The organism is Microbacterium sp. K27, from assembly GCF_004794435.1.
GTDB lineage: Bacteria > Actinomycetota > Actinomycetes > Actinomycetales > Microbacteriaceae > Microbacterium > Microbacterium maritypicum_A.
The window spans coordinates 168,689-222,620 of sequence record NZ_SSDK01000046.1; the positions used below are offsets into that span (position 1 = coordinate 168,689).

Consider the following 53,932-nt stretch of genomic DNA (forward strand, 5'->3'; position numbering starts at 1 on the left):
ATCTCCCAGGTGGATCAGCCCGACACCACCAGCCGAGATCGCCCACTCGCTCCACGGCGCCGATTCATCGGTCTCAGCCTCGGCATCGGGTGTCGGAGGGTTCGCGGTGAATTCCTGCGTGAGCGCGGCCCGAGCTTCCTCCGCACGTTCGTGGAGCTTCTTCGTGATCACCTCAGCGTCGGGGATGGCCTCACCGTTGATCGACTGAGACACCTGCACGAGCACGTTGCCCACGGCCGCATACCCCAGGAATGTCGAGTTTCCGCCCTCGCTCTCCGGCAGCGTCACCGTACCGGCAACCGCTCGCACGTCGTCCGATTCCACAGGCCGGACCGATTCGAATGTCGCGGCGCCGGCGAAATCGAAGTTCGCGCACTGCGAGGATGCCTCGACGAGCTGGTCCATGCGCGCTTGGGCGTGGGCCTCGTCGGCGAACTGCAGAGCCATCATGGCGCCGAAGCGATAGTCCGAATCAGCTGTCGTCGTCCAGCGCACATTGCGCGACCCGATGCTCCACAGCGACTGCTCGACGAAGAGGACGCTGCAGATCTCCGGGATCGGCAGCGGACCCCCGCCGTCGGAAATCTGCGCAAGAACAGAGGAGGGTTCGCCGATCTCCGTCGAACCGGGGAGCAGAGCAGCGATCTCGTCGGACGTGAACAGAAGTGCGGTCAACTCATCGCCGGTGAAGATGGCTGGTCCGGCATACGGCTCCGGTGATGGCGTCTCCGGAGCAGCTGTCGGTGTCGGTTCCGGATCCATCCCCGGGGTGCATGCCGTGAGCGCGAGAAGTGCGGTCAGAACGACACCACTGAATTTGATGCGTGCGAACCTGGAGCGCGCCATGCGAACCTCCGTCAAGTTGTACTGACCACCGCCCTGGTGCCCCTGACAGCGATCGTAGAGTTTCCCCACTCGATGGCGTAATACGGAGGAGCGGGTCGAGATCAGAACGATATAAGTCGCATGCCCTATCGGACATATACCGACCAGACCACTCACCCTCCGACACTGCGCGCTATGCGGTACGCTCGGCGATTACTGACCGACCATTCGGTCATGAATAACCGGAGTGCTTCATCGCCCTCTCCCCCCGGAATCGCAGAACAACGGAGTTCGCATGACGTCAGCAGTGTCCGACCGCACCTCGTCCGCACGAATGCCCGCCGAAGAACGGAGGGTGCTCGCCGGCACCCTCGTCGGTACGTCGATCGAGTGGTACGACTTCTTCATCTACGCCCAGGCCGCAGGGCTGGTCCTCGCGCCCCTGTTCCTCGCCCCCATCGCCGAGGAGAGTCCCGGCTTCGCGCAGGTGCTCTCCTTCGCCACGATCGGCATCTCGTTCCTCTTCCGCCCCCTGGGGGCGATCGTCGCCGGCCACCTCGGCGACAAGCTCGGGCGCAAGAAGATGCTCGTGCTCACACTCATCATGATGGGACTGTCCACGTCTCTGATCGGTCTCCTGCCGACGTACGCGGCCATCGGCGTGGCCGCGCCCATCCTGCTCATCCTGCTCCGCATCGTGCAGGGGTTCTCCGCGGGTGGCGAGTGGGGCGGCGCGGCATTGATGGCAGTCGAGCATGCACCGAACAACCGACGAGGGCTCTTCGGGGCCTTTCCGCAGATCGGCGTGCCTGTCGGCATGATCCTCGCGACCTCGACACTGTGGGTGCTCACCAGCTCGATGTCGCCGGAGGCCTTCCTCGAGTGGGGGTGGCGCATCCCGTTCCTGCTCTCGATCGTGCTCATCGCTGTCGGTTACGTGATCCGTCGCGCGGTCGACGAGAGCCCGGTCTTCGAGGATCTGCGACGTCGCCGCAAGGAGGCCTCCGCCCCGCTGAGCCGCCTGTTCCGCCAGAACACCAAGCAGGTCGTCCTGACCGCGATCATCTTCATCGCGAACAACGCGGCGGGCTACCTGCTCATCGCCTTCTTCGCGACCTACGCCGTCACGACGCTGGGCATGGAACGTCCGCCGGTGCTGCTGGCGACGACGCTCGCCTCGTTCGGCTGGCTCATCTTCACCCTGTGGGGCGGACATCTCTCCGATCGACTCGGCCGCATCCGCACCTTCCAGATCGGCTACGTGGCGCTCGCGCTCTGGGCGGTGCCGATGTGGTTCCTGATCGATACCGCGAACATCCTCTGGTACTTCGTGGCGCTGTTCGTGATGACGTTCGCCCTCGGCTTGTCGTACGGCCCTCAGGCCGCCCTCTACGCGGAGATGTTCCCCGCGAACGTGCGCTACTCGGGCGTCTCGATCGGGTACGCCCTCGGCGCCATCCTCGGCGGAGCCTTCGCACCGATGATCGCCGAGGCTCTGATGAACCAGTTCCACGCGGCATGGACGATCGGCGTCTACATCGCCGTGGCCGCCGTGATCTCGCTCATCGGCGTCTCGCTCGTCAAAGAGACGAAGGGCGTGGATCTGCACACCTGACGAGCCGATCGACGACGCGGGATCGCGGTGGTCACCGCGCCTGTGCCATAATTACCGGACGATCGGTCAGTAATTCGGGCCGATCGTCCGGACAGACCGATCAGCCGGACGACGGTCGCCGTCGAGACAACGAAGTCAGGAGTTCCGCATGACCGAGGCATATCTCGTCGGAGGCGTACGCACCCCGGTCGGACGCTACGGCGGCGCCCTCGCCTCCGTGCGCCCCGACGACCTCGCATCGATCGTCGTGCGCGAAGCGGTGCGGCGCGCGGGGATCGACCCCCTGCAGGCGGAGATCGACGAGGTGATCCTCGGTGCGGCCAACCAGGCCGGGGAAGACAACCGCAACGTCGCCCGGATGGCCGTCCTGCTCGCGGGCCTCCCCGACACCGTGCCCGGCATCACGGTCAACCGGCTGTGCGCCTCCGGGATGTCGGCCGTCACGATGGCAGCGCAGGCGATCCGCTCCGGTGATGCCGACCTCATCGTCGCCGGCGGCGTCGAGTCGATGACACGCGCCCCCTGGGTGCAGGCCAAACCGGAGAAGGCCTGGGCGAAGCCGGGCGCTGCTTTCGACACCTCGATCGGCTGGAGATTCCCGAACCCCCGCCTGCTCGCACGAGAGAAGGCGACGTTCACGATGCCGGAGACCGCAGAGGAGGTCGCTCGCGTCGACGGCATCACCCGCGAAGAAGCGGATGCGTTCGCACTGCGATCGCAGCAGCGCGCCGCCGCGGCGATCGCCGACCGACGCTTCGAGGCGGAGATCGTCGGCGTCCCCCTCGACGCCGCCGTCAGCGCCGGTGCGGAGGTCCGCGTGGACGAGGGCCCCCGTCCGGAGACGACCCTCGAGGGGCTTGCGCGCCTGCGTCCCGTCGTGGCCGGCGGTCAGGTCGTCACCGCCGGCAACTCCAGCGCCCTCAACGACGGCGCCTCCGCCATCACGGTCGCGAGTGCGGAGGCCGTGGAACGCTACGGTCTGGTCCCGCGCGCCCGCATCGTCACCGGCACCAGTGCGGGCCTGGCTCCCGAGGTCATGGGCCTCGGCCCGGTTCCTGCGACGCAGAAGGCGCTGCGTCGATCCGGGCTCTCCATCGACGACATCGGCTCGATCGAGCTCAACGAGGCGTTCGCCACGCAATCCATCGCCTGCATCAGAAGACTCGGACTCGACGAGTCGCGCGTGAACGCCGACGGTGGGGCCATCGCCCTCGGCCATCCGCTCGGCTCCTCCGGATCCCGTCTGCTCGTCACCCTCCTCGGCCGCATGGAGCGCGAAGGCTCTCGATACGGACTCGCCACCATGTGCGTCGGCGTGGGGCAGGGCGCAGCCGTGATCGTGGAGAAGGTCTGATGGCCGCCGGCCCCCTCGCCAGCGGACCGCTCGTCGTCGAGCGTCACGACGACCGCGTGGTGGCGACGCTCCACCGACCGCACAAGCGCAACGCGATCGACCAGGCCACGATCGACGCGATCCACGTGCTGTGCGCCGAACTCGAAGCCGTGCCGCGCCCGCTGATCCTCACCGGGGCCGGAGGAGTGTTCGCCGCGGGCGCCGACATCGCCGAGCTGCGCGAGCGCCGTGCGGCCGATGCGCTTCGTGGGATCAACGCCCACGCGTTCATCCGGCTGGCCGAGCTGCCGATGCCGGTCATCGCCGCGATCGACGGGTACGCCCTCGGTGGAGGAGCCGAACTCGCCTATGCCGCGGACATCCGCATCGCCACGCCATCGCTCGCCATCGGCAACCCCGAGACCGGGCTGGGCATCCTCGCCGCAGCGGGCGCAGGGTGGCGCCTGAAGGAGATCATCGGAGACGCCAGGGCCATCGAGCTGCTGCTCACCGGTCGCACCGTGAAGGCCGATGAGGCGCTGCGCATCGGTCTCGTATCGGCGATCCATGAGACCGCGGAGCTTCTGCCCGCCGCCCATGCCCTCGTCGATCGCATCGCCCGCAACGACCGGGCAGCCACCATCGCGACCAAGCGTGTCTTCCGCGCGCCGCGCGACCACCACCCCGCCGTCGACCTGGAAGCGCAGGCCGAGCTCTTCGAGAGTCCGGAGAAGTTCCGGCGGATGACCGACTTCCTGGAGCGGAGAGACCGATGACCGAGAGCAGTTCCCCGGCCCCGCGACACGTGGGGGTGCTCGGCGGCGGACGCATGGGCGCCGGGATCGCCCACGCATTCCTGCTGGCAGGCTCCCGCGTCACCGTCGTCGAACGCGATGCCGATGCGGCCAGATCGGCATCGGCCCGCGTGCTCGAATCCGTCGACTCCTCGATCGCCAGAGGCACGGCGGGCGAATCCGTCGACCGGTACCGGGAGCGTCTCGCCACGGGCACGGGTACGGCGCTGTTCGCGTCGTGCGCGCTCGTCGTCGAGGCGGTGCCGGAAGACCTCGCCCTCAAGATCGATGCGCTCCGACGCGTCGAGGCGGCGATCACGCCCGACGCGGCGATCGCCTCGAACACCTCCTCCATCTCTATCGATGAGTTGGCCGCCGTGCTCGATCACCCCTCACGCTTCCTCGGCATGCACTTCTTCAACCCCGTGCCGGCCTCCGCGCTCGTCGAGATCGTGCGGGGTGCGACCACGGCTCCCCCGCTCGTCGATTCCGCCCGCAGCTGGGTGGAGGCGCTGGGCAAGACGCCGATCGTGGTGGCAGATGCCCCCGGGTTCGCGTCCTCCCGACTCGGCGTCGCCGTCGGCCTCGAGGCGATCCGCATGCTCGAGGAAGGCGTCGCCTCCGCCGAGGACATCGACGCCGCGATGACGCTCGGATACAAGCACCCGGTCGGCCCGCTCCGGCTCACCGACATCGTCGGCCTCGACGTGCGGCTCGGCATCGCCGAGTACCTCGCCGCGCATCTGGGCGAGCGCTTCGAACCTCCCGCCCTGCTGCGTCGACTGGTCGCCGAGGGACACCTCGGCCGCAAGAGCGGACGCGGCTTCTACGAATGGGACGCCTCATGAAGGGAACCCTGATGAAAGGAACCCACATGAAAGGAACAGAGATGATCGAGACCCTCCCCAGCTACGTCCAGGGAGAGTGGTGGACGCCGTCGTCCGACGCGAAGACCACCGAGGTCCGGGATGCGTCGACGGGTGAGGTCGTGGCCCGTGTCTCGACCGAGGGACTCGATCTGGGCGCCGCACTCGAGCACGCCCGCACCGTGGGCCAGGTCTCGCTGGGAGAGCTCACCTTCCATCAGCGTGCCGTGCGCCTCAAGCAACTGGCTCTCGCCCTGACGGAGCGCAAGGCCGAGCTGTACGAGCTCTCCAGCCGCACCGGTGCCACGGCGCAGGATTCCTGGGTGGACATCGACGGCGGGATCGGCGTGCTGTTCGCGTACTCGAGCAAAGGCCGACGCGAGCTGCCGAACGCGAAGGTGTATGTCGACGGAGGCGTGGAGAACCTGTCCAAGGACGGCTCCTTCCTCGGCCGCCACATCTACACGCGGCTCCGCGGCGTCGCCGTGCAGATCAACGCCTTCAACTTCCCGGTCTGGGGATCGCTCGAGAAGTTCGCGCCCGCGTTCCTCGCCGGCGTCCCGACCCTGGTGAAACCCGCCACCCCCACCGGGTACCTCGCCGAAGCCATGGTGCGCGTGATGGTGGAGTCGGGGCTCCTTCCCGACGGCTCGCTGCAGCTCGTCTCGGGCAGCGTGCCCGGTCTCTTCGACGAGCTGCGGCTGGGCGACCTCGTGGCCTTCACCGGTTCGGCATCGACGGCCGAGCAGCTGCGCGCTCACGATTCCGTGCAGACGGGAGGTGTGCGCTTCACGAGCGAGACCGATTCGATCAACGCCTCGATCCTCGGGACGGATGCCGTCTCCGGCACGCCCGAGTTCGACGCGTACGTCAAGCAGCTCGTCGCCGAGATGACCACCAAGGCCGGCCAGAAGTGCACGGCGATCCGCCGCGCGATCGTGCCGACGACTGCCGTCGACGACGTCATCGCCGCAGTCCGGGAACGCCTCTCGACACGTGTCGTCCTCGGCGACCCCCGCGCCGAGGGCGTGACGATGGGTCCGCTCGCCTCGATCGCGCAGCGCGAGGAGGTGCTGCGTCAGGTCGGCCGCCTGCAGGCCGGCGGAGGAGAGCTCGTGATCGGCACGACCGATGCACCGAACGTCCGGCACGGCGACGGCAGCGAAGGGCCGGCCCCCGACGGTGCGTTCGTGGCGCCGATGCTGCTGCGGTTCCCCGACCCGGAAAGCGCGGCGGTCAACGAGATCGAGGCGTTCGGCCCGGTGTCGAGCATCGTCGGCTACCGCACCCTCGATGAGGCGAGCGCCCTCGTGGCCCGGGGCGGAGGGTCGCTCGTGACGAGTGTGGCCACGCACGACCCCGAGGTCGCTGTCGCACTCGCGACCGGCATGGCCGCGTACAACGGGCGCGTGCTCTTCCTCGATCGCGATGATGCGCGCAGCTCGACCGGGCACGGTTCCCCGCTCCCGAACCTCGTGCACGGCGGCCCCGGGCGCGCGGGCGGAGGCGAGGAGCTCGGCGGCATCCGCGCCGTGCTGCACCACATGCAGCGCACCGCGGTGCAGGGCTCGCCCGAGATGATGACCGCCCTCACCGGCGTCTGGCATCAGGGAGCGACCTCACGCCCGTACGAGCAGAGCGACGGAGTGCATCCCTTCCGCAAGTCGCTGGCCGAGCTCCATGTGGGCGACCAGGTGGCGAGCGGTTCCCGCACCGTCACCCTCGAGGACATCGAGACGTTCGCCGCATTCACCGGCGACACGTTCTACGCCCACATGGATGAGACCTCGGCCGCAGCGAACCCGTTCTTCCCGGGACGCGTCGCCCACGGCTATCTGCTGGTGTCGTGGGCTGCGGGGCTCTTCGTCGACCCGGCGCCCGGCCCCGTGCTCGCCAACTCCGGGCTCGAGAACCTGCGGTTCGTGACGCCGGTCTCCCCCGGCGACGACATCCGCGTCGAGCTCACCGCCAAGCAGATCACTCCGCGGGAGACCGACGAGTACGGGGAGGTGCGCTGGGACGCCGTGCTGAAGAACCAGCACGACGACATCGTGGCCACCTACGATGTGCTCACGCTGGTCGCGAAGGAGAAGGCGCAGGTCTGACGGCGGCGTCGCAACGACCGCCGGATCCCGGTCAGACGGCAGGGACTCCGGCGTCGTCGTTCGTGCGCAGCCCGTCGAGGGCGATCGCGACCACGTCGTCGGCGAGACGGTCGGCGCCCTCGCGCCCCCCGGGTCGGTACCACTCGACGATCGAGTTGATCATCCCGAACACGAGACGCGCGACCACGCTCGCATCGATGTCGGCACGCAACGCGCCCTCGCTCTGCGCCTCCGACACCAGCGCGGTGATCCGACGGTCGAAGGCCCGACGGCGGATCAGCGCCTTGCGCTCCACGTCGGTGTTGCCCCGTACGCGCAGCAGCAGCGTCACGGCCGGCAGCTGCTCCACGAGCACACGGACGGCACCGCGCAGCACATGCTCGAGGCGGTCCACCGCGTTCGAGGCCTCCGGTCCATCCTCCGATTCCGGAAGCGGGTTCTCGACCACGGCTTCCAGGCCGCTGAGCGCCGCGTCGAGCGCGAGGTCGAGGATCTCGTCCTTCGATCCGAAGTGGTGATAGATCGCCGACTTCGACAGGCCGAGCCGCTCGGCGAGCATGCCGATCGACGTCGCGTCGTACCCGTGCTCGTTGAAGGCGGCGACGGCGACGCCGAGGATCCCCTGCTGGTCGTAGCCGGGGCGGCCGCGTCGTGTGCTCTGCATCTCGGACATCACCCCACAGTCTCGCACCCGATCAGCCGCACAGGCCGGATCGCCGGCCGCGAGGCGATCCGGGTGTCGCCCGTCGTCACCGCAGGTCGTACACCCGCTTGTACTTCCCCTCGCTTCGCGGCAGCGTCCCCGGCTCTTCCAGCTGGACGGCGACCGTCGACCCGACGAAGATCTTGATGCGCTGCGCGAGCACCTCCGCGGCGCTCTGGCAGGTCTCGACGGACAGGTCGGGGTGGCGTTCGATCCGCACCTTCAACGTGTCCATCCGGCCGTCCTTCGACAGCTCGAGGATGAAGTGCGGCGTCAGCTGTTCGATCCCCAGCACCAGCTCCTCGATCTGGGTGGGGAACAGGTTCACCCCGCGCAGGATGATCATGTCGTCGTTGCGGCCCGTGATCTTCTCCATGCGGCGCATCCCCGCACGCGCGGTCCCCGGCAGCAGACGGGTGAGGTCGCGGGTGCGATAGCGGATCACGGGGAAGGCCTCCTTCGTCAGCGAGGTGAACACGAGTTCGCCGAGCTCCCCGTCCGGCAGCACCGCCCCGCTCTCGCCGTCGATGATCTCCGGCAGGAAGTGGTCCTCCCACAGGTGCGGGCCGTCCTTCGTCTCGAGGCATTCGTTGCCCACCCCGGGCCCCATGACCTCGCTGAGTCCGTAGATGTCCAGAGCGTCGATTCCCAGACGCTGTTCGAGCTCGTGGCGCATCTCGTTCGACCACGGCTCGGCGCCCAGAACAGCGACCTTCAACGACGTGGAGCGCGGGTCGACCCCCTGCGCCGCCATCGCGTCGGCGATCGTGAGCAGATAGCTCGGAGTGCACAGGATCGCATCCGGCTCGAAATCGAGGATCAGCTGCACCTGACGGGCCGTCTGGCCACCGGACATCGGGATGACGGTCGCACCGAGCGCTTCGATGCCCGCGTGCGCGCCGAGTCCCCCCGTGAACAGTCCGTATCCGTAGGCGTTGTGCACCTTCATGCCGGCGCGGATGCCACTCGCCCGCAGCGAACGCGCCACCAGAGAAGCCCACCGGTCGAGATCGCCCCTCGTGTAGCCGACGACCGTCGGCCGGCCCGTGGTGCCGCTGGATGCGTGGATGCGGGCGACGTCGGACATCGGCACCGCGAACATCCCGAACGGATAGGTCTCGCGCAGATCCGCCTTGGTCGTGAACGGCAGCCGCTGCACGTCATCCAGGGTGCGGATGTCATCCGGATGCACACCCGCATCATCGAACTTGCGCGTGTAGAGAGGGACGTTCGCGTACGCATGGCGAACGGTCTGCTGAAGCCGTTCGAGCTGGAGAGCCGCGATCTCCTCGCGACTCATACGCTCTTCGGCGTCGAGCTCGTCGGCTGCGGGAGGGCGGACACGGGAGGGCGTTGCGGTCGTCGTCGACACGAGGGGCTCCGGAGGTGGGGATCAGAAGGTCTGGTTGGTGGTGCGGGAGCGTCCGCGGAACTCGGCGACGGGCGCACCATGCTCGTCGACGACGCTCACGTCATAGATGCCGGAGCGGCCCGTGCGCGTCCGTCGGACCGCCGTCGCGGTGAGCGTCTGGCCGGACACGGTCGACTTGAGAAAGGAGATGTCCGCACCCGCCGCGACCGTCACCCGGTCGTCCTCGTTGCACGCGATCGCGAAGGCAGTGTCGGCGAGGGCGAACACGAAGCCGCCGTGCGTGATGTGGAAGCCGTTCGTCATGTCATCCCGCACGCGCATCGACACGATCGCATGGCCCGGATCGTCGCGTTCGACGACGAGCCCCAGTGCAGCCGATGCGCGGTCACGTTCCATCATGGCTCGATTCGGGCGCACGGCATCCGGCGTCTGCGTCGTCGCTTCCGTCATCGTCGACCTCCTCGTCGAGCGGGTCGGATGCGCACCTGCAGCACCCGATCCGCTCATACTAACCGACCGATCGTTCAGTTAGTCAAACGGAAGCCCCGCCGAGCCTTCCGAGCGCCCCGCCCCCGCGGGTGAAGCTCAGCCGAAGTCGGGGAGCCGGCGCAGCGTCGCGTCCTCCGTCAGGATTCCGGTGATCACGGCATCCGGGTCCGCGGCGTCGCGATCGACGCGGAACCGGATCGCCTCTCCCTCGCGAGTCGTCCACTGGTACAGGTACTCCCCCGACGACACGATCCTGATCGATGTCCCGCCCGGGAACGCGCTCATGGCTTCGGCCACGGTGTCCCCGATCCTCACATCGCCTGCCGCCGGCAGCGCAGCCGGGTCCTCACGCGGCTCATCCGCGACGTTGGCGAAGCCGACCGAGGCGGCGACCACCACGGTGGCGCCGTCGTCCGTCCAGAGAAGCAACGACGCAGCCCCGTCGGGACTGACGATCCGGGTCTGCCCGCCCGCCCACTCCGACCGGATGACCTCCGCTCCCGGCACCGCCGCGATGGCGTCGTCGAGCTCGGTTCCGAGGACGATCGGTCCGATACCCTCGACGGTCACGTCCCACGTGCTCCACGCGGCTCCGGGGTCGACCGCGGGCGGGGAGGCAGGGGCCTCCGGCGGATTTGCGGTCAGCTCCTCGACCAGCCGCTTCTGGGCGGCGGAAGCCTGGTCCCGAAGGAAGGACGCGGCCTGCGCACTGTCGAAGGCGGCTTCACCGGAGAACGGCTGCCAGAAGTTCACGAGCACATTGCCGACCGAGGCATACCCCTGGTAGAGACGGTGTCCGCCGCCGAAGCCGTCATCGATCACCAGCGACCCCGCGACGGCTCGAACTCCGTCCTCGGACTCCGCCGTGGTCGAATCGAACGTCGACGCGCCGCCCCCGTACGCGAACTGCGCGCACTGCTGAGCGGCGTCGACGTACGTGTCCATGAGCCCCTGCGCCGCCGCCTCGTCGGCGAACTGGAGCACATGCAGCCACCCGTCCCTCTGCTCCGGCACAGCGCTGGACCAGGTGACGGAGCGTGCGCCGATCGACGTCAGGGAAGGTTCGTACACCAACGAGTTGCAGATCGCCGGCGAGAGGTCGGGACCACCGCCGTCGGCGACCTGGATCAATGACGGTGTCGGCGTGCCGACCTCACCGACGTCGGGCAGGATCCTCGCGATATCCTCCGCGCTCGGCAGGAACCAGTCGAGCTCGTCGCCGACGAAGACCGCGGGGCCGGCATAGGGCTCCGGTGCCGATTCGACCGGCGACGGGGTCGGTTTCGGTGTCGTCTGAGGAGCCGGGGTGCATCCGGACAGGGCCACGACGGCCCCCACGGCCAGCAGCCCGAGAGTTGATCGCGAAAAGGACCGCAGCGCGGACATGAGCCCTCCGATTGCTCGTGGGTGGCCACTCGGCCCCCTCTCCCCTGAGCTTAAGGGCCGGCCCGCCACAGCGTCACGGAGCACGCATGTCGATATCAGAATGAAACGGAGAGTATGCCGCTGCCCGCATATGGTGCGGGCTGACCCGGTTCGCTCACCCGTCGACGAGTGCGGCGGCCGCAGCCGCACGTGCCGCATCGGCCGAAGGAGCGTCGACCGCGGCGGCTGCGGCCCGTGCGCACTCCACCGAGGACAGCTCGCTCAGCTTCGCTGCCACCCGACCCAGCGACCGTGGAGCCATCGATAGCGAGGTCACGCCCAGTCCGACCAGCACGGGAGCAAGTGCCGGGTCACCGCCGGCTTCGCCGCACACCCCCACCGGCTTGCCGACCGCACGGCCCGCCTCGCCGACGACGGCGATGAGACGAAGCACCGCGGGCTGCCACGGATCGTTCAGATCCCCCAACTCGCTGAGCAGTCGGTCGGCCGCCATCGTGTACTGCGCGAGGTCGTTGGTACCCAGGCTCACGAAGTCGACGACCTCGAAGAGTTCGGCCGCGAGCAGAGCCGCCGACGGGGTCTCGATCATGATGCCGACCCGCTCCAGCCCCGCCGCCCGGCACCGGTCGGCGAACTCCGCGGCCTCATCGACCGTCGCGACCATCGGCGCCATCACCTCGACCACGGCCTCCTCCTCGGCGGCGGCCCGTGCGAGAGCCCGCAGTTGGTCGTCGAGAAGCTGCGGCCGACGTCTGGCGATCCGCAGACCGCGGACCCCGAGCGCCGGGTTGTCCTCGCAGTCCGTGTTGGCGAAGGGCAGCGGCTTGTCGCTGCCGGCGTCGAGGGTGCGCACCACGACCTTGCGTCCGGGGAAGGCCGCCAGCACTCCTCGATAGGCGGCGATCTGCTCGTCGACGCTCGGGGCGTCCGTGCGATCGAGAAAGCAGAACTCCGTGCGGAAGAGGCCGATGCCCTCCGCCTGGGCCGAAGCCGCGTTCGTCGCGTCCGCCGCTCCCCCGACGTTCGCGAGGAGCAGGACGCGCTGCCCGTCGGAGAGCGCGCCTGCCCCGTCGAATTCGACGACCGTGGCCGACGCTCGCGCCTCGGCGACGCGGGACGGCGCAGGCTCGACCTCGACCGTTCCCCGGTCACCGTCGACGAGCACCGTGGCTCCGGTCGGGATCGCTTCCGCGTCCGCGAGGCCGACCACGGCCGGAAGACCGAGGGAGCGCGCGATGATGGCGGTGTGCGAGGTCGGCCCGCCCTGCGCGGTGACGAGGGCGATGCATCCTCCGCCGGCGAGCAGCGCGGTATCGGCGGGGGCGAGATCCGTCGCCACCAGCACGAAGGGCTCATCGCGCTCGGGCACGCCCGGCATGTCGACCTGGAGGATCTCGGCGATGATCCGGTCGCGCACGTCACGGATGTCGGCGATGCGCTCGGCCATCCGCCCTCCCAGCGCGGCGAGCGCCTTCTCATGGACGACAGCCGTCTCCCAGACCGCACGGGCCGCACTGCGTCCCTTCGATCGCACGAGCGCCGTGGCCTCGGACACCAGCTCCGGATCGGACGCCAGAAGCCGGGAAGCGTCGAGGATCGCCCTGGTCTCCCCCGTCGCCTGCGCGGTGCGCGAGCGGAGCTGATCGGCCACGGCGACGGCCGCCCACTCGATCGCTGAGGCCTCGGAGTCCCGGTCGGCCTCGGGGACGACCGTGGTCGGGTCGGGCTCGGGAAGCGGGGGCGCGAGGTGGACCACGGGCGCGGCGACGCGGCCGGAGCTCACTCCTCGTCCGCGAAGCACCGTGCCGGGCGGGACCGCACGCGCGGGCTCCCGCTCCCGCGACGACGGCGCATCGACCGCGGATGCCTCTGCGGCTCCGGACACCCCGGAAGGCGGTGCGACCGCCGCCTCGGGTGGCGCCTGCTCCGTCCCCTCGCCGAACCCGTCGTCGAACAGAGCGACCAGCCGATCCAGTGCCTCCGTCGCGTCATCGCCGCGAGCGGTCAGCTCCAGTTCATCGCCCTGGCGCGCGCCGAGCACGAGCAGGCGCGTCAGGCTCGCGGCGGCCGCATCCGGGCCGTCGGGAAGCCGTCGCAGGCGTACGTCGGTCCCGGCGGCGGCCCGGGCGATCAGGGCAGCGGGACGCGCATGGACGCCGAGCGGATTGCGGACGCGCACCCGACGCACCTGCACGTCACCATCCGCCTGCGGCACAGCCGGTGCGTCGGCGATCTGGTCTTCCCCGGCGCCGAGCGCGCCGGTCTTCACCCCGAGCGCCGCCGTGGCTTCGGCAGCCACCTGATCCAGCGTCCCGCCCGCAGCAGCGGACACGACGGCGGCGAGCAGTCCCTCCACGAACGGTGCCGGGGCGAGCCGCACCGGCACCGCACTCGATCGCAGCTCGAGGGCGAGCTCGGCGCTGAGCACGGCGGATCCCAGATCCATGAGCACGAGCACGCCCTCGCACTCCGCCGCGAGCTCATCGATGGCGGCTGCCACCGCGACGGCATCGGTGCCGAGGATCGGTGCCCCCTCGGCGTCGACTCCCGCTCCGGCCGCGACCTGCACGCGCACTCCGCCGTCGTGCACCATCTGCAGGGCAAGCTCCAGTGCCGCCTCCCCGAGCCGTGCGCTGTGGGAGACGGCGACGATGCCGATCATCAGGCCGTGTCCGCGACCGCTGCGGCGAGCGTGTCGAAGAGGATCGCCGTGGAGGCCGCTCCCGGGTCGAGGTGCCCCGCGCTGCGCTCCCCGAGGTAACTCGCCCTGCCCTTGCGGGCCACCAGCGGCAGCGTGGCATCGCGTCCGGCTGCCGCGGCATCCGCGGCGGCCCTGGTCGCCTCGGCGACAGAGGATCCCGCGGCGAGTGCCGCGTCCATCGCGTCCACCGCCGGCGCCATCGCGTCGAACATGGTCTTGTCCCCCGCTTCCGCCTTACCGCGTGCGACGATGCCGTCGAGTCCTGCCCGCAACGCAGCCGCAAGAGCGGGGCCGTCGAGTTCGGACACCGGCCCGGCCGCCATTCCCGTCCGCAGGAAGAAGGTGCCGTAGAGGGGTCCGCTGGCCCCGCCGACGGAACTCACCAGGGTCATGCCGACGGTCTTGAGCAGTTCGTCGACCTTTCCGGGTGCGCCCGCGGAGAGCTTCTCGCCGACGGCACTCATACCGCGAGCCATGTTGGCTCCGTGGTCGGCGTCGCCGATGGCCGAGTCGAGTTCGGTGAGCCAGTCGCGCTTCTCGGTGACGGCGGCACCGAACCGGGAGACCCAGTCGGCGAGCACGACGGTGTCGACCGCGCCCATCAGACGCCCCACCGCAGACCGGGGGTGTTCACCGGGGCATCCCACAACCGCAGCAGCTCATCGTCCGCCTTGAGCAGGGTGACCGAGCACCCGGCCATGTCGAGCGACGTGATGTAGTTGCCGACGAGGTTCCTGGCGATCTGCACGCCCGCCTTCTCGAGGATCGCCGCGACCTCACCGTACATGAGGTAGAGCTCGATGAGCGGCGTAGCCCCCATGCCGTTGAGCATCACGATCGCGGGTCCTGCGGCGTCGAGATCGGCGAGGATCGGCTCGACCAGCTGCCGGGCGATCTCGGATGCCGGAGCGAGGGGTTCGCGGTGACGCCCGGGCTCGCCGTGGATGCCGATGCCGATCTCCATCTGATCGTCCGGAAGGTCGAACGTGGGCTTGCCTGCGGCGGGCACGGTGCAACTGGTGAGAGCCATGCCCATCGAGCGCCCCTGTCCGTTGACCTTCTTGGCCAGCTCGACGACGGCGGCGAGATCCCGCCCCTCTTCCGCGCCCGCTCCGACGATCTTCTCGAGCAGCACGGTGAGGCCCACCCCGCGGCGACCGGCGGTGTACAGCGAGTCCTGCACGGCGACGTCGTCATCCACGGTGATGCTCCCGACCTCGATCCCGTCCATCGCGGCGAGCTCGGCGGCCATCTCGAAGTTCAACACGTCGCCGGTGTAGTTCTTCACGATGTGCAGCACACCTGCGCCGCGATCCACGGCCTGGGTGGCCACCTGCACGCGATCGGGGGTCGGGGAGGTGAAGACCTCGCCGGCGACCGCCGCATCCAGCATCCCGGTGCCGACGAACCCGCCGTGCAGCGGCTCGTGGCCGGAGCCGCCACCGGAGACGATCGCTACCTTGCCCTGGGCCTTGGGCGTGGCTCGGGTGATGACATGGTTCTCGAGGTCGACGGAGAGCTCCGGATGAGCGAGGGCGACACCCTTCAACGATTCGACGAGAACGTCTTCCGGGGCGTTGATGAGCTTCTTCATCATTCGATCTCCTTTGATCCTTCGAGGTCTCTTTCGCAAAAAATCCGAAAGCAATTCGTTAATGTCGAATATGCTCGGACCCTGCCGGGTTGTCAAGATCAATCGTGAAGCCCGGCTCCATCGGCTCCGGCTCGACGACGCACCGGAAGGAGGCCTCCCCGTGATCCAGGCGATCGACCGCGCGGCGAAGATCCTCGAACTGCTCCAGGGAGCACGCCACCTCGGCATCACCGACCTCGCGGCGGCACTCAGCCTGCCGCCGTCGACCGTGCACGGGATCGTGAAGTCGCTGCGGTCGCACGGACTCGTCGCGAAGGAGCGGGGCGGCCAGCGCTACATGCTCGGTCCGACTCTCCTGCGCCTGAGCAACGTCTACCTCGACACCCTCGACGTACGCGCCAGGGCGATGAGATGGACGCAGGAACTCGCGCGCCGCACCAACCTCTCGGTACGGCTGGGCGCACCGCACTTCACCGACGTGCTCGTCATCCATCACAACCTGCGACCCGACGACAGCCAGCAGATGCTCGAGACCGGGGTGGCCATCCCCGCCCATGCCTCGGCGATGGGCAAGGTCCTCCTCGCCTACGACCTGGGTTTCCAGCAGAGCGTGTTCGAACAGCCGCTGCGCAGCCTCACCGGCGACACGATCACCGACGTCGCTCGGCTGACCCTCGAGCTGCCGGCCATCGCCGAACGCGGCACGGCCGGAGAGTTCGACGAGGCGGTGCTCGGCGAGTCCTCGATCGCCGCCCCCGTCGCCGACGCGTCGAACGACATCGTCGCCGCGGTCGCCGTGGTGCTGCCCACATCGCAGACACCCGCCTCGGACGCGATCCTCAATGCCCTGCGCGAGACGGCACGGAACGTCTCCCGCGAACTCGGCGCGACCACCTGGCCACCGCGCGTGGCGCCCGCCGACGACTGACATCCGCGCGTCCGATCCGGTGCGGCGGATCAGCACTCGCCCGACGGACCGGCGCTCACCGACGCCTCCTCCACCCAGCCGCGAATCCACTCAGCCGCGAATCCACTCAGCCGCGAAGCGCGAGGGCGAACGGCAGGACCGCGGTCGCCCCGGCCTGACGGAGCGCTCGGGCCGCGACCGTCATCGTCCATCGACTGTCGACAAGATCGTCCACGAGCAGCACCGGCCCCGACGGCACGTCGAGGTGCTGCGCGCTGAAACGGTCCCACAGCCCGGCGAGACGGAAGACGCTGTTCCCGCCCGGCCCACCGGAGGGCCCGCCACCGACGGGTTCGAGCGCGCCGAGGGAGGGCAGACGGCCGACGTCGGCGAGCCCGCGGGCGAGCGAGTCGACCAGGAGCGGGTGCGAACGCGAGGGCATGGCGACGACAGCCACCGGGCGCTCCTCCCAGCCCCATCCGGCGAGCACGCGGACGCAGGCCTGGAGCAGCTGCGGTGTCACCGCGGCGTCGGGCGCGCCCGCGGCGAAGATCTCGCGCAGCGCCCCTCCCCAGCCCAGGTCGGTGAGGCGCGCCAGTGCTCGCCCCTCGGCAGCCTGCTCGTCGGCGGGGATGCGCCCCTTGACCGGCACCTCGAGCCGATCGGCTCCGGTCGGCCAGGCACGACGAGGCTCGATCGGCACACCGACACGGTCGAGCGACTCCGCGGCCTGCGAGCTCGCGGATTCTCCGATCTCACGAGGGAACCATCCGCCCGCGCAGTTGTCGCACCTTCCGCAGGGCGCGGCCGTGTCGTCGTCGAGGGCGCGCTGCAGGAACTCCATACGACAGCCGTCGGTCTGCTCGTATTCGATCATGTGCTGCTGCTCGGCGAGACGCTCGGCGGCGATGCGCTCGTAGCGCTCGGCGTCGTAGGTCCACGGCTCGCCGGTCGCGACCCAGCCGCCCTGCACGCGCCGCACCGCGCCGTCGACGTCGAGCACCTTCAGCAGCAGCTCGAGCGGCGTGCGGCGGATGTCGACCATCGCCTCGAGCGCCGGCGTCGAGATCGGAGCATCGCCGAGCGCACCGATCACCCGCTCCGCCCGCTCCTTGTCGGGCATCGACGCCGTCGCGAAGTAATGCCAGATATCGCGATCCTCGACGCCGGGCAGCAGCAGCACGTCGGCGCTCTCGCTGGCACGGCCCGCACGCCCCACCTGCTGGTAGTAGGCCACCGGCGACGAGGGCGCCCCGAGGTGGAGCACGAAACCCAGATCGGGCTTGTCGAAGCCCATACCGAGTGCACTGGTGGCGACGAGCGCCTTCACCTCGTTGCGCTTGAGCATCCCTTCGGACTCGGCGCGTTCATCGGTGTCGGTCTGTCCGGTATAGGCCCGCACATCGTGTCCGTGGTCACGCAGCAGCCGGGCGGTGTCGACGGCGGCCGCGACGGTCAGCGTGTAGATGATGCCGGATCCGGGAAGATCGTCGATGTGGCTGAGCAGCCACGCGAGACGACTCGCCGAATCGCGCAGGCGGAGCACCCCCAGACGCAATGAGGTGCGGGCGAGCGGGCCGCGGATGGTGAGCACCGGCTCGGCACCCCCTTCGCTGTCGGCCTGAAGGGCCCCGAGCTGCTCGGCGACGTCTGCCACGACCCGGCTGTTCGCCGTCGCGGTGGTCGCGAGCACCGGAACATCGGCCGGCATCTGCGCGATGAGATCGCGCAGCCGCCGGTAGTCGGGGCGGAAGTCGTGTCCCCAATCGCTGATGCAGTGCGCCTCGTCGACGACGAGCATGCCGATGCGACGCACCAGCGCCGGCAGCTGCTGCTCACGGAAGGCGGGGTTGTTGAGCCTCTCCGGCGAGACCAGCAGCACATCGACCTCATCGCGGTCGAGCTGCCCGAGCACCTCGGACCATTCGTGCGCGTTGGTGGAGTTGATCGCGACCGCCCTCACCCCCGCACGTTCGGCCGCGGCGATCTGGTCGCGCATGAGCGCGAGCAGCGGCGACACCAGCACCGTCGGCCCCGCCCCCTGTCGACGCAGCAGCAGGGTGGCGACGAAGTACACCGCGGACTTTCCCCAGCCGGTGCGCTGCACCACGAGCGCGCGCCGACGCCCCTCGACCAGCGCCTCGATCGCCTCGTACTGCCCGTCATGGAAGTCGGCGTCGGCGCGGCCGACGAGTTCGCGCAGCGCCGCGCGCGCGGCCTCGCGGGTGTCGGCGGGAGCTGCGGATGTCATGCCCCCACTCTGCCCCACACCGCAGACACGACGACGCCGTCATCCACAGGTTCGCCGAGCCGTCGGCGAGTCCGGTCGTCTAGCGTGAGGAGATGATCACACGCGAGCTCGCCGTCGCCCTGCGAGACTCCGGACTCGTCTGGCATCCCGCCGAGGGCGACCGCTTCCAGCTCGACCTGCCGGACGAGGTGGAGTTCGAAGCGGAGGCCGAGGTCTTCACGGTCAGCGAGATGACGATCGAAGCCCGCCAGACGCCGAGCGGCACCGATCTGGCGTTCAACGGCACCACGGAATGGGCGCTCGATGCGGTGACCCTCGCGGATGCGGTGTGGCTGCCGCGGGAGGATCAGCTGCGCGACCTGCTCCGGGGCACCTTCCGCGCGCTGGTGCGCCTCGAAGACGCCTTTCGCGTCGACGTCGAGATCGGTGGCCATGTGATCGCCTTCGAGCACCCCGATCCCTCGGAGGCCTACGGCCGGGCGCTCCTCGAGCTGATCTCGCGCTCGCACTGAGCGGGTGCCTTGAAACCGGCCGTGCTCTGTGTCAGAATTACCTAACGATCGGTCAGTAAAGTTGGCCGGAGGCCGAGGAGTCGACGATGACCAGTCCCGCAGACCTGTCCCTGGTGGGCGAGCTCTCCGATGAGGAGCGTCTCTTCGACGAGCTCATCGCGAACGAGCAGCGCATCGAGCCCCGCGACTGGATGCCCGATGCCTACCGCAAGACGCTGGTGCGGCAGATCTCCCAGCACGCGCACTCCGAGATCATCGGCATGCAGCCCGAGGGCAACTGGATCACACGCGCGCCGAGCCTCAAGCGCAAGGCGATCCTCATGGCGAAGGTGCAGGACGAGGCCGGCCACGGTCTCTACCTCTACTCCGCGGCGCAGACCCTGGGCACCACGCGCGACGAGATGATGGATCAGCTCATCAGCGGCAAGGCGAAGTACTCTTCGATCTTCAACTACCCCACCCCGACCTGGGCCGACATGGGCGCGATCGGCTGGCTCGTCGATGGCGCCGCGATCTGCAATCAGGTGCCGCTGTGCCGGGCCTCCTACGGTCCGTACGGCCGCGCCATGGTGCGCGTGTGCAAGGAGGAGTCGTTCCACCAGCGGCAGGGCTTCGAGATCCTGCTCACGCTGATGCAGGGCAGCGCGGAGCAGCGCGAGATGGCACAGGATGCCGTGAACCGCTGGTACTGGCCGAGCCTGGCGATGTTCGGGCCGCCCGACGACCAGTCCCCGAACTCGGCGCAGTCGATGAAGTGGAAGATCAAGCGGTTCTCGAACGACGAGCTGCGCCAGCGGTTCGTCGGCATGCTCGTGCCCCAGGCCGAGATCCTCGGGGTGACGTTGCCCGACCCCGATCTGCGCTTCGACGAGCATACCGGCCAGTATGTGATCGGCGAGATCGACTGGGACGAGTTCTTCGAGGTGGTGCGCGGCAACGGGCCGTGCAACGCCGAGCGACTCGAGCGCCGACGCACGGCCCACGAGGAGGGCGCCTGGGTGCGCGAGGCCGCCGCGGAGTATGCCCGCAAGCAGTCCCTCGAGACGAAGGCGGTGGCGTGATGGCGACACCGGGCGCGGATGAGCGCGAACCCTGGCCGCTGTGGGAGGTGTTCGTGCGCGCCAATCGCGGGCTCAGCCACGTGCACGTCGGCTCGCTGCACGCGCCCGACGCCGAGATGGCGATCCGCAACGCGCGCGACCTCTACACCCGCCGCGGCGAGGGCGTGTCGATCTGGGTGGCGCCCGCCGACGCGATCACCACGAGCGATCCCGACGCCAAGGGCGCATACTTCGAGAGCCCCGCGGGCAAGAACTACCGCCACGCCGTGTACTACACGGCCTCCGAGGGAGTGCCGCACCTGTGAGCACACCGCACCCGACCACCGCGCCCGAGGACGTCGAGGTTCACGGCGACATCCACGGCGACGTCTCGGTCGACGAACTCCGCCTCTCGCAGGAGCTCTCCGGCACCGGCGCGGTGGCCACGTCCGCCGACATCGCCGAGTACGCACTGCGCCTCGGAGACGACGCCCTCATCCTCTCCCAGCAGCTGGGCGCCTGGATCTCGCGGGCCCCGGAGCTGGAGGAGGACGTGGCCCTGGGCAACATCGCCCTCGACCTGCTCGGCCACGCGCGCTCGTTCCTGCACTACGCGGGGTCGTACGACGGCCGCAGCGAAGACGACCTCGCCTTCTTCCGCGACGAGCCCGAGTTCCGTTGCGCGTGGATCGTGCAGCAGCCCAACGGCGACTTCGCCCAGACGATCGCCCGACAGTTCGTGGTGGCGACCTACATGTTCGAGCTCTACACCGCGTTGCGCGGCAGCAGCGACGAGACCTTCGCCGCGATCGCCGAGAAATCGCTCAAGGAGGTCGACTACCACCGCGATCACGCCGTGCAGTGGATGCTGCGCCTCGCGGGCGGCACCGAGGAGTCCCGCACCCGCATCATCCGGGCGATCGGTGATGTCTGGCCGTACGTCGACGAGCTGTTCCGCGACGATGAGCTGATCGAGCGACTCGGCGATGCGGCCGTGTCCCCGTCGCGCCTGCGTCCCGGGTTCGACGGGGTGGTCGCGACCGTGTTCACCGAGGCGGAGCTGACGGTTCCTGACGTCATGTCGTCGTCGGCGGGCGGGCGTCGCGGCGCGCACGCGACCCCCCTCGGGCACATCCTCGCCGAGATGCAGGTGCTCGCGCGACGGCATCCGGGGGCGACATGGTGACTCTCACTCCGACGCAGGCCGCCTGGCGGATCGCCGCTTCCGTTCCCGACCCCGAGGTCCCCGTCCTCACGATCGAGGACCTCGGCGTGCTCCGTGCGGTCGAGGTCGACGGCACCCGGGTGCACGTCGACATCACGCCGACGTACAGCGGCTGCCCCGCGATGGACACGATCCGAGACGATGTGATCCTCGCCCTCACCGCCGCCGGCTTCGACCGGGTCGATGTGCGGCTGGTCCTCTCGCCCGCCTGGACGACGGACTGGATGACGGAAGCCGGCAAGACGAAGCTCGCGGAGTACGGCATCGCGCCGCCCTCCGGCCGCGCCGCCGTCTCGACCGGGCCGATCCGCCTGGCGCTGAGCGTGCGCTGCCCGCGATGCGGGTCGCTCGACACCCGCGAGGTCTCCCATTTCGGCTCGACCTCGTGCAAGGCGCTCTTCGAGTGCCGCGCCTGCCTCGAGCCCTTCGACCACTTCAAGGTGCACTGACATGTCGCTCTTCACCTCGGCGCCCGCGCCCACGCCGCGGACGACCGCCGCACGCGCGACCTCCCCCCGGAAGCGCGCCCGCTTCCACACCCTCGTCGTCGAAGACGTGCGTCCGCTCACCGAGGATGCCGTGGAAGTGACGTTCACGGTCCCGGCCGCGCTCGCCGACGAATACGACCACCTTCCCGGTCAGTACGTCGCCCTGCGCACCACCCTCGACGGCGTCGAGGTGCGGCGCTCCTACTCGCTGTGCCGCGCACCGGAGCATCGCGACGACGGACAGGACACCCGGCTGAGCGTCGCCGTGAAGCGCGATGAGGGCGGACTCTTCTCCACGTGGGCGCAGACAGGCCTGCACGCCGGCTTCGAGATCGACGTCATGAGCCCGCAGGGCACCTTCACCTCGGCGCTCGACGACCTCGACGACCGCCATGTGGTGGGGATCGCCGCCGGCTCCGGCATCACGCCGCTGATGGCACTCGCGCACACGGTGCTGAACCGGTCGGACACGTCGCGGTTCACCCTGCTCTACACGAACCGCGCGACGCTCGACGTGATGTTCCTCGAAGACCTGGCCGACCTCAAGGACCGCTACCCGACGAGGCTCGTGCTCCACCACGTGCTGTCCCGAGAGCAGCGGGCGGCACCTGTGCTGTCCGGACGCATCGACGAGGAGAAGCTCCGCACGATCCTCGGCACCCTCATCCCGCCCGCGACCGTCGACGAATGGTTCCTGTGCGGACCTCTCGCGCTGGTCGACCTCTGTCGCGAGGTGCTGGCCGATGTCGGGGTCGATCGCTCGCACATCCGCTTCGAGCTGTTCACGACCGGTGATGAACCGGCACGTGCGGCCCGGCCGGTGCAGGTGCGCGCCGGCGAGAAGACCGTGCGCATCGAGGTCACGCTCGACGGTGTCTCCTCGACCGTGGAGAGCCCGGTGGATGCACACGAGTCGGTGCTCAACGCGGCGCTGCGCGTGCGGCCCGACGCTCCGTTCGCCTGCGCGGGCGGCGTCTGCGGCACGTGCCGCGCGCGCGTGATCGAGGGCAGCGTGACCATGACCGAGAACTACGCGCTCGAGCCCGACGAGCTCGAACGCGGATTCGTGCTCACCTGCCAGTCCCACCCGACCAGCGACCGCGTGGTCGTCGACTACGACGTCTGACACGGAGGGCCCATGATCGACCTCACCATCGCCGACGACGTCGCCACGATCGTGCTGAACGCGCCGTCGAAGCGGAACGCCCTCGACGAACAGGCGCTGGCGGAACTCGACACCGCATATGTCGAGGCGGAGACGGCGGGCGTGCGGGCCCTCGTGCTCCGCGGCGAGGGGCGCGGGTTCTGCGCGGGCCGCGATATCTCCGGCGTCGATCCTCGGGATGACGATGTGCTCGGTTATCTCGGCGGACGTGTGACGCCGCTGCTGCAACGCATGTCACGCTTCCCCGCGCCGACGTTCGCCGCCGCGCACGGAGCATGCCTCGGTGTGGGTCTCGGGCTGCTGATCGCGACCGATGTCGTGTACGTAGCCGAGTCTGCGAAGATCGGCTCCCCGTTCGCGGCGCTCGGCGCGACGCTCGACTCCGGCGGCCACGCCCTGTTCCTCGATCGGCTCGGGGCGCACAAGACACTCGACCTCATCTACACGGGCCGCCTCATGAGCGGCGCGGAGGCCGTGGCATCGGGCCTGTTCTCGCGCGTGTTCCCGGATGACGAGGTCGTGCAGGCGACGACGGATGCCGCAGCGACGGCGGCGCGCGGCGCCACGGCGGCGTTCCTGGCGAGCAAGGAGATCATCGCCCGCATCCGCGACGAGCGGCTCGCGCTGTGGGACGCTGTCGGCATCGAGAACGCCGCGCAGGCCGCGCTGTGCGACACCGACGACTACCGCGAGGGCTTCGCGGCCTTCCAGGAGAAGCGGAAGCCCGAGTTCCGCGGGCGCTGAGCGGCTCGTCAGCGCACCAGGTGGGAGCCCCCTGCCACCCGAGTGTCGTACCCCGGTGCGAGAATGCCCACATGCTGCTCGCAGAGCTCGTCTCCACCACCGACCGTGTCGGAGCCACGTCGTCCCGGCTCGCCAAGATCGAGGCCCTCGCCGACCTGCTCACGCAGGCAGAACCGAGCGAGATCGCCGCTGTCATGGGTCTTCTCCTCGCGGCTCCCCGCCAGGGCAAGCTCGGGGTCGGGTGGCGAGGCATCGCCGCCCTCGACATCACGCACACCGAGAGTCCGACGTTGTCCGTGCTCGACGTCGACCGGGCCCTGGACTCGCTGGCGGCGACGTCCGGTTCCGGCTCCACCTCCGCCCGGAGCAGCGTCCTCGGCGAACTCGCCTCCCGCGCCACGGCCCCCGAATGGGACTTCCTCGTCCGGGCGATGCTCGGCGAGCTGCGCACCGGAGCGCTCTCGGGCGTGCTCCTCGATGCCGTCGCACGGGCGTCCGACCGCCCCGCCGCCCTCGTCCGGCGCGCGGCCATGCTCTCCGGCGATCTCGGCGAGACCGCCCGCATCGCACTCACCGGAGACGAAGGCGACCTCGAAGCCGTGGGTCTGCAGGTCGGACGCCCCGTCCTGCCGATGCTGGCGGCCACCGCGCCGACTCCCTCCGCCGCGCTCGAGATCACCGGCGAGGCGTCGGTCGAGTACAAGCTCGATGGCGCCCGCATCCAGGTGCACCGTCATGGCGACGAGGTCGGCGTCTACACGCGGAGCCTCGCCGACGTCACCCACCGGGTGCCGGAGCTCGTCGAGATCGTGCGCGCGCTCCCCGTCACGGATGTCATCCTCGACGGGGAGACGCTCTCGCTCGACGAGGACGGAGGGCCGCGCCCGTTCCAGGAGACGATGTCGCGGTTCGGCGCCGATGTGTCCCGCGAACTCGTCCTGCGGCCGTGGTTCTTCGATGTGCTGCACGTGGATGGACGCGACCTGATCGACGAGCCGCTGTCCGTGCGGCTGGCCGAACTGGAACGCGTGGCCGGCGACTGGCGGATGCCCGGCATAGTGACAGACGATGCCGAAGCCGCCGAACGTCTCTCGCGCGAGGCCCTCGCCGCGGGCCACGAAGGTGTCGTGGTCAAGGCGATCGACGCGCCCTACGCGGCCGGTCGCCGAGGCAAGTCGTGGGTCAAGGTCAAGCCCGTGCTGACCTTCGATCTGGTGGTCCTCGGCGCGGAGTGGGGTTCCGGCCGCCGTCGCGGCTGGCTCTCGAACCTGCACCTGGGGGCCCGCGACCCGGAGGGCGAGTTCGGTGATCCCGGCGGGTTCGTCATGGTCGGCAAGACGTTCAAGGGGCTCACCGATGAACTGCTGAGGTGGCAGACCGCGGAGTTCCCCGAGCACGAGTCGCACCGCACCGCGTCGACCGTGTTCCTGCGCCCCGAGCTCGTCGTGGAGATCGCGATCGACGGCGTGCAGCGCTCACCGCGATACCCGGGAGGCATCGCGCTGCGATTCGCTCGCGTGAAGGGATACCGCACCGACAAAACCGCAGTCGAGGCCGACACGATCCAGACGCTGCGTTCGCTGCTGCACGCGTGACCCCCGCGCAGCAGGCTCAGGCGGAGGGCGCGAGCCCCTGATCCTCTTCGCGGACGGTTCCACGGAACGACCACGGGAAGTCGATCCAGAGGTCGGTGTCCTTCCAGGCGAAGTCGGGCTCGATGATCGTCGACGGCTTGGTGTAGATCGTGACCGACCGCACGTCGGCCCCCTTGTCCTTCAGCAGCTGCACGGCCAGGGCGAGCGTGCGACCCGAATCCGCGACATCGTCGACGAGCAGCACGCGGCGTCCGTCCAGGTACGCCATGTCGAGCTCGGGAGGCAGCACCTCCGGTGCGTCGAGCACGGTGCCGATGCCGGTGTAGAACTCGACGTTGATCGCTCCGCAGTTCTTGGCGCCGAGACCGTAGGCGATCGCGCCTGCCGGGAGGAGTCCGCCGCGCGCGATGGCCACGACGACCTCGGGCATGAAGCCGCTGTTGAGGATGTTCCGTGCCAGATCGCGCGTCGCCGCTCCGAAGCCGTCCCAGGTGAGTGTCTCGCGCTCGATCTCTGCATCAGTCATTCCTGCATTCTCCCGCATTCCGCAAAGGTCTCCCGCCGGTAGACTGAGCGGGTCCGGCCCGGCCGGTGCCTGAAAAAGAGGCACGAAGCACTCCGCGAAGACGCAGAGGCGAGACACATACGGATTCCGCACTACCTCCGTCCCTGTCTCGAAAGGCTTTCGCATGCCCACCGTGTCCGCGCACGTCGCCCTCACTCTCGCCCAGCACATCGACGCCGTGTTCGGGGTGATGGGCAATGGCAACGCCTACTTCCTCGACGCGATCGAGACGCAGACGGATGCCGTGTTCACCGCTGTCCGCCATGAACAGGGTGCCGTGGTCGCGGCCGACGCCCATTTCCGGGCGTCGGGTCGGATCGCCGCCGGCACGTCGACGTACGGCGCCGGTTTCACGAACACCCTGACCGCGCTCGCAGAAGCCGTGCAGGCGCACGTGCCGCTCGTCCTCGTCGTCGGAGACGAGCCCACGTCCGGTCCCCGTCCCTGGGACGTCGACCAGATCGCTCTCGCCTCCGCCGTGGGTGCCCGCACCTATACCGTGGGGCGTGCGGACGCCGCCGCCACCACCGTCATCGCGATCGAGCACGCCCTCACCTACCGGGTGCCCGTCGTCCTCGCGATCCCGTACGACGTCGCGGCGCTCGAGGCGGGCGAGGTCCCGGAGGCGCCGTCTCCGCGCATCCCCGCTCCGCTCCCCCCGCGCGGGGAGTTCGCCGACGCGATGCTCGACGAGATCGCCGCCGCGCTGGCAGGTGCCGAGCGGCCGTTCCTGCTCGCCGGTCGCGGCGCGTGGCTGTCCGGAGCGAGCGCCGCGCTGGGAGAACTTGCGGCCGTGACGGGCGCCCTCACCGCATCGTCGGCTCTCGGCCGCGGGGTGTTCCCCGACACGCGCTACGACCTCGGTGTGACCGGCGGCTTCGGTGCCGATGGCGCGATGGAGCTCGTGCGCTCCGCCGACGTCGTCGTCGTGTTCGGTGCCGCGCTGAACCAGTTCACGATGCGGTTCGGCGAACTGTTCGCTCCGGGCACGCGCGTCTTCCAGATCGACATCGCACCGGCTGCGACACACGCGCACGTCGGAGGCTTCGTGCGTGCCGACGCCCGGCTGGCCGCGGAGGACCTCGTCGCCAGGATCGGGTCGGCCGGATCGGCGAGCCCGTGGCGCGAGACGGTCGATGTCGCGTCCGCGCGCAGGTACGATTCCGGCGACGAGCTCGCTCCGGACGGACGCCTCGACCCGCGCTCCGCCGCCCGCCGCATCGCCGAGCTGCTCCCGGAAGACCGCGTCGTGGTGTCCGACGGCGGGCACTTCATCGGGTGGGCGAACATGTACTGGCCGGTCGCCGCTCCCGACCGCATGATGATGGTCGGCACCGCGTTCCAGTCGATCGGGCAGGGCTGGCCGAGCGTGGTCGGTGCGGCGTTGGCACGACGGGAATCGACCGTGGTGCTGACATCGGGCGACGGCGGTGGGCTCATGGCGATCGCGGATCTGGAATCCGCGGTGCGTGCTGCCGGCGGCCGCGGCATGGCCGTGGTCTGGAACGACGCCGCCTACGGTGCCGAGGTGAACCTCTACGGTCTCAAGGGGCTGGCGGAGGGCCCGATGCGCATTCCCGAGGTCGACTTCGCGGCATTCGGCGCTGCGGTCGGCGCCGAGGGCGTGGTGGTGCGCGCGCTTTCCGACCTCGAACGCCTCGCGAGCTGGGCGGAAGAGGACCCGGCGACGCGCCCCTTCCTGCTCCTCGATCTGCGCATCTCGGGCGACGTGATCGCGCCCTACCAGCAGGAGATCATCCGCGTGAACTCTTGACCTCGGCGCATTTGCTCCGGGATCGGGATCGGGATCGGTATCGGGCGATGCCGGCACGCCGTTGGGGCCGGGTCGGCACCGCCCGTCGGATCAACCGTGACGCCGACGCCGTCGCCACACGACGAGGCCCAGCCCCACGCCGAGCAGCAGCGCTCCGCCGAGGAGCAACGGCGTGCTGTCGGCGCCGGTGGTGGCGAGACTGTCACTCTTCACCGTCCCGCCCCCGGATCCGGGGGCTGCGGCTCCCCCGGTGCCGGGTGCGCCGCCCGGGGTACCCCCTGGCGATTCGCCACCGATAGAAGCGGTCACGGTGAGCGCGACGGTCGTCTCCGCACCATCGGGGTCGATGACGACGATGCTGTGAGCCCCGGGGGATGCGTCCGCGGGAACGGTGACGGTCGCACGGAACGCGCCCGACGCATCCGTCGTCGCCGTCCCGAGCGGCATCGGAGTCGAACGCAGCTCGATCCGCAGCGCGGTCGTGGCGGGGAAATCGGTACCCGAGATCGTGACGTCGCTTCCGGCGGCGACCGAGGCCGCGCCGAGCTGCACGTTCGGCTGCTCGGGCTCGGGCTCGGGCTTCGCGCACCCCTCGTCGCAGACCGTGAAGTTCGCCAGGACAGCCTTGTGATCGGAGGGCCAGACGGCATCCGGAGTGAAGATCTCATCTGCGCTGTCGTCGACGACGCGGGCGTTGCGCACGATGGTCGACTGTGGACCGACCACGGCCGCTCCGTCGATCGAGAGCCGCCGGTCCGGCGTCGCGAAGATGTAGTCGATACGGTCGCGCTCATCCGCTTCCGGCGCCCAGGTGAGCGATGACGTGGGGAACAGGGGGTTGTCCGAAGGCCAGGTGAAGCCCGGGTTCGCCACCGGGTCGGGGTGCACCGTGCGGAAGGCGTCGACCAGTCCCCCGTCGAGCAGCCTCTGGGTCGTCTGCCAGGGGACGACGACGCCGTTGTGATCGAAGAGACCGGCGGTGGCAGCCGTCCAGTCCTGCGAGGGTGGTTCGTTGAAGTCTCCGCCCACGATGGCGAGTCGTCCCGCCGCTCGCTCGGCGTCGATGTCGGCGACGAGATCCGCAGCAGCAGCGGGGCGGCCGGACTGCTCGTTCGCCTTCAGGATCGCCTCGACATCGGTCACGGGAGCGCCGAGCTTGCTCCAGGTGTTCCAGCCGGCCGGCCAGTCACCGAGGACCTCGCCGCCGTACCCCCGCGGAAGGTAGGTCGTGTACCAGCGGTACTCCAGGTGACCGCCGTAGACGACCACCTCGGAGCCGTTCACATCGAGCACCGCTTTCGACCACCAGCGCCCGACCGTGTCGGTCGAGAGGATCGGATACCGCGAGACGATGCCGGTGTCGGTCGCAGTGAGGTGCTGATACCCGAGCAGTGCCGCGACCTGGGCGGGAGCCTGACCCACCTCGGGCAGGAACGTCACATCGGCATCGGTCTGCGTGATGATGTCGGCGATCTGCCGTGCCCCGTCGGCGACCTGCGTGCCGCCGTGCCACACGTTGAACGTCAGCACGTTGAGGCCGCTCTTCCCCTCGATCTCCGGCTTCGGCTCAGCAGGCGTGACGGGCGGCTCGGCGTCATCGTCCGTGACGGTGAGGTCGATGGGTCCGGCGAGCACGTTGTAGCCGTCGTCCTCGAGGAGATAGACGTCGTACTCCCCCGCTCCCATCGTCGACGAGTTGCGGGTCCACCCCTCACGCGTCGAAGGGTTCCAGGTGACCTCACCCGCCGCGGTGGGAACGTATCGCCAGTCCAGAGACGCCGGACCACCGGGCACCACGCCGTCGCGATAGATCCCGATCCAGTTGCGGTCGTGAACAGCCGTGCCGGCATCGAACGTGAAGGTCACGGTTTCGTCGATCGCGATGCTCGGGGAGTCGACCGCGAGCGATCCGTCCGCCGCATGTGCGGGCGGGCCCACGAGGATTCCGGCGAGAGCGATGGCGGCGCCGAGGAGAGCGAGTCGTCCTCGCTTCGGCCGGGAGGGGGAGGTCATTGCGAGGAGGTCCTTTCGAAGCGCGGTCCGTCGCGACGGTACGGGCGTCGGATGACCGGCTCGTGACCTCGAGGTGAATGCCGGTGGCGGGTGCCACGGAGAACGGCTGCCGGAGCGTCGTCGCGGGAGGTTCGAACCACCATGGGCATCGTCCGCTCCGCCGGCTCTCCCCTGGCAGACTCGGACCATGCCGGGTTTCCATCACGTCGAACTGTGGATCGCCGATCTCGACGCGGTACGCGCGGAATGGCGCTGGATCCTGCAGCGCCTCGGTTTCACGCTCGACAGCGAATGGCCCGGCGGTGAATCGTGGGTCGCCGACAGCGCCTACCTCACTCTCACGACGTCTCCGAATCTGTCGGGCCCGACGCACGACCGCCGACGTCCCGGACTCAACCATCTCGCGTTCCACGGCGGTGCGCGCGCTGCGGTCGATGCGCTCATGGCGCAAGCACCCGCCCACGGCTGGGATCCGCTCTACGCCGACCGCTATCCGCACGCCGGCGGCGACCGGCACTACGCCGGGTGGCTCGAGAACGCCTCCGGCTTCAAGATCGAGATCGTCGCCGGGCCCTACGCTCCGTAGTCGGGGAGCTGCTGCAGCGTCCAGGAGTTGCCGTCCGGGTCGTCGAACGACACGAAACGCCCCCAGTCCAGCTCCTGCACCCCGCGGGCGGAGACGCCCAGACCCTGCAGGTGGGCGAGCGCCTCATCGGCATCCGGGACCACGACCTGGATCGTGTTCTGGCTGCCCGGCTCGAGGTCGATGCCCAGGCCGGTGCCGAACGCGATCGAGCATGCCGACCCCGGTGGCGTCATCTGCACGAAGCGCAGTCCCTCGGTGGGCGTCTGGTCCCAATCGGCGTTGAAGCCGATCTTCTCGTAGAAGGCCTTCGAGCGGTCCACGTCGGTGACCGGCACGAAGATGAGTTCGATCTTCCAGTCCATCAGGTGCTCCTCCTGTCGGGCGCCGTCGCCCGTCGCCGCCAACGGTACGCGTGAGCACCGACATCCGACCAGCGACATTCGACCAGCGACATTCGACCAGCGACATTCGACAGTGAGCGAACCGCCCGTCAGATCCACCCCTTGTCGAGCGCGATCCGCACCGCCTGCGCACGGTTCGCCGCCCCGGTCTTCCCGATCGCCGCGGAGAGGTGGTTGCGCACGGTTCCCGCTGACAGGAACACCTCGGCGGCGATCATCGCGGCGGAACGGCCGTCCACGGCGAGTCGCAGCACCTGTCGTTCCCGATCGCTCAGGGGGTTCGCACCGTCGAACAGGCTGTCTGCGGCGAGCGCCGGATCGAGGACACGCAGTCCGGACTGCACGCGTCGCACCGCCTCGGCCAGTTCCTCGGCGGGGGTGTCCTTCACGATGAAGCCGCTGGCACCGGCGTCCAGAGCGGAGCGCAGGTAGCCGGGACGCGCGAACGTCGTCACGACGAGGATGCGCGTCCCCGTGCTCACCTCACGGATGCGCCGCGTCGCATCGATTCCGTCCACCCCGGGCATCTGGATGTCCATGAGACACACGTCCGGTCGCAGCTCCTCCGCGAGCCGCACGGCTTCCGCCCCATCCGCGGCCATGCCGACCACGGTGAGGTCGGGCTCCAACTCGAGCAACGCCCCGAGCGCGCCCCGCACGAGAGCCTGATCGTCGGCGATCAGCAAGCGGATGCCGATGTCGCGGCTCGATGCGTTCACCAGGTCACCTCCACGCGTGTGCCCGCGTCGCCGACGGGCCCCAGGACGAACGACGCACCGGCCGCCGCCGCGCGTTCACGCATACCGCGGATGCCGTTGCCTTCCACCAGGCCGACACCCACTCCGTCGTCCTCCACCACCAGGCGTCCGGGGAGCAACCTCACCCGAACCGTTCGAGCACGAGAATGCCGGAGCGTGTTCGTGGTCGCCTCGCGGAGGATCCAGCTCGCGGTGATCGCCTGCACCGGCGACAGCGCGCTCGGCTCCCCCTCGACCTGCAGAGCGATGTCCGCCGCACGGAACGAGTCGCGAGAAGAGGCGAGCTGCTCCACGAGCGTGGTCCCTCGCGCGCCGGCCACCGTCGAGCGGACGCCCGCGATCGCCTCCGCCGTGAGCCGTTCGATGTCGGCCAGCTCGGCCTTGGCCCGCTCGGGATCGGAGTCCATCAGCCGCCGCACCAGCTGCGCCTTGAGCCCGACGACGGTCAGCGAGTGCCCGATCAGGTCGTGCACGTCGCGGGCCACCGCTTCACGCCCCTCGCTCGTCGCCAGCTCGAGGCCGAGCCTCTCCGCCTCCGCCGAACGCAGGATGAGCCACGTCGACACCGTGTTGACCACGCCGAGCAGCGCCACGATCGCGAGCACGGACAGATAGCTGATCCCCCCAGGAAGCAGGAAGACGCACAACGCCGTCACCGTGACCGCGGCGATCGTCGTGATCCAGTGCCACAGGCGCGTCAGCCCGTAGGAGGCGAACGACATGAGGAACGGCAGGAAGCTGAGCGCCGATCCTCCCTCCGCCGGGATCGAGATCACGACGCACCCGATCAGTGCGACGAACGTGATCCACTGCCTCCGCGAGGGTGCGCGACCCAGTCCGCCGCCGCCCCGCATCCCGTGCATGAAACCGGTGACGTACAGCACGACGAACGCGACCAGTGCAGCCCACCCCACCACGGCCCACGGGACCGGCGCTTCCGAGCGCAGCAGCGCGATCACCGGATAGACGAGGAACACGAGCCAGATCACGGCCATCAGCCAGCCGAACCGCGCCCACGGGTCCTTCCCCGTAGCGCTGCGCGCTCCGGGAGCCGCCCATGCCGCCGGGGCCGCGCCCGCCGCCGCGAACGACGCGGCCTCGCGGGCGGACCCTGGCGTCTCTGGACTCTCCGGGTTCGTGTGTCGCGTCATCCGTCCAACCTACTGTCGCCCTGTGCCGCCGTCGGGGCCGCTACTGCCGCGCCCGCGAGCGCTTCATCCCCATCATGACGAGGAGGGCGAACAGCAGGAGCCAGACGGCGACGTTGAGGAACAGCATCCACAGCGGATCGGTCTGTCCCGTCGTGAGCGTCCCGTCGGTGAGGGGCCACCGGCTCAGGGCGACGAAGCCGTACAGGGGGGTGAAGCGCGCGATGTCGAGCATCACACCGTCGAGCGGCATGAACACGTTGCCGAAGAACGCGAAGAACGTCATCGAGATCGAGGCGAGTGCCGCTGCCGAGTCGGAGCTGAAGAACAGTCCGACGCCGAGACCGAAGAGTCCGTACATGAGGCCGATCCCGAGGATGATGCCCGCCGTCGCGACCCAGCGCCAGGCGTCTTCCGCCTCGGCACCGGTCATCATCCCGGCGGTGAACACCGCCACCAGCGCCAGCGCCGCGAAGGCGACCGCGGTGAGCAGCTTCGTCACCGCGTATCCGGCCGTCGTGAGCGGGGTCATCGCGAGCTGGCGTCCCCACCCCTGCTTGGCCTCCGTCGCGGCGAGCGACGTGAGCGAGCTCATGGCGACCGCCGTGCCATAGGCCGCCATCGAGGTCATCACGTAGAAGGAGACGTTCCCGTGACCGGCAGAGAGCGAGCCGTAGCCCATTCCGGCACCGAACAGCAGGTACATCGCGACCGGCATCGCCAGAGTGAACGCGAGCGTATAGGGGTTGCGCAGCTGGCGGAGGCCTTCGATGCGCAGCATGGTGGGTGAGACGAGCATGTCAGTTCTCCGTCAGTGCCGTGAAGGCGGTCTCGAGGGTGGGCGCGGCGATCTCCAGGTCATGGGCACCGTTGTCGAGCAGGATGCGGGCGGCGGCGTCGGAGTCAGCGGTACGCAGGCTGAGACGATCGCCGTCGAGCCGCACGCCGGCGACACCATCAGCCGCGCTCAGAACGGCGACGAGCGCGGCCGCGTCTTCGTCGACCGTCGCCGAGACGGTCCGCTCTCCGAGACTGGCGCGCAACAGCGCGGTGGGGGCGTCGGCGACGACCGTCCCGCGATGCATCACCACGGTGCGGCGTGCGAACTGCTCGGCCTCCTCGAGATAGTGGGTGGCGAAGACGATCGTGCGCCCGGCATCCGCATCCGCCCGCATGACACCCCAGAAGTGCCGCCGGGCCGTGACGTCCATTCCCGCCGTGGGCTCGTCGAGCACCAGGATGTCGGGGTCGGACACCATCGCGAGCGCGAACTTCACGCGCTGCTGCTCACCGCCGGAGCACTTCGAGACCCTTCGGCGGGCGAGATGCTCCAGGTCGGCGCGGGCCATGACCTCGTCCACCCGGTCGAGGGCGTGGGCTCCGTGGAGAGAAGCGATCAGCCGCACCGTCTCTCCGACGGTCAGGTCGCCGAGCAGGCCCCCGGTCTGCAGCACCGCCCCGATCGAACCGCTGGAAGTGGCGCGCTGCGGTGTCGCCCCGAGCACCCGCACGGTGCCGCTGCTGGGCTCGGTGAGCCCGAGAAGCATGTCGAGCGTGGTCGTCTTGCCCGCACCGTTCGGTCCCAGCAGCGCGACGACCTCGCCACGTCGGATCGACAGGTCGACCCCGTCGACAGCCTGCACCCGGCGGTCGCCCGTGCCGAAGTGTCGTTTCACGGCGCTCAGCTCGAGCACCACGGGTTCATCGGTCGGGGCGGCGGTCACCGGTCGAGCGGAGGCCCGCGTCGCCGTCCCGTCCACGGAGGAGTTGTTCATGCCTCCAGCCTCGTCCGATGCGGGCGGTGGCGCCGGAGGGCGGTGTCATCTCCTGGACGTGACACGTGTCATGTCCAGGCGCCCCGCAGCCCCGGGAGGAGAACTCACCCTCGGGCGGAACGACCGGGGCCGACGCTCCGCCCGTCGAGGGGATCTCCGCCGGACGCGGAGCGGAGCCCGGGACCTCAACGCGCCGGAAGCAGCGCCCCCTCGAGGAAATCGGCCAGCTCGGTCGTGTCATGCAGCGGCAGGATCGCTGCCACGTACTGGTCTGGCCGCACCACGACCACCACGCCGTCGCGCGACAGCTCGCGCGCGGCGAAGATGTCGGTCTCGGTCCACTTGCTGGGGCCCGCCGCGTACACTTTCTCCCAGTCGGTCAGTCCGAGCGGCCCGGTCTTCGGCTGGAACAGCGCGGGAGCCGACGTGACCTCGACCTCTTCGAACGGCTGCTGATAGACCGCCTTGACATCGAAGACGGCATCGACGTCGGCGTCCTCCGGCGTGAAGCGCGCGAACAGCGGCTCGGCCGCCTCCGCCCATGTGGCGAGCCCTTCACCGGTGCGGTCGCCGAACGCGTACACGCGCCAGCGGCCGTCGGCCTTCGCGTGGTGCCCGAGGTGCACCACGTTGCCGTCGCCCACGCGCACGACCTCGGCGGACTTGAAGCGCTTCCCGAGCGGGAAACCCACGGCCAGATCCTGGTGCCGGTCGGTTCCGGTGATCATCGACGAGGTGTACTGCGTCATGAACCCCGACGGGAACTCTGCCGTGGCGAGGTAGTAGGTCGCCAGCTCGTTGGGGTCGGAGATCTCCTCGGGCTTCCGCGCCATCAGGCTCGACCACTCGCGGTCGAAGTCGATCAGCTGCTGCGCCACGGGCCGCCGCTCGGCACCGTACGTGGCCAGCAGGGCTTCCGGGGCACGGCCCGAGAGCACCGAGCCGAGCTTCCACCCGAGGTTGAAGCCGTCCTGCATCGACACGTTCATGCCCTGGCCCGCCTTGGCGCTGTGCGTGTGGCACGCGTCGCCGGTGAGGAACACCCGGGGCGTGCGTCCCGAACCGTCGATCACGTCGTCGAAGCCGTCGGTGACCCGGTGTCCGACTTCGTACACGCTGTGCCAGGCCACTTCGCGCACGTCGAGCGTGTACGGGTGCAGGATCTCGTTCGCGCGGCGGATGATCTCCTCGATCGGCGTCTGCCGTACGCGATGGTCATCGTCGTCCGCGACCTCGCCCAGGTCGATGTACATGCGCGAGAGGTAGCCGCCCTCCCGAGGGATGTGCAGGATGTTGCCCGCCTCGGAGTTGATCGCGCACTTGGTGCGCCAGTCCGGGAAGTCGGTGTTGACGAGCACGTCCATGACGCCCCAGGCGTGCGCGGCCGAGGCGCCCACGTGCGTGCGGCCGATCGCCTGACGCACACCGCTGCGGGCGCCGTCGCAGCCGACGACGAACTTGGCACGGATGGTCCGCTCCTCACCCGAGCGCTCCCCCGCGACGTAGCGGATGCCGACCTCGACGGGGTACTCCCCCTCGACGTGCACCGTGAGGCCGGTGAACTCGACCCCGTAGTCGGGCACGATCCGGCCGGGCCCGTTCGCCGCGGCCTCGGCGAAGTAGTCGAGCACGCGGGCCTGGTTGACGATGAGGTGCGGGAACTCGCAGATGTCGTAGGCGTAGTCGGAGGTGCGCGAGGTGCGGACGATCTCGTCGCGCTTGTCCGGGTTCGGACCCCAGAAGTTCATCCAGCCGATGTTGTACGCCTCGGCGATGATCCGCTCGGCGAAACCGAACGCCTGGAACGTCTCGACACTGCGCGGCTGGATGCCGTCGGCCTGGCCGAGCGGAAGGCGCCCGTCGCGCTTCTCGATGATGCGGGTGGAGATGTCGGGATACTGCGCCATCTGGGCGGCGAGCAGCATCCCCGCAGGCCCCGAGCCAACGATGAGCACATCGATCTCGTCGGGGAGGTCGGCGGGCCGCGCGACCCCGATGCCGGCGGCGCCCTGCACGCGCGGGTCAGCGGAGACGTAGCCGTGGTGGTGGAACTGCATCGTCGTCGATTCCTTCCGGACGTCATCGTCGGGTGTGTCTGTCGGAGGTGGTTCATCGGGTCTTGCACCCGACGCCATCGTGTTCTATATTCGAACACACCGTTCTACTATTGAACACAGCCTAAACCGCGCCGTCCGCGATCGCAAGGGAGCACCCGCATGCCCGACAGCACGATCCCCTCGCCCGCCTCCCAGACTCTCAGTCGCGGCATCCGCATCCTCGAGGTACTCGCCGATGCCCGCGGCCCCCTGACGATCGACGAGATCGCGTCCCGTCTCGGTGTGCACCGCTCCATCGCGTATCGCCTGCTGCGCACGCTCGAAGACCACGGGCTGGTCACGCGCGACGCCTCCGGAGCGGTGAGTCTCGGGGCGCGCATGGCAGCACTCGCGGCCGGGGTCGCGCACGACCTGCAAGCCGAGGCGCTTCCCGAGCTCACGGCGATCGCCAACGAACTCGGCATGACATGCTTCCTCGCCGTCCTCGACGGCACCGAGTGCATCACGCTGGCCAGCGTCGAGCCTCGGCACGCGGTCGCGAGTGTCGCCCAACGCCCCGGCGCCCGACACCCGGTGTCGGTCGGCGCCCCCGGGAAAGCGATCCTCGCGCAGGTGCCGGTCGCGGAATGGCCGGAGGAGGTTCCCGCATCGCTTCCTGCCGACGTCGATGCGGCGCGTGCCCGCGGCTATGCGACGAGCCACGACGAGGTCATCCCCACCGTCCAGTCCGTCGCGGTCCCGCTCACCCTGCGCGGACAGCGCCCGGCCGCGATCGCCGTCGTGCACGTGGCAACAGACCTCGACGATGCCGAGATCGCCGCGCGACTCCGACAGGCGGCGTCCGACATCCGCGACGCTCTCGACGGCTGACGCGCGCGCAGCCCTCGAGACGAAGCTCCCGCCGCGCTTCCTGTCGTCGCCGTATGGCAGACGACAGGAAGCGCGACGGGAGCACGTCATGCCATCCGCGCGAGGTCAGGCCTTGGCGAGTCCGTAGATCGGGCTGACGGACTGCTCTTCCTCATGATCCGGTCCGAGCGGGATGCCCGAGCGGTCGCGGAGCAGCAGGGTCGCGACGAGACCCAGTACGGTCATTCCGGCCAGATACCAGGTGACGGCCCCCGTCGAGCCGGTCGCCTTCACGATGGCCGTCGCGATCGTCGGGGCGAACGCACCGCCGGCGATGGCGCCGATCGCGTACGAGATCGAGACACCGGAGAACCGGATGCTCGCGGGGAACAGCTCGGCGTACAGCGCCGCCTGCGGACCGTAGGTGAATCCGAGGCCGATCGTGAGGATCGCCAACCCGGCGAACAGCAGGCCGATCTCGCCGGTGTTGACCAGCGGGAACAGCGTGAACACACCGACCAGCTGCAGCGCCCAGCCGACGATGTACGTCGTGCGGCGGCCGATGCGGTCGGACAACCACCCCGCGAGGAGCGTGGTGAGCAGCCAGGTGACCGCGGATCCGGCGACCGCCCAGAGCACGGGGCCGCGCTCGAGGCCGATGGGGCCGGCGGGGTCCGTGGCGTACCCCTGGATGTATCCGCCCGTGGTCATGTAGCCCACGGCGTTGTTGCCGGCGAACACGAACGCGGCGATGATCACGAGCAGCAGGTGCTTGCGGAACAGCTGCGCGATCGGCATCCGCGCCTTCTCCTTGCGCGCGGCGAGCTCGGTGAAGACCGGGCTCTCCTCGACCTTGCGGCGCACGTAGTACCCGACGAGGATCAGCACCACGCTGAGCAGGAACGGCACACGCCAGCCCCACGCGAGGAACTGGTCGCCGGGGGCGATCACCGTCATGAGCGCCATCACACCGGAGGCGAGCAGGAGGCCCAGAGGCACGCCGATCTGCGGGGACGCGCCGAAGATGCCGCGCTTCTTGCGGGGCGCATGCTCGACGGCCATCAGCACGGCACCGCCCCACTCACCGCCTGCCGAGATGCCCTGCACGATGCGCAGCAGCACCAGCAGGATCGGCGCCATCAGTCCGATGGTCTCGTAGGTGGGCAGGATGCCGATGAGGGCGGTGGCCGCACCCATCAGGATCAGCGTCCACATCAGCACGGCCTTGCGCCCGAGCTTGTCGCCGTAGTGGCCGGCGAGGAAGGCGCCGAGGGGACGGAACAGGAAGCTGACACCGACCGTGGCGAAGCCGATCAGGGCGCTGTTCTCGCCGAGCGGGGCGAAGAAGAGCTGACCGAACACGAGCCCGACGGCCGTGGCATAGATGAAGAAGTCGTACCACTCGACCGTGGTGCCGACGACGGTGGCGAACACGACACGGCGCCGATCGGCCGCTGTCGCGATGGTTCCGGTGGGCGTGAACCCAGCCTGTGACTGCCCACTCATGGGGTGTCTCCTTTGGTTGTGACCGCATTGTCACGGCGTGCAGCGGAGCGGATCCGAAGTGCTTGCCGAGGGGTGAACCGATGATATATGATTTCGAATACGACGCACAAGGCGTCACGCACGACATCGCAGACGAGCGCAAGGAGGCGCCCCGTGACGGCCCCCATCACCCGCCCCGGCAAGATCATCGCGATCCACCTGAGCTATGCCTCGCGCGCCGACCAGCGCGGCAGGCGCCCTGCCTCCCCTTCCTACTTCTTCAAGCCGGCCAGCTCGGTCGGCGTCTCCGGTGGCACCGTCGAGCGCCCTGCCGGCACCGAGCTGCTCGCCTTCGAGGGCGAGATCGCTCTCGTGATCGGCACTCCCGCCCGCCGGGTCTCGCTCGACGACGCCTGGGACCACGTCGGCTGGGTCACCGCCTCGAACGATCTCGGCCTGTACGACCTGCGCGCGAACGACAAGGGCTCGAACGTCCGCTCCAAGGGCGGCGACGGATACACGCCGCTCGGCCCCGACCTCATCGACGCCCGCACGGTCGACCCCGCCGCCCTCCGGGTGCGCGCCTGGGTGAACGGAGAGCTCCGTCAGGAGGACACCACCGCCGGCCTCATCTTCCCGCTCGCGCAGCTCGTGGCCGACCTGTCCCAGCACTTCACGCTCGAGCCCGGCGATGTGATCCTCACCGGCACTCCCGCCGGTTCTTCGGTCATCGTCCCTGGCGACGTCGTCGAGGTCGAGGTGGATGCCCCGGAGGCCCCCGGCGCTCCGACCTCGGGCCGTCTCATCACCACCGTCACGCAGGGCGAGATGCCCTTCGACGGCGACCTCGGATCGCTCCCCGCCGTCGACGACCTGCAGCGTACAGAAGCGTGGGGCTCTCGCGAGGAGGCAGGCCTGCCGCCCCTCGAGAAGACGCACGGGCTCTCCCCCGAGCTGCGCGCCCAGCTCCTCGAGGCGCCGACGGCCGGTCTGTCGGCGCAGCTCCGCAAGCGTGGACACCACTCCTGCTTCATCGACGGCGTGTCCGTGAACATCCCCGGCAGCAAGATCGTCGGCACCGCGAAGACGCTGCGCTTCGTGCCGTTCCGCGAAGACCTCTTCGCCTCCCACGGCGGCGGCTACAACGCCCAGAAGCGCGCGTTCGACGCCGTGGAAGAGGGCGAGATCATCGTGATCGAAGCCCGAGAGGATGCCACGACCGGCACCCTCGGCGACATCCTCGCCCTGCGCGCGAAGGTCCGCGGAGCGGCCGGGGTCGTCACCGACGGGGGCGTCCGCGACTTCGACGCCGTGGCCGAGATCGGTCTCCCCGTGTTCTCGCAGGGCGCGCATCCGTCCGTGCTCGGCCGCAAGCACGTGCCATGGGACGTGGACGTCACGATCTCCTGCGGCGGCGCGACCGTGCAGCCGGGCGACATCATCGTCGGCGACAGCGACGGCGTGATCGTCATCCCCCCGGCGCTGGCTGCCGAGGTCGCGGCGAGCGCCGTCGCGCAGGAGATCGAAGACGCCTGGATCGCCGAGCAGGTGGCCGCCGGCCACCCCGTCGACGGGCTGTTCCCTCTGAACGCCGAGTGGCGAGCCCGCTACGAGGAGGCCATCTCGGACCGGAGCGCCGGCGATCGGAGCGCACGATGACCACGACGGCGGCCAGCAAGTCCGAGGTGGCTTACGAGTGGCTCCGCTCCCGCATCACGGGTCATATGTTTAGCCCTGGATATCGTCTGGTGCTGGGATCCATCGCGGACGACCTCCAGATGAGCGTCGTCCCGGTGCGCGAAGCCATCCGCCGCCTCGAAGCCGAAGGACTCGTGACGTTCGAGCGCAACGTCGGCGCACGCGTGACCCTCGTCGACGAGAGCGAATACGCCCACACCATGCAGACGCTCGGCCTCGTCGAAGGCTGCGCCACCGCGCTCTCCGCTCCCCATCTCGACGACGCCGCCCTCGATGAGGCCACCCGCATCAACGAGCGGATGGCGCAGATGCTCGACCAACTCGACGCCCACGCCTTCACCGAGCTCAACCGCCAGTTCCATTCGGTGCTGTTCGAGCCGTGCCCCAACCCGCATCTGCTCGATCTCGTGCACCGCGGCTGGTCGCGGCTCTCCGGCATCCGCGACACGACGTTCGCATCGATCCCCGGACGCGCCCAGCACTCGGTCGAGGAGCACACCGAGATCCTCGATCTCATCCGCGCGGGTGCCGACCCTCTCGAGATCGAACTCGCCGCCCGCAACCACCGCTGGCGCACCATGGACGCGTTCCTCGACGCGCTGCACGCCCGTTCCACCCAGACGACTTCCGACCAGACGACTTCTGCCCAGACGACCGGAGAATTCTCATGACCGATTCGCGCATCCCCGCCGACCTCCCCGACCACATCCAGCACTACATCGACGGCGCATTCGTCGACTCCGTCGATGGAGACACGTTCGACGTGCTCGACCCGGTCACCAACCAGGCGTACACGACGGCCGCAGCGGGCAAGAAGGCCGACATCGAGCTCGCCGTCGCCGCCGCGAAGCGCGCGTTCGATGAGGGCCCCTGGCCGCGCATGCTCCCCCGCGAGCGGTCGCGGGTGCTGCACAAGATCGCCGACATCGTCGAGTCGCGCGATGCGCGTCTGGCCGCGCTCGAGTCGTACGACTCGGGCCTCCCGATCACGCAGGCACTGGGTCAGGCCCGTCGCGCCGCCGAGAACTTCCGCTTCTTCGCCGACCTGATCGTCGCGCAGTCCGACGACGCCTTCAAGGTGCCAGGGCGCCAGATGAACTACGTCAACCGCAAGCCGATCGGCGTCGCCGGGCTCATCACACCGTGGAACACGCCCTTCATGCTCGAGTCGTGGAAGCTCGGTCCCGCGCTCGCGACCGGCAACACGGTCGTGCTGAAGCCTGCCGAGTTCACGCCGCTCTCCGCGTCCCTCTGGGCAGGCATCTTCGAGGAGGCGGGGCTGCCGAAGGGCGTCTTCAACCTCGTGAACGGCCTCGGCGAGGACGCGGGCGACGCGCTCGTGAAGCACCCCGACGTGCCGCTCATCTCCTTCACGGGTGAGAGCTCGACCGGACAGCTCATCTTCGGCAACGCCGCGCCGTTCCTCAAGGGGCTGTCGATGGAGCTCGGTGGCAAGTCGCCCGCCGTGGTCTTCGCCGACGCCGACCTCGAGGCCGCCGTGGACGCCACGATCTTCGGCGTCTTCTCCCTCAACGGCGAGCGCTGCACGGCTGGATCCCGCATCCTCGTCGAGCGCTCGATCTACGAGGAGTTCGTCGAGCGCTACGCCGCTCAGGCGAAGCGCGTCAAGGTCGGCTACCCGCACGACCCCGCCACGGAGGTCGGTGCCCTCGTTCACCCCGAGCACTACGAGAAGGTCATGAGCTACGTCGAGATCGGCAAGACCGAGGGCCGCCTCGTCGCCGGCGGCGGTCGTCCCGAGGGTTTCGAGGAGGGCAACTTCGTCGCGCCGACCGTGTTCGCCGACGTCTCCCCCGACGCCCGGATCTTCCAGGAGGAGATCTTCGGACCCGTCGTCGCGATCACGCCGTTCGACTCCGACGAGGAGGCGCTGTCGCTCGCGAACAACACCAAGTACGGACTCGCCGCCTACATCTGGACCAACGACCTCAAGCGGGCGCACAACTTCGCGCAGTCGGTCGAGGCCGGCATGGTGTGGCTGAACAGCAACAACGTGCGCGACCTCCGCACCCCGTTCGGCGGCGTGAAGGCCTCGGGTCTCGGTCATGAGGGCGGCTACCGCTCGATCGACTTCTACACCGACCAGCAGAGCGTGCACATCACGCTCGGGCCCGCCCACAACCCGACCTTCGGCAAGAACTGACCCACTGTCTCGTTCCGGTCGCACTCTCCGCCGCCCCACCGACGCGGATGCGACAGAGAGTGCGACCGGAACCTCACGCAAGGACGCTGACATGACACACCGCGACGACATGACCCTGACCTCCTCCGGCTTCTACGTCTCCCAGGAGGCGCCGATCCGCTCCGAGAACCCCATCGCGACGCCGCAGAGCTCGCCGCCGGACATCCTCCGCTGCGCGTACATGGAGCTCGTGGTCACCGACCTCGCGGCCTCGCGGCAGTTCTACGTCGACATCCTGGGCCTGTACGTGACCGCGGAGGACGACGAGGCGATCTACCTGCGGTCGACGGAGGAGTTCATCCACCACAACCTGGTGCTGCGCAAGGGCCCGATCGCCGCCGTGGCCGCCTTCTCGTACCGGGTCCGCACTCCCGAAGACCTCGACCGCGCGGTGGAGTTCTACACCGAGCTGGGCTGCGATGTGCGACGCGATGAGAACGGCTTCGTCAAGGGCATCGGAGACTCGGTGCGCGTGGTCGACCCGCTCGGCTTCCCCTACGAGTTCTTCTACGCGACCGAGCACGTCGAGCGGATGTCATGGCGCTACGACCTGCACATCCCCGGCGAGCTGGTGCGGCTGGACCACTTCAACCAGGTCACCCCCGATGTGCCGCGCGCCGTGGGGTTCATGCAGGATCTCGGATTCCGCGTCACGGAGGACATCCAGGACGACGAGGGCACGGTCTACGCCGCCTGGATGCGCCGCAAGCCCACGGTGCACGACACGGCCATGACCGGCGGCGACGGCCCCCGGATGCATCACGTGTGCTTCGCGACCCACGAGAAGCACAACATCCTCGCGATCTGCGACAAGCTCGGCGCGCTCCGCCGCTCCGACTCGATCGAGCGCGGCCCCGGGCGTCACGGCGTCTCGAACGCCTTCTACCTCTACCTGCGCGACCCCGACGGCCACCGCGTCGAGGTGTACACGCAGGACTACTACACGGGCGACCCCGACAACCCGGTCATCACGTGGGACGTCCATGACAACCAGCGTCGCGACTGGTGGGGCAACCCCGTCGTCCCGTCCTGGTACACGGATGCCTCGCTGGTCCTCGACCTCGACGGCAACCCGCAGCCGGTCGTGGCCCGTACCGACGACTCCGAGATGGCGGTCACGATCGGCGCCGATGGTTTCTCGTACACGCGTGCGGACGACGATAAGGACATGCCCGAGTACAAGCAGGGCGAGTACAAGCTGGGCCACCAGCTCTAAGGGGGCACGGATGCTGTCAGCAGAGACGATCACGCAGATCGCGGCGGAACTCGCGGAGGCCGACCGCACGCACTCCGTGATCCCGCGCATCACGGCTCGGTACCCGGAGGCCACGGTCGAGGACTCCTACGCGATCCAGGGGGTCTGGCGCGACTCGCAGATCGCCGCGGGCCGTCGACTCGTCGGTCGCAAGATCGGATTGACCTCGAAGGCGATGCAGCAGGCCACGGGCATCACCGAGCCGGACTACGGGGTGATGTTCGACGACACGGTCTACGACTCGGGAGCCGATATCCCGGTCGACCACTTCTCGAACGTGCGCATCGAGGTCGAGCTCGCCTTCGTGCTGAAGACCCCGCTCGAGGGCCCCGACTGCACCCTCGACGACGCTCTCGCGGCGATCGACTACGCCGTCCCCGCGCTCGAGGTGCTGAACTCGCACATCGAGCTCGAGGGCCGCACGATCGTCGACACGATCAGCGACAACGCGGCGTACGGCGCGATGGTGCTCGGCACCGTGCGCAAGCGCCCCGATGAGATCGACCTGCGCTGGGTTCCCGGTGTCCTCTCCCGCAACGGTGAGATCGAGGAGACCGGTGTCGCCGCCGGGGTGCTCGGTCACCCGGCCACCGGGGTCGCCTGGCTCGCGAACAAGTTCCATCAGCACGGCGCGCGTCTCGAGGCCGGAGAGATCATCCTGGCAGGATCGTTCACACGCCCGATGTGGGTGTCGCGTGGCGACGAGGTGCTGTGCGATTACGGACCGATGGGAACAATTGCATGCCGCTTCGTCTAGCCCCTTCGTTCCGCGAGCAGATCGCGGACTCCGATCGCCCCTTCGTCGGCATGTGGGTCTGCTCCGGCAGCCCGCTGCTCGCCGAGGTCGCCGCGGGGTCGGGACTCGACTGGCTCCTGATCGACATGGAGCACTCGGCGAACACGCTCGAGTCCGTGCTCGTGCAGCTCCAGGCTGTCGCCGCGTACCCGGTCGCCCCGCTCGTGCGGGTGCCGTCGAACGACACCGTCGCGATCAAGCAGATCCTCGACCTCGGAGCGCAGAACCTGATCGTGCCGATGGTCTCCTCCGCAGACGAGGCCCGCGCCGCCGTCGCGGCCACCCGCTACCCGCCCGAGGGCATGCGCGGAGTGGGCAGCGCCCTCGCCCGCAGCGCGCGCTGGAACCGTGTCGATCGCTACCTGCAGGAATCGGCGCAGCACATCTCGCTCACGGTGCAGATCGAGACGGCGGCGGGCGTCGAGGCCGCAGCCGACATCGCCGCGGTCGACGGCGTCGACGCGGTTTTCGTCGGCCCTTCCGATCTGTCCGCGTCGATGGGCCTGCTCGGCCAGCAGACCCACCCCGAGGTCACGGCTGCCGTCGAGAAGGTCTTCGCCGCGGTCAAGGCGGCAGGTAAAGCCGTCGGCGTCAACGCGTTCGACCCTGCAACCGCCGACGCCTACTTCGCCGCCGGTGCCGACTTCGTGGCCGTCGGGGCGGATGTCGCTCTGCTCGCACGGGCGTCCGAGGCTCTGGCCGCGCGCTTCATCGCCACCGACGACTCCTCCCGCGCCAGCTACTGACCTTTCGAATCGCGCACGTGGCTGTGTCCAGGATCTGGATGCAACCGTCTGCGCGATTCGAACGACTCCCGCCCGTGGCAGGATAGCCGGGTGCACAGGAGCGAGGTCGTGAGGTGAGCCGCGGGCTCGCCGCGATGCAGGACCGCAACTTCCGCTGGTTCTTCCTCGCCCGGGCGATCACGATGATCGCCGGGTCGATGTCCTCGATCGCCCTCGCCTTCGCGGTCCTGGAGATCGACAACGACGCGCGATCGCTGTCCTTCGTGCTCGCCGCCTTCACGGTGAGCAACATCGTGTTCGTGCTGTTCGGCGGCGTGATCGCCGACCGACTCCCCCGGGCGCTGATCATCCAGGCCTGCTATGTGGTCGACATCCTGTCGATCGGCACGATCGCCGCGCTCCTGTTCACCGGCAACGCCACGATCCCGCTCCTCGTGATGCTCTCGATCGTCAACGGCGCTTCGACGGCGTTCGTGCTGCCGGCGATGCAGGGCATCATCCCGCAGCTCACGACTCCCGAGCATCTGCAGCAGGCGAACGCGATGCTGTCCTTCGTGCGCTCAGCCGTGACCATCGGCGGCCCGATCATCGCGGGCGTCCTGGTGGCGACCGCGGGCCCGGCCTGGGCGATGGTCGTGCAGGCGACCGGATGGGTGATCGCGATCCCGGTGCTGGCCCTGGTGAAGCTCCCTCCCCCGTCGCACGCGGGCGGCACCACGATGTTCCACGACCTCCGCATCGGATGGCGGGAGTTCTGGAGTCGCTCATGGCTGTGGACGATCGTGCTGGCCTTCATGGTCATGAACGCCATCCACGTCGGCGCCTGGGGTGTCGTGGGCCCGTACATCGCGAAGAACAACGATCTGCTCGGCATCACCGGATGGGGCTGGGTCGTGAGCGCCGAGGGCGCCGGCGTGCTGCTGATGACGCTGCTGCTGATGTGGTTCCCGCTGCGACGGCCGCTGCGCTACGGCATGATCGGCATGGCCGCCTTCGCGATCCCCGTGACGATCCTGGGCGTGCATCCCGCGGTGGTCCTGCTCGCCATGGCCGCGTTCATCGCGGGGGCGGGGGCCGAGGTCTTCAGCACGGGGTGGAACCTCGCGATGATGGAGAACATCCCCGGCGAGAAGCTCTCGCGGGTGTCGAGCTACGACATGCTCGGCAGCTTCGTCGTGATGCCGATCGGCACGCTCGTGTACGGCTGGCTGATCACGCATGCCGACCCCGCGACCGTGCTCATCGCCTCGGGTGCCGTGTACGCGGTGATCGCGCTGGCCACCCTGATGGTGCCGAGCGTCTGGCGGATGGGACGCCCGGAAGCCGCGACGATCTCCGCGTGAACTAGCGGATTCATAGCATCGACCGCGAGACTGTCGGCATGACCTTCGCCGCGCTCCAGCCCCTCGCCGATCGTGCCGCCCTCTTCGTCGCACTCCGTCAGGATGCTCTCTCCGCCGCCGCCGATGCCCTCGGCGAGCACCGCTGGGACGCGGACCTGGCTGCCGGCACGCTGACCTTCACGGCCGACGCCGATCCGTCCCGCCAGCTCGTGGCCCGCGCGCACCTGATCGCGACGATCGCACCGGGACCCCGGTCGCTGCTGTGGGCCTGGGCACACCCGAGCGGCGACCCGCAGGGAGTCGCCGCTCAGCTGCACGCATACGGCAATGAGCACGGCATCGCCGAACTCACCACCGCCGAGGTCGCGTTCCCCGCCGAGGTCTCCGGCGACGACGAATGGATCGCCCAGGCGGCCCACACGGTCGGCGGCGTCGCGGTGGAGCTCACCGGGCGCTCCCCCTACTATTCCGCCCCGGTCGGCAACGGAACACGGGCGGTCTTCCTGCTCGACGCTCCGCTCGCGCCGCTCACGGTGGCCGATGCGGTCATCGCGCTCCCCCGCGTGCTCTCCGCCGCCGTCCTGCCCGATGCACGCACGGCGGTCTGGGACCTCGCCCGCCTCGCGGGCTGGACGCTCTCCTGGACCGATGAGGCGTTCTCCGGGGCGACGGTGTCGGATGCCACGGGAATCGCGACGTTCCGCTTCGACGAGCAGGCCCGCATCAGCGGGATCGAGAGCACACTGCACAGTCAGGGGTGACCGGGCACGCTCAGGGGTGACCCGCCCTGGATGTGTGGGATTCTGGGCGCATGAAGAACGGAATCGTCCGGTTCGCCGCGCTCTACGTGTTCGACGTCGCCGTGCTGCTGCTGATCGGCCTGCTGCTGCCCGGTGTGTCGGTCGGTCTGAACGCGCTGTGGGCGTCCGTCATCCTGACCCTCGCCGCCCTGTTCGTGAAGCCGCTGCTCGCCGGGGCCTTCCGCACGTCGGCCGCGAAGTCGGCCGCCGAGCGCACCAGGACCGGCGAGAAGGTCGTGCAGTACGTCCTGGTGTATCTCGTCGAGCTCATCATCTGGGTGCTCACGGTGTGGCTGAGCGGGGTGCGTGCCTCCGGCTTCTGGGCATTCGTGCTGCCGCCGCTCGCACTGCTGTTCGGCTGGATGATCTACGACCAGATCGACGATCGGCTGCGGGCGAAGGCGGGCGAGATCTACGATTCGGTGCAGGCACGCGTGCAGGGAGGCGCGAAGGCCCCATCCTCCGCGCCCGCCGCGCCGTCGGAGTCGCCGGAGACCCGCGCCGCCCGTGACGAGCTCCGCGACGGGCTGACGCCCGAGCAGCGACGGATGCTCGACGAACTGGGCTGATCCGGGCGGTACGCGCCCGGAGCGAGGAAAGGCGCCCTCCCGTCACCGGGCGGGCGCCTTTCTGCGCGAAGGGTCGTCGTCAGAGCGACCGTTCGGCCGCTTCCACGACGTTGGTCATGAGCAGCGCGACCGTCATCGGGCCGACACCTCCCGGGTTCGGGGAGATGTAGCCCGCCACGTCGGCGACATCGGGGGCAACGTCGCCGAACACGAGGCTCTTCCCCGTCTCCTCGTCGGTCTCGCGCGTCACACCGACGTCGAGAACGGCCGCGCCGGGCTTCACGTCCTCCGCGCGGATCAGGTGCTTCACGCCGGCCGCGGCGACGATCACGTCGGCCTCACGCAGGTAGCGCGGCATGTCGACGGTGCCGGTGTGCGTGAGGGTGACCGTGGCGTTCAGGTCGCGCCGGGTGAGCAGCAGTCCGATCGAGCGTCCGATCGTGACGCCGCGCCCGACCACCACGACATGCTTGCCGTTGAGGTCGTAGTCGTTGCGCAGCAGCAGCTCGATGACCCCGCGCGGCGTGCACGGCAGCGGCGTGTGGATCGGGCCGTTGACGTTCAGCACCAGGCGCCCGAGGTTGGTCGGGTGCAGGCCGTCGGCATCCTTGGCCGGGTCGATCCGCTCGAGGATCGCGTCGGTGTCCAGGTGCTTCGGCAGCGGCAGCTGCACGATGTAACCGTGGCAGGCCGGGTCGGCGTTGAGGTCGTCGATCAGTGCTTCGACGTCGGCCTGGGTCGCATCCGCCGGCAGCTCGCGCTGGATCGAGTTCATCCCGATCGCCTCGGACTGCCGATGCTTCATACCCACGTACAGCTGCGACGCCGGGTCGGCGCCCACGAGCACGGTGGCGATCCCGGGCGTCACCCCCTTGCTCTTCAGCGCGGCGACGCGCTCGGTGAGCTCGGCCCGGATCGCGGCCGAAGCCGCCTTCCCGTCGAGGATCTTCGCGGTCATGGTGTCTTCCTTACGTCGTCACCGCCGAGTGCATGGCCTCCCGTCGAGCGCACGGCTTGTTCACGTCGACAAGCCGTGCGCTCGGCAGTACCCCGTGCACTCGCGAGAGGGAGGTGCTGCGGAATTACTGCTGCAGGTCCGGGTAGAGCGGGAACGCGGCGGCCAGGGCGTCGACGCGGGCGCGCAGGGCCTCGACGTCGGCCCCCGGGAGCAGCGCGAGGGCGATGATGTCGGCCACCTCGGTGAACTCGGCATCGCCGAAGCCGCGGGTCGCGAGCGCGGGCGTGCCGATGCGCAGGCCCGAGGTCACCATGGGCGGACGCGGGTCGTTCGGGACGGCGTTGCGGTTCACGGTGATGTGGATGTCGTGCAGGAGATCCTCGGACTGCTTGCCGTCGATCTCGGCGTCGCGCAGGTCGACCAGAACCAGGTGCACGTCGGTGCCGCCCGAGCGCACGGAGATGCCGGCGTCCTTCACGTCCTGCTGCGACAGGCGCTCGGCGATGAGCTTCGCCCCGCGCAGCACACGCTCCTGGCGCTCCTTGAACTCGGGGGTGCCGGCGAGCTTGAACGCCGTGGCCTTGGCCGCGATCACGTGCATGAGCGGTCCGCCCTGCTGCCCGGGGAACACCGCGGTGTTGATCTTCTTGGCGAGCTCGGCGTCGTTGGTGAGGATGAAGCCCGAGCGCGGGCCGCCGATCGTCTTGTGCACGGTCGAGGAGACGACGTGTGCGTGGGGCACCGGGTTCGGGTGCAGACCTGCGGCGACCAGACCGGCGAAGTGCGCCATGTCGACCCAGAGCAGCGCGCCGACCTCGTCGGCGATCTCACGGAACGCGGCGAAGTCCATCGTGCGCGGGTAGGCCGACCAGCCGGCGATGATGACCTTCGGCTTGTGCTCGATCGCGAGGCGACGCACCTCCGCCATGTCGATCGTCGAGGTCTCGGGGTCGACACCGTAGGCGACGATGTCGTACAGACGGCCGGAGAAGTTGATCTTCATGCCGTGCGTGAGGTGGCCGCCCTGGTCGAGGGACAGACCGAGCAGGGTGTCGCCGGGACGGGCGATCGCGTGCAGGACCGCCGCGTTCGCGGAGGCGCCGGAGTGCGGCTGCACGTTCGCGAACTCCGCACCGAACAGGCTCTTGGCCCGCTCGATCGCGAGGGACTCCGCGACGTCGACCTCTTCGCAGCCACCGTAGTAGCGGCGTCCGGGGTAGCCCTCTGCGTATTTGTTCGTGAGCACGGAGCCCTGCGACTGCAGCACCGAGACGGGCACGAAGTTCTCCGACGCGATCATCTCGAGGAAGGTCTGCTGGCGCTTCAGCTCGCGATCCAGGACCTGAGCGATCTCGGGGTCGACCTCGGAAAGCGGGGCGTTGAAGTAACGGTCGGTCATGATGACGTGCTCCTTTGACAACGGATTCGAAAGGGGTGTTCCTATCGGCCCAGGCGCGCGGTCGAATTCCGTGGTCAGTCGCTCCCCGGTGGTAGTCCACCCAGACGCCAGTCGCGACGGTTACGAGCATAGCCGATGCGAGCCGCCGCGCACGCTGCCGTCTGATGGCGGTCGCAGAATCGATTCGAGTTCTGCCATTCCGCTGAGCGGCACCGACGGGTAGGTTTTGTTCATGGTCCTTCCTCATCCTCTTCCGCTCGTTCCCGTGCCCGTGTCCGCCGTCGCACGAGAGGGACGGATGCCGATAACCGCGAAGACGCGCGTGCGCGGTTCCTCCCCCGCAGCCGCCCAGCTGATCGACGCGGTCGAGCGCCGCAGTGGCATCCGGCTCTCCGTCGTCGACGAGGCCCCCGCCGACATCGAGTTGATCGTCGACCCGGAATCCTCGGCGCCGGAAGGCTACACACTCGAGATCGGCGATCAGGCCATCGTCGTCGGGGCCGACGAAGCAGGGCTCTTCTACGGCGTGCAGACACTGCTGCAGCTGCTGCGCCAGGACGACTCCGGTTGGGCGCTGCTCCGCGCCGACGTCGCGGACTCCCCGCGCTTCCCGCGACGGGGCGTCATGCTCGACGTCGCCCGGCACTTCTTCGGCGTCGACGATGTGAAGAGGTTCATCGACAGCACGAGTGCGCTCAAGTTCAACCACCTGCACCTGCACCTGAGCGACGACCAGGGGTGGCGCGTGCACATCGACTCCTGGCCGCTGCTCACCGAGCGCGCCTCCGGCACGTCGGCGAACGGCGACCCCGGCGGCTTCTACTCGAAAGACGACTACCGCGAGCTCGTGGCGTACGCCGCCTCGCGCCACATGATCGTGATCCCCGAGATCGACCTGCCCGGGCACACCCACGCGATCGGCGTGGCCTACCCCGAGCTCGTCGAGGCGCCGGTGCTGAACGACAACCTCATCGCGGATTCCGCGCGTCTGGGCCAGCCGTTGCCCGTCGCCGGCGAGACCTACCTCGGCTGGGGTGTCGGCCATTCCAGCGTCCGCATCCACGAGGAGCGCACGTACGAGTTCGTGCGCGACGTCGTCCGCGAGTTGGCCGAGATGACGCCGGGGCCGTACATCCACATCGGCGGCGACGAGTCGCTCGGCACTCCCCAGGCCGACTTCGATCTGTTCGCCGCGCGCGCGACCTCGATCGTCGTGGAAGAGGGGAAGATCCCGATGGCCTGGCACGAGATGGGCTCCGCGGCGAACATCGCCGAGGGCACCGTCGGGCAGTACTGGGGGAAGACCACGCCCGAAGGCACTCACGCCGAGGAGGCCGCCCATTTCGTCGAGCGGGGCGGTGCTCTCCTCATGTCGGCGGCTGACGTCACCTACCTCGACATGAAGTACACGGAGGACTTCCCCCTCGGACTCACCTGGGCGGCGATCATCGACGTCCGCTCCGCCTACGAGTGGGAGCCCACCGCGGTGCTCGACGTCCCCGAGGCCGCGATCCTCGGTGTGGAGGCCCCTCTCTGGTCGGAGACCACCCGCACGATCGACGAGGTCGAGCAGCTGGTCTTCCCGCGCGCCGCTGCGCAGGCCGAGGTCGCCTGGTCGCCACGAGAGGCACCGGAGCGCACGTGGGAGTCGTTCCGCCTGCGGGTCGGGTCGTTGGCGCCGCTGTGGAAGGCTGAAGGGGTCGATTTCCACCCCGCAGACGAGATCCCCTGGAGCGCACGTTGAGCACCCACTCCTCTTCGACCGGTTCGCTGGTCATCCACTCCGCGCGGATCATCGATCGCGGCGACATCGTCGAGGACGGCTGGATCCGGGTCGAGGACGGTGTCGTGACGGACCGCGGGACGGGATCGGAGTGGACGCCGGCGGACGAGATCGTCGACGCGACCGCCGTCGCCGGCGCGGGCGCCCTGCTCACTCCCGGCTTCATCGACATCCACGGGCACGGAGGCGCCGGTGCCGCGTTCGACGACGGCATGGAGGCGATCCGCACCGGACGAGACCTGCACCGCGCGCACGGCACCACCCGCGCGGTCATCTCGCTCGTGACCGCGTCGCTGGACTCCCTCGCCCGCAGTGTCGCGCTCATCGCGGATCTGACCGAGACGGATACCGACATCCTGGGATCGCACCTCGAGGGGCCCTTCCTCGACCCCGGGCATCACGGAGCCCACGAACCCTCGCTTCTCCGCCATCCGGCGGCCGCGGATGTCTCCCGCCTCTTGGATGCCGGCCGCGGCACCGTCCGTCAGGTCACCATCGCGCCGGAGCTCCCCGGCGGGATCGACGCGATCCGACAGATCGTGGCAGCGGGTTCCGCGGCCGCCGTCGGCCACACCGATGCGGATGCCGCCATGGCGATCGCCGCGTTCGAGGCGGGAGCCTCCATCCTCACCCACGCGTTCAACGCCATGCCGGGGATCCATCACCGCGCTCCGGGGCCGGTTCTCGCGGCGGCGGCCGATCATCGTGTGGTGCTCGAGGCCATCGCCGACAACGTGCATCTGGACCCGCACGTCGTCAAGCTCGTCTTCGACTCCGCCCCCCGGCGGGTCGCGCTGATCACCGATGCGATGGCGGCCGCCGGGAGTGCCGACGGCCACTACGACCTCGGCGCGGTGAGCGTCACGGTGCGCGACGGCGTGGCGAGGGCTGACGACACCGGATCGATCGCCGGATCGACGCTGACGCAGGACGTGGCCCTGCGGCGGGCCGTGCAGGCAGGCGTGTCGCTGCCCGAGGCCGTCCGCGCGCTCACGGAGACGCCGGCACGGGCGATCGGCCGCGATTCCGCTCTCGGCGGTCTGCGCAACGGGATGCTCGGCGATGCCGTGCTCCTGGATGCGGAACTGCGCGTCGCGCGCGTGTGGTCAGGACCCCGGCTGCTCGTCTGAGACGGCGCCGCGCGCGACGCGCAGCTCTGCGCTCTCCGGTCATGCATGTGTGACGGGGCGGGAGGCCGCCGTTCCCCAGATCGGCGGCCTCGTTCCCCCTCGTGAGACGGGCGGCCGGGTTCTCCTCCCCC

Annotated in this window: 48 protein-coding genes and 1 riboswitch (1 of these 49 only partly in view); of the genes, 28 read left to right on the forward strand and 20 right to left on the reverse strand. The window is 69.4% G+C overall.

Annotated elements, in window-relative coordinates; genetic code table 11:
• Window positions 1-846, reverse strand: partial view of a sensor domain-containing protein gene (locus tag DW307_RS16525; protein ID WP_136025240.1) — the 5' portion only. It extends 432 nt beyond the left edge of the window; only the first 846 of its 1,278 coding nucleotides appear in the window; the start codon lies at window positions 844-846; the stop codon falls past the left edge of the window.
• A gap of 274 nt (window positions 847-1,120) precedes the next feature.
• Here DW307_RS16525 and DW307_RS16530 point away from each other — a divergent pair, with 274 nt between their 5' ends.
• From DW307_RS16530 to paaZ, 5 genes are all read left to right on the forward strand, one after another.
• On the forward strand, window positions 1,121-2,440 hold the full coding sequence (locus DW307_RS16530) for an MFS transporter (RefSeq protein WP_029260515.1): 1,320 nt from the start codon (window positions 1,121-1,123) through the stop codon (window positions 2,438-2,440).
• Window positions 2,441-2,588: 148 nt separating this feature from the next.
• Window positions 2,589-3,794, forward strand: coding sequence for a thiolase family protein (locus DW307_RS16535; protein WP_136025241.1), 1,206 nt, complete (start codon window positions 2,589-2,591; stop codon window positions 3,792-3,794).
• Window positions 3,794-4,549: an enoyl-CoA hydratase/isomerase family protein gene (locus DW307_RS16540; protein WP_136025242.1), complete on the forward strand. Its 756-nt coding sequence runs from the start codon at window positions 3,794-3,796 to the stop codon at window positions 4,547-4,549. Before DW307_RS16535 ends, DW307_RS16540 begins: the two co-directional genes overlap by 1 nt.
• Window positions 4,546-5,415: a 3-hydroxyacyl-CoA dehydrogenase family protein gene (locus DW307_RS16545; protein ID WP_136025243.1), complete on the forward strand. Its 870-nt coding sequence runs from the start codon at window positions 4,546-4,548 to the stop codon at window positions 5,413-5,415. Before DW307_RS16540 ends, DW307_RS16545 begins: the two co-directional genes overlap by 4 nt.
• A 41-nt stretch (window positions 5,416-5,456) precedes the next feature.
• The gene (gene paaZ, locus DW307_RS16550) at window positions 5,457-7,538 is read left to right on the forward strand and encodes a phenylacetic acid degradation bifunctional protein PaaZ (RefSeq protein ID WP_136025271.1); all 2,082 of its coding nucleotides are present in this window, start codon (window positions 5,457-5,459) and stop codon (window positions 7,536-7,538) included.
• Window positions 7,539-7,569: 31 nt separating this feature from the next.
• Here the strand turns inward: paaZ and DW307_RS16555 are convergent, their stop codons facing one another.
• The 7 genes from DW307_RS16555 to dhaK all read right to left on the reverse strand — a co-directional run bounded on the left by DW307_RS16555 (window position 7,570) and on the right by dhaK (window position 15,783).
• A complete protein-coding gene (locus DW307_RS16555; protein ID WP_021198797.1) occupies window positions 7,570-8,211 on the reverse strand; it encodes a TetR/AcrR family transcriptional regulator in 642 nt (213 codons plus the stop codon).
• 76 nt (window positions 8,212-8,287) lie between these two features.
• Entirely contained in the window at window positions 8,288-9,613 is a 1,326-nt protein-coding gene (paaK, locus tag DW307_RS16560) for a phenylacetate--CoA ligase PaaK (RefSeq protein ID WP_029265800.1), read from the reverse strand.
• 21 nt (window positions 9,614-9,634) lie between these two features.
• Window positions 9,635-10,063 (reverse strand): hydroxyphenylacetyl-CoA thioesterase PaaI, encoded by a 429-nt coding sequence (paaI, locus tag DW307_RS16565; protein ID WP_136025244.1) that lies wholly within the window; start codon window positions 10,061-10,063, stop codon window positions 9,635-9,637.
• Between the two features lie 135 nt (window positions 10,064-10,198).
• Complete coding sequence (locus DW307_RS16570) at window positions 10,199-11,488, reverse strand: sensor domain-containing protein (protein ID WP_168441053.1); 1,290 nt, start codon at window positions 11,486-11,488, stop codon at window positions 10,199-10,201.
• A 154-nt stretch (window positions 11,489-11,642) separates the two neighbouring features.
• Entirely contained in the window at window positions 11,643-14,150 is a 2,508-nt protein-coding gene (gene ptsP, locus DW307_RS16575) for a phosphoenolpyruvate--protein phosphotransferase (protein WP_136025246.1), read from the reverse strand.
• On the reverse strand, window positions 14,150-14,791 hold the full coding sequence (gene dhaL, locus DW307_RS16580; protein ID WP_136025247.1) for a dihydroxyacetone kinase subunit DhaL: 642 nt from the start codon (window positions 14,789-14,791) through the stop codon (window positions 14,150-14,152). Before dhaL ends, ptsP begins: the two co-directional genes overlap by 1 nt.
• On the reverse strand, window positions 14,791-15,783 hold the full coding sequence (dhaK, locus tag DW307_RS16585) for a dihydroxyacetone kinase subunit DhaK (protein WP_136025272.1): 993 nt from the start codon (window positions 15,781-15,783) through the stop codon (window positions 14,791-14,793). Before dhaK ends, dhaL begins: the two co-directional genes overlap by 1 nt.
• A 160-nt stretch (window positions 15,784-15,943) precedes the next feature.
• On the opposite strand from dhaK, the gene DW307_RS16590 reads away from it, so the two are divergent.
• Window positions 15,944-16,711, forward strand: coding sequence for an IclR family transcriptional regulator (locus DW307_RS16590; protein ID WP_029260505.1), 768 nt, complete (start codon window positions 15,944-15,946; stop codon window positions 16,709-16,711).
• A 106-nt stretch (window positions 16,712-16,817) separates the two neighbouring features.
• Here the strand turns inward: DW307_RS16590 and DW307_RS16595 are convergent, their stop codons facing one another.
• Window positions 16,818-18,941, reverse strand: a complete 2,124-nt coding sequence (locus DW307_RS16595; protein WP_136025248.1) for a RecQ family ATP-dependent DNA helicase — start codon at window positions 18,939-18,941, stop codon at window positions 16,818-16,820.
• 92 nt (window positions 18,942-19,033) lie between these two features.
• Between DW307_RS16595 and DW307_RS16600 the strand changes: the two genes are divergently transcribed.
• From DW307_RS16600 to DW307_RS16635, 8 genes are all read left to right on the forward strand, one after another.
• Window positions 19,034-19,453: a pilus assembly protein CpaE gene (locus DW307_RS16600; RefSeq protein ID WP_136025249.1), complete on the forward strand. Its 420-nt coding sequence runs from the start codon at window positions 19,034-19,036 to the stop codon at window positions 19,451-19,453.
• Between the two features lie 86 nt (window positions 19,454-19,539).
• Window positions 19,540-20,514 (forward strand): 1,2-phenylacetyl-CoA epoxidase subunit PaaA, encoded by a 975-nt coding sequence (paaA, locus tag DW307_RS16605; RefSeq protein WP_136025250.1) that lies wholly within the window; start codon window positions 19,540-19,542, stop codon window positions 20,512-20,514.
• Window positions 20,514-20,819 carry a 1,2-phenylacetyl-CoA epoxidase subunit PaaB gene (paaB, locus tag DW307_RS16610; protein ID WP_017828375.1) on the forward strand — a complete coding sequence of 102 codons (306 nt, stop codon included), beginning with the start codon at window positions 20,514-20,516 and terminating at the stop codon, window positions 20,817-20,819. The genes paaA and paaB overlap by 1 nt, the downstream gene beginning before the upstream one ends.
• Window positions 20,816-21,679 (forward strand): 1,2-phenylacetyl-CoA epoxidase subunit PaaC, encoded by an 864-nt coding sequence (paaC, locus tag DW307_RS16615; protein ID WP_136025251.1) that lies wholly within the window; start codon window positions 20,816-20,818, stop codon window positions 21,677-21,679. Before paaB ends, paaC begins: the two co-directional genes overlap by 4 nt.
• The gene (paaD, locus tag DW307_RS16620; RefSeq protein ID WP_029260501.1) at window positions 21,673-22,167 is read left to right on the forward strand and encodes a 1,2-phenylacetyl-CoA epoxidase subunit PaaD; all 495 of its coding nucleotides are present in this window, start codon (window positions 21,673-21,675) and stop codon (window positions 22,165-22,167) included. The genes paaC and paaD overlap by 7 nt, the downstream gene beginning before the upstream one ends.
• A 1-nt stretch (window position 22,168) precedes the next feature.
• The gene (gene paaE, locus DW307_RS16625; RefSeq protein WP_029265817.1) at window positions 22,169-23,332 is read left to right on the forward strand and encodes a 1,2-phenylacetyl-CoA epoxidase subunit PaaE; all 1,164 of its coding nucleotides are present in this window, start codon (window positions 22,169-22,171) and stop codon (window positions 23,330-23,332) included.
• Between the two features lie 12 nt (window positions 23,333-23,344).
• Window positions 23,345-24,115 carry an enoyl-CoA hydratase/isomerase family protein gene (locus DW307_RS16630; protein WP_136025252.1) on the forward strand — a complete coding sequence of 257 codons (771 nt, stop codon included), beginning with the start codon at window positions 23,345-23,347 and terminating at the stop codon, window positions 24,113-24,115.
• 71 nt (window positions 24,116-24,186) lie between these two features.
• Window positions 24,187-25,710, forward strand: coding sequence for an ATP-dependent DNA ligase (locus DW307_RS16635; RefSeq protein ID WP_136025253.1), 1,524 nt, complete (start codon window positions 24,187-24,189; stop codon window positions 25,708-25,710).
• Between the two features lie 16 nt (window positions 25,711-25,726).
• Here the strand turns inward: DW307_RS16635 and DW307_RS16640 are convergent, their stop codons facing one another.
• Entirely contained in the window at window positions 25,727-26,236 is a 510-nt protein-coding gene (locus tag DW307_RS16640; RefSeq protein WP_136025254.1) for a phosphoribosyltransferase, read from the reverse strand.
• Between the two features lie 163 nt (window positions 26,237-26,399).
• Here DW307_RS16640 and DW307_RS16645 point away from each other — a divergent pair, with 163 nt between their 5' ends.
• Window positions 26,400-28,049: a thiamine pyrophosphate-binding protein gene (locus DW307_RS16645; protein ID WP_136025255.1), complete on the forward strand. Its 1,650-nt coding sequence runs from the start codon at window positions 26,400-26,402 to the stop codon at window positions 28,047-28,049.
• Window positions 28,050-28,139: 90 nt separating this feature from the next.
• On the opposite strand, the gene DW307_RS16650 is transcribed toward DW307_RS16645, so the two are convergent.
• A complete protein-coding gene (locus tag DW307_RS16650; protein ID WP_136025256.1) occupies window positions 28,140-30,062 on the reverse strand; it encodes an endonuclease/exonuclease/phosphatase family protein in 1,923 nt (640 codons plus the stop codon).
• A gap of 187 nt (window positions 30,063-30,249) precedes the next feature.
• On the opposite strand from DW307_RS16650, the gene DW307_RS16655 reads away from it, so the two are divergent.
• On the forward strand, window positions 30,250-30,648 hold the full coding sequence (locus DW307_RS16655) for a VOC family protein (protein WP_136025257.1): 399 nt from the start codon (window positions 30,250-30,252) through the stop codon (window positions 30,646-30,648).
• On the opposite strand, the gene DW307_RS16660 is transcribed toward DW307_RS16655, so the two are convergent.
• The 6 genes from DW307_RS16660 to DW307_RS16685 form a co-directional block, all read right to left on the reverse strand.
• Window positions 30,636-31,010, reverse strand: coding sequence for a VOC family protein (locus DW307_RS16660; RefSeq protein ID WP_021198817.1), 375 nt, complete (start codon window positions 31,008-31,010; stop codon window positions 30,636-30,638). The genes DW307_RS16655 and DW307_RS16660 overlap by 13 nt on opposite strands.
• 128 nt (window positions 31,011-31,138) lie before the next feature.
• A complete protein-coding gene (locus tag DW307_RS16665; RefSeq protein ID WP_399553092.1) occupies window positions 31,139-31,768 on the reverse strand; it encodes a response regulator in 630 nt (209 codons plus the stop codon).
• Window positions 31,765-32,958: a sensor histidine kinase gene (locus tag DW307_RS16670; protein ID WP_029260493.1), complete on the reverse strand. Its 1,194-nt coding sequence runs from the start codon at window positions 32,956-32,958 to the stop codon at window positions 31,765-31,767. Before DW307_RS16670 ends, DW307_RS16665 begins: the two co-directional genes overlap by 4 nt.
• A 40-nt stretch (window positions 32,959-32,998) precedes the next feature.
• Window positions 32,999-33,754 (reverse strand): ABC transporter permease, encoded by a 756-nt coding sequence (locus DW307_RS16675; RefSeq protein ID WP_136025258.1) that lies wholly within the window; start codon window positions 33,752-33,754, stop codon window positions 32,999-33,001.
• Window position 33,755: 1 nt separating this feature from the next.
• Window positions 33,756-34,730 (reverse strand): ABC transporter ATP-binding protein, encoded by a 975-nt coding sequence (locus DW307_RS16680; protein WP_136025259.1) that lies wholly within the window; start codon window positions 34,728-34,730, stop codon window positions 33,756-33,758.
• Between the two features lie 185 nt (window positions 34,731-34,915).
• A complete protein-coding gene (locus tag DW307_RS16685) occupies window positions 34,916-36,787 on the reverse strand; it encodes an FAD-dependent monooxygenase (RefSeq protein WP_136025260.1) in 1,872 nt (623 codons plus the stop codon).
• Window positions 36,788-36,946: 159 nt separating this feature from the next.
• On the opposite strand from DW307_RS16685, the gene DW307_RS16690 reads away from it, so the two are divergent.
• Window positions 36,947-37,657: an IclR family transcriptional regulator gene (locus DW307_RS16690; RefSeq protein WP_029265840.1), complete on the forward strand. Its 711-nt coding sequence runs from the start codon at window positions 36,947-36,949 to the stop codon at window positions 37,655-37,657.
• Window positions 37,658-37,762: 105 nt separating this feature from the next.
• Here DW307_RS16690 and DW307_RS16695 read toward each other — a convergent pair whose 3' ends face one another.
• The gene (locus DW307_RS16695) at window positions 37,763-39,142 is read right to left on the reverse strand and encodes an MFS transporter (RefSeq protein ID WP_021198824.1); all 1,380 of its coding nucleotides are present in this window, start codon (window positions 39,140-39,142) and stop codon (window positions 37,763-37,765) included.
• A gap of 153 nt (window positions 39,143-39,295) precedes the next feature.
• On the opposite strand from DW307_RS16695, the gene DW307_RS16700 reads away from it, so the two are divergent.
• The 9 genes from DW307_RS16700 to DW307_RS16740 all read left to right on the forward strand — a co-directional run bounded on the left by DW307_RS16700 (window position 39,296) and on the right by DW307_RS16740 (window position 48,531).
• Complete coding sequence (locus DW307_RS16700; RefSeq protein WP_036331203.1) at window positions 39,296-40,780, forward strand: fumarylacetoacetate hydrolase family protein; 1,485 nt, start codon at window positions 39,296-39,298, stop codon at window positions 40,778-40,780.
• Window positions 40,777-41,490: a GntR family transcriptional regulator gene (locus DW307_RS16705; RefSeq protein ID WP_136025261.1), complete on the forward strand. Its 714-nt coding sequence runs from the start codon at window positions 40,777-40,779 to the stop codon at window positions 41,488-41,490. Before DW307_RS16700 ends, DW307_RS16705 begins: the two co-directional genes overlap by 4 nt.
• Window positions 41,487-42,983: a 5-carboxymethyl-2-hydroxymuconate semialdehyde dehydrogenase gene (hpaE, locus tag DW307_RS16710; RefSeq protein ID WP_021198827.1), complete on the forward strand. Its 1,497-nt coding sequence runs from the start codon at window positions 41,487-41,489 to the stop codon at window positions 42,981-42,983. Before DW307_RS16705 ends, hpaE begins: the two co-directional genes overlap by 4 nt.
• A gap of 91 nt (window positions 42,984-43,074) precedes the next feature.
• Window positions 43,075-44,238, forward strand: a complete 1,164-nt coding sequence (gene hpaD, locus DW307_RS16715) for a 3,4-dihydroxyphenylacetate 2,3-dioxygenase (RefSeq protein ID WP_029260486.1) — start codon at window positions 43,075-43,077, stop codon at window positions 44,236-44,238.
• A gap of 10 nt (window positions 44,239-44,248) precedes the next feature.
• Window positions 44,249-45,034, forward strand: a complete 786-nt coding sequence (locus tag DW307_RS16720) for a fumarylacetoacetate hydrolase family protein (RefSeq protein WP_029260485.1) — start codon at window positions 44,249-44,251, stop codon at window positions 45,032-45,034.
• A complete protein-coding gene (locus DW307_RS16725) occupies window positions 45,019-45,819 on the forward strand; it encodes an HpcH/HpaI aldolase family protein (RefSeq protein ID WP_136025262.1) in 801 nt (266 codons plus the stop codon). The genes DW307_RS16720 and DW307_RS16725 overlap by 16 nt, the downstream gene beginning before the upstream one ends.
• Before the next feature lie 113 nt (window positions 45,820-45,932).
• On the forward strand, window positions 45,933-47,162 hold the full coding sequence (locus DW307_RS16730) for an MFS transporter (RefSeq protein WP_029265849.1): 1,230 nt from the start codon (window positions 45,933-45,935) through the stop codon (window positions 47,160-47,162).
• A gap of 38 nt (window positions 47,163-47,200) precedes the next feature.
• Window positions 47,201-47,923 (forward strand): DUF6882 domain-containing protein, encoded by a 723-nt coding sequence (locus DW307_RS16735; RefSeq protein ID WP_136025263.1) that lies wholly within the window; start codon window positions 47,201-47,203, stop codon window positions 47,921-47,923.
• A gap of 50 nt (window positions 47,924-47,973) precedes the next feature.
• Window positions 47,974-48,531, forward strand: coding sequence for a hypothetical protein (locus tag DW307_RS16740; RefSeq protein WP_029265853.1), 558 nt, complete (start codon window positions 47,974-47,976; stop codon window positions 48,529-48,531).
• Window positions 48,532-48,610: 79 nt separating this feature from the next.
• Here the strand turns inward: DW307_RS16740 and DW307_RS16745 are convergent, their stop codons facing one another.
• Window positions 48,611-49,489 (reverse strand): bifunctional methylenetetrahydrofolate dehydrogenase/methenyltetrahydrofolate cyclohydrolase, encoded by an 879-nt coding sequence (locus DW307_RS16745; RefSeq protein WP_029265856.1) that lies wholly within the window; start codon window positions 49,487-49,489, stop codon window positions 48,611-48,613.
• A 124-nt stretch (window positions 49,490-49,613) separates the two neighbouring features.
• On the reverse strand, window positions 49,614-50,888 hold the full coding sequence (gene glyA, locus DW307_RS16750; protein WP_021198835.1) for a serine hydroxymethyltransferase: 1,275 nt from the start codon (window positions 50,886-50,888) through the stop codon (window positions 49,614-49,616).
• A gap of 40 nt (window positions 50,889-50,928) precedes the next feature.
• Window positions 50,929-51,013, reverse strand: a riboswitch (ZMP/ZTP riboswitch).
• A gap of 107 nt (window positions 51,014-51,120) precedes the next feature.
• Here glyA and DW307_RS16755 point away from each other — a divergent pair.
• Together DW307_RS16755 and nagA are read left to right on the forward strand one after the other, a co-directional pair.
• Complete coding sequence (locus DW307_RS16755) at window positions 51,121-52,632, forward strand: family 20 glycosylhydrolase (RefSeq protein WP_240750730.1); 1,512 nt, start codon at window positions 51,121-51,123, stop codon at window positions 52,630-52,632.
• Complete coding sequence (nagA, locus tag DW307_RS16760) at window positions 52,629-53,801, forward strand: N-acetylglucosamine-6-phosphate deacetylase (protein ID WP_136025264.1); 1,173 nt, start codon at window positions 52,629-52,631, stop codon at window positions 53,799-53,801. The genes DW307_RS16755 and nagA overlap by 4 nt, the downstream gene beginning before the upstream one ends.
• Window positions 53,802-53,932: the final 131 nt, after the last annotated feature.

Coding starts and splice junctions, on each gene's coding strand:
- DW307_RS16530 (WP_029260515.1), top strand. CDS start 1,121: ATGACGTCAGCAGTGTCCGACCGCACCTCGTCCGCACGAATGCCCGCC.
- DW307_RS16535 (WP_136025241.1), top strand. CDS start 2,589: ATGACCGAGGCATATCTCGTCGGAGGCGTACGCACCCCGGTCGGACGC.
- DW307_RS16540 (WP_136025242.1), top strand. CDS start 3,794: ATGGCCGCCGGCCCCCTCGCCAGCGGACCGCTCGTCGTCGAGCGTCAC.
- DW307_RS16545 (WP_136025243.1), top strand. CDS start 4,546: ATGACCGAGAGCAGTTCCCCGGCCCCGCGACACGTGGGGGTGCTCGGC.
- paaZ (WP_136025271.1), top strand. CDS start 5,457: ATGATCGAGACCCTCCCCAGCTACGTCCAGGGAGAGTGGTGGACGCCG.
- DW307_RS16555 (WP_021198797.1), bottom strand. CDS start 8,211: ATGTCCGAGATGCAGAGCACACGACGCGGCCGCCCCGGCTACGACCAG.
- paaI (WP_136025244.1), bottom strand. CDS start 10,063: ATGACGGAAGCGACGACGCAGACGCCGGATGCCGTGCGCCCGAATCGA.
- DW307_RS16570 (WP_168441053.1), bottom strand. CDS start 11,488: ATGTCCGCGCTGCGGTCCTTTTCGCGATCAACTCTCGGGCTGCTGGCC.
- ptsP (WP_136025246.1), bottom strand. CDS start 14,150: ATGATCGGCATCGTCGCCGTCTCCCACAGCGCACGGCTCGGGGAGGCG.
- dhaL (WP_136025247.1), bottom strand. CDS start 14,791: ATGGGCGCGGTCGACACCGTCGTGCTCGCCGACTGGGTCTCCCGGTTC.
- dhaK (WP_136025272.1), bottom strand. CDS start 15,783: ATGAAGAAGCTCATCAACGCCCCGGAAGACGTTCTCGTCGAATCGTTG.
- DW307_RS16595 (WP_136025248.1), bottom strand. CDS start 18,941: ATGACATCCGCAGCTCCCGCCGACACCCGCGAGGCCGCGCGCGCGGCG.
- DW307_RS16600 (WP_136025249.1), top strand. CDS start 19,034: ATGATCACACGCGAGCTCGCCGTCGCCCTGCGAGACTCCGGACTCGTC.
- paaA (WP_136025250.1), top strand. CDS start 19,540: ATGACCAGTCCCGCAGACCTGTCCCTGGTGGGCGAGCTCTCCGATGAG.
- paaB (WP_017828375.1), top strand. CDS start 20,514: ATGGCGACACCGGGCGCGGATGAGCGCGAACCCTGGCCGCTGTGGGAG.
- paaD (WP_029260501.1), top strand. CDS start 21,673: ATGGTGACTCTCACTCCGACGCAGGCCGCCTGGCGGATCGCCGCTTCC.
- paaE (WP_029265817.1), top strand. CDS start 22,169: ATGTCGCTCTTCACCTCGGCGCCCGCGCCCACGCCGCGGACGACCGCC.
- DW307_RS16630 (WP_136025252.1), top strand. CDS start 23,345: ATGATCGACCTCACCATCGCCGACGACGTCGCCACGATCGTGCTGAAC.
- DW307_RS16635 (WP_136025253.1), top strand. CDS start 24,187: ATGCTGCTCGCAGAGCTCGTCTCCACCACCGACCGTGTCGGAGCCACG.
- DW307_RS16640 (WP_136025254.1), bottom strand. CDS start 26,236: ATGACTGATGCAGAGATCGAGCGCGAGACACTCACCTGGGACGGCTTC.
- DW307_RS16645 (WP_136025255.1), top strand. CDS start 26,400: ATGCCCACCGTGTCCGCGCACGTCGCCCTCACTCTCGCCCAGCACATC.
- DW307_RS16650 (WP_136025256.1), bottom strand. CDS start 30,062: ATGACCTCCCCCTCCCGGCCGAAGCGAGGACGACTCGCTCTCCTCGGC.
- DW307_RS16655 (WP_136025257.1), top strand. CDS start 30,250: ATGCCGGGTTTCCATCACGTCGAACTGTGGATCGCCGATCTCGACGCG.
- DW307_RS16660 (WP_021198817.1), bottom strand. CDS start 31,010: ATGGACTGGAAGATCGAACTCATCTTCGTGCCGGTCACCGACGTGGAC.
- DW307_RS16670 (WP_029260493.1), bottom strand. CDS start 32,958: ATGACGCGACACACGAACCCGGAGAGTCCAGAGACGCCAGGGTCCGCC.
- DW307_RS16675 (WP_136025258.1), bottom strand. CDS start 33,754: ATGCTCGTCTCACCCACCATGCTGCGCATCGAAGGCCTCCGCCAGCTG.
- DW307_RS16680 (WP_136025259.1), bottom strand. CDS start 34,730: ATGAACAACTCCTCCGTGGACGGGACGGCGACGCGGGCCTCCGCTCGA.
- DW307_RS16685 (WP_136025260.1), bottom strand. CDS start 36,787: ATGCAGTTCCACCACCACGGCTACGTCTCCGCTGACCCGCGCGTGCAG.
- DW307_RS16690 (WP_029265840.1), top strand. CDS start 36,947: ATGCCCGACAGCACGATCCCCTCGCCCGCCTCCCAGACTCTCAGTCGC.
- DW307_RS16695 (WP_021198824.1), bottom strand. CDS start 39,142: ATGAGTGGGCAGTCACAGGCTGGGTTCACGCCCACCGGAACCATCGCG.
- DW307_RS16705 (WP_136025261.1), top strand. CDS start 40,777: ATGACCACGACGGCGGCCAGCAAGTCCGAGGTGGCTTACGAGTGGCTC.
- hpaE (WP_021198827.1), top strand. CDS start 41,487: ATGACCGATTCGCGCATCCCCGCCGACCTCCCCGACCACATCCAGCAC.
- hpaD (WP_029260486.1), top strand. CDS start 43,075: ATGACACACCGCGACGACATGACCCTGACCTCCTCCGGCTTCTACGTC.
- DW307_RS16720 (WP_029260485.1), top strand. CDS start 44,249: ATGCTGTCAGCAGAGACGATCACGCAGATCGCGGCGGAACTCGCGGAG.
- DW307_RS16725 (WP_136025262.1), top strand. CDS start 45,019: ATGCCGCTTCGTCTAGCCCCTTCGTTCCGCGAGCAGATCGCGGACTCC.
- DW307_RS16735 (WP_136025263.1), top strand. CDS start 47,201: ATGACCTTCGCCGCGCTCCAGCCCCTCGCCGATCGTGCCGCCCTCTTC.
- DW307_RS16740 (WP_029265853.1), top strand. CDS start 47,974: ATGAAGAACGGAATCGTCCGGTTCGCCGCGCTCTACGTGTTCGACGTC.
- DW307_RS16745 (WP_029265856.1), bottom strand. CDS start 49,489: ATGACCGCGAAGATCCTCGACGGGAAGGCGGCTTCGGCCGCGATCCGG.
- glyA (WP_021198835.1), bottom strand. CDS start 50,888: ATGACCGACCGTTACTTCAACGCCCCGCTTTCCGAGGTCGACCCCGAG.
- DW307_RS16755 (WP_240750730.1), top strand. CDS start 51,121: ATGGTCCTTCCTCATCCTCTTCCGCTCGTTCCCGTGCCCGTGTCCGCC.